Source organism: Natronomonas gomsonensis (genome assembly GCF_024300825.1).
In the GTDB taxonomy this organism is placed as follows: domain Archaea; phylum Halobacteriota; class Halobacteria; order Halobacteriales; family Haloarculaceae; genus Natronomonas; species Natronomonas gomsonensis.
Map to the genome: position 1 here is coordinate 2,506,512 of NZ_CP101323.1, position 51,325 is coordinate 2,557,836.

General features: G+C 65.2%; 65 protein-coding genes, 1 tRNA gene and 1 pseudogene (2 of these 67 only partly in view). 31 read left to right on the plus strand and 36 right to left on the minus strand.

Annotated features, from left to right (window positions below):
• Positions 1-394, plus strand: partial view of an acyl-CoA dehydrogenase family protein gene (locus NMP98_RS13255; RefSeq protein ID WP_254858281.1) — the end only. It extends 800 nt beyond the left edge of the window; the window shows 394 of its 1,194 coding nt (coding positions 801-1,194); its start codon lies beyond the left edge, outside the window; its stop codon occupies positions 392-394.
• An 82-nt stretch (positions 395-476) separates the two neighbouring features.
• Positions 477-552, plus strand: a tRNA-Cys gene (locus tag NMP98_RS13260).
• 8 nt (positions 553-560) lie between these two features.
• Here NMP98_RS13260 and NMP98_RS13265 read toward each other — a convergent pair.
• The 11 genes from NMP98_RS13265 to NMP98_RS13315 form a co-directional block, all read right to left on the minus strand.
• Positions 561-1,463, minus strand: coding sequence for a hypothetical protein (locus NMP98_RS13265; protein WP_254858283.1), 903 nt, complete (start codon positions 1,461-1,463; stop codon positions 561-563).
• Positions 1,464-1,550: 87 nt separating this feature from the next.
• The gene (locus NMP98_RS13270; RefSeq protein ID WP_254858284.1) at positions 1,551-2,324 is read right to left on the minus strand and encodes an ABC transporter ATP-binding protein; all 774 of its coding nucleotides are present in this window, start codon (positions 2,322-2,324) and stop codon (positions 1,551-1,553) included.
• Positions 2,321-3,109, minus strand: a complete 789-nt coding sequence (locus NMP98_RS13275; protein ID WP_254858286.1) for an ABC transporter ATP-binding protein — start codon at positions 3,107-3,109, stop codon at positions 2,321-2,323. The genes NMP98_RS13270 and NMP98_RS13275 overlap by 4 nt, the downstream gene beginning before the upstream one ends.
• Complete coding sequence (locus tag NMP98_RS13280) at positions 3,106-4,332, minus strand: branched-chain amino acid ABC transporter permease (protein WP_254858288.1); 1,227 nt, start codon at positions 4,330-4,332, stop codon at positions 3,106-3,108. The genes NMP98_RS13275 and NMP98_RS13280 overlap by 4 nt, the downstream gene beginning before the upstream one ends.
• A 2-nt stretch (positions 4,333-4,334) precedes the next feature.
• Entirely contained in the window at positions 4,335-4,799 is a 465-nt protein-coding gene (locus tag NMP98_RS13285) for a branched-chain amino acid ABC transporter permease (protein ID WP_254858290.1), read from the minus strand.
• A complete protein-coding gene (locus NMP98_RS13290) occupies positions 4,703-5,134 on the minus strand; it encodes an ABC transporter permease subunit (protein WP_254858292.1) in 432 nt (143 codons plus the stop codon). The genes NMP98_RS13285 and NMP98_RS13290 overlap by 97 nt, the downstream gene beginning before the upstream one ends.
• Positions 5,134-6,588 carry an ABC transporter substrate-binding protein gene (locus NMP98_RS13295; protein WP_254858294.1) on the minus strand — a complete coding sequence of 485 codons (1,455 nt, stop codon included), beginning with the start codon at positions 6,586-6,588 and terminating at the stop codon, positions 5,134-5,136. Before NMP98_RS13295 ends, NMP98_RS13290 begins: the two co-directional genes overlap by 1 nt.
• 170 nt (positions 6,589-6,758) lie before the next feature.
• Positions 6,759-7,853, minus strand: coding sequence for a PGF-CTERM sorting domain-containing protein (locus NMP98_RS13300; protein WP_254858296.1), 1,095 nt, complete (start codon positions 7,851-7,853; stop codon positions 6,759-6,761).
• Between the two features lie 123 nt (positions 7,854-7,976).
• Positions 7,977-9,083: a PGF-CTERM sorting domain-containing protein gene (locus NMP98_RS13305; RefSeq protein ID WP_254858297.1), complete on the minus strand. Its 1,107-nt coding sequence runs from the start codon at positions 9,081-9,083 to the stop codon at positions 7,977-7,979.
• Between the two features lie 119 nt (positions 9,084-9,202).
• Entirely contained in the window at positions 9,203-10,297 is a 1,095-nt protein-coding gene (locus NMP98_RS13310) for a PGF-CTERM sorting domain-containing protein (RefSeq protein ID WP_254858299.1), read from the minus strand.
• A gap of 104 nt (positions 10,298-10,401) precedes the next feature.
• Positions 10,402-11,493, minus strand: a complete 1,092-nt coding sequence (locus NMP98_RS13315; RefSeq protein WP_254858301.1) for a PGF-CTERM sorting domain-containing protein — start codon at positions 11,491-11,493, stop codon at positions 10,402-10,404.
• Positions 11,494-11,674: 181 nt separating this feature from the next.
• Between NMP98_RS13315 and NMP98_RS13320 the strand changes: the two genes are divergently transcribed.
• From NMP98_RS13320 to NMP98_RS13330, 3 genes are all read left to right on the plus strand, one after another.
• Entirely contained in the window at positions 11,675-12,469 is a 795-nt protein-coding gene (locus tag NMP98_RS13320; protein WP_254858303.1) for a DUF8231 family protein, read from the plus strand.
• A gap of 107 nt (positions 12,470-12,576) precedes the next feature.
• Positions 12,577-13,110 (plus strand): 50S ribosomal protein L16, encoded by a 534-nt coding sequence (locus NMP98_RS13325; protein ID WP_254858305.1) that lies wholly within the window; start codon positions 12,577-12,579, stop codon positions 13,108-13,110.
• A 93-nt stretch (positions 13,111-13,203) separates the two neighbouring features.
• Positions 13,204-13,929, plus strand: a complete 726-nt coding sequence (locus NMP98_RS13330) for a creatininase family protein (protein WP_254858306.1) — start codon at positions 13,204-13,206, stop codon at positions 13,927-13,929.
• Here the strand turns inward: NMP98_RS13330 and NMP98_RS13335 are convergent, their stop codons facing one another.
• Together NMP98_RS13335 and NMP98_RS13340 are read right to left on the minus strand one after the other, a co-directional pair.
• Positions 13,930-14,343, minus strand: coding sequence for a DUF5790 family protein (locus NMP98_RS13335; protein WP_254858308.1), 414 nt, complete (start codon positions 14,341-14,343; stop codon positions 13,930-13,932). It abuts the gene before it with no gap.
• Between the two features lie 83 nt (positions 14,344-14,426).
• Complete coding sequence (locus NMP98_RS13340) at positions 14,427-15,410, minus strand: DUF7544 domain-containing protein (protein ID WP_254858310.1); 984 nt, start codon at positions 15,408-15,410, stop codon at positions 14,427-14,429.
• 132 nt (positions 15,411-15,542) lie between these two features.
• On the opposite strand from NMP98_RS13340, the gene NMP98_RS13345 reads away from it, so the two are divergent.
• On the plus strand, positions 15,543-17,771 hold the full coding sequence (locus NMP98_RS13345) for an LVIVD repeat-containing protein (protein ID WP_254858311.1): 2,229 nt from the start codon (positions 15,543-15,545) through the stop codon (positions 17,769-17,771).
• A 53-nt stretch (positions 17,772-17,824) separates the two neighbouring features.
• Positions 17,825-18,907 (plus strand): iron transporter, encoded by a 1,083-nt coding sequence (locus tag NMP98_RS13350; protein ID WP_254858313.1) that lies wholly within the window; start codon positions 17,825-17,827, stop codon positions 18,905-18,907.
• Here NMP98_RS13350 and NMP98_RS13355 read toward each other — a convergent pair.
• Positions 18,904-19,263, minus strand: coding sequence for a dihydroneopterin aldolase family protein (locus NMP98_RS13355; RefSeq protein WP_254858315.1), 360 nt, complete (start codon positions 19,261-19,263; stop codon positions 18,904-18,906). The genes NMP98_RS13350 and NMP98_RS13355 overlap by 4 nt on opposite strands.
• A gap of 77 nt (positions 19,264-19,340) precedes the next feature.
• Here NMP98_RS13355 and NMP98_RS13360 point away from each other — a divergent pair, with 77 nt between their 5' ends.
• The 3 genes from NMP98_RS13360 (at position 19,341) to rimI (ending at position 22,882) form a co-directional block, all read left to right on the plus strand.
• The gene (locus NMP98_RS13360; RefSeq protein ID WP_254858316.1) at positions 19,341-19,952 is read left to right on the plus strand and encodes a translation initiation factor IF-2 subunit beta; all 612 of its coding nucleotides are present in this window, start codon (positions 19,341-19,343) and stop codon (positions 19,950-19,952) included.
• Between the two features lie 180 nt (positions 19,953-20,132).
• The gene (locus NMP98_RS13365; protein WP_254858318.1) at positions 20,133-22,118 is read left to right on the plus strand and encodes an aconitate hydratase; all 1,986 of its coding nucleotides are present in this window, start codon (positions 20,133-20,135) and stop codon (positions 22,116-22,118) included.
• Between the two features lie 275 nt (positions 22,119-22,393).
• Positions 22,394-22,882, plus strand: a complete 489-nt coding sequence (rimI, locus tag NMP98_RS13370; protein ID WP_254858320.1) for a ribosomal protein S18-alanine N-acetyltransferase — start codon at positions 22,394-22,396, stop codon at positions 22,880-22,882.
• A gap of 4 nt (positions 22,883-22,886) precedes the next feature.
• Here the strand turns inward: rimI and NMP98_RS13375 are convergent, their stop codons facing one another.
• On the minus strand, positions 22,887-23,312 hold the full coding sequence (locus NMP98_RS13375; RefSeq protein WP_254858322.1) for a hypothetical protein: 426 nt from the start codon (positions 23,310-23,312) through the stop codon (positions 22,887-22,889).
• A 79-nt stretch (positions 23,313-23,391) separates the two neighbouring features.
• Between NMP98_RS13375 and NMP98_RS13380 the strand changes: the two genes are divergently transcribed.
• The 5 genes from NMP98_RS13380 to NMP98_RS13400 are packed head-to-tail and all read left to right on the plus strand — an operon-like array spanning position 23,392 to position 25,696.
• Entirely contained in the window at positions 23,392-23,838 is a 447-nt protein-coding gene (locus NMP98_RS13380; RefSeq protein WP_254858324.1) for a DUF5810 domain-containing protein, read from the plus strand.
• Between the two features lie 24 nt (positions 23,839-23,862).
• Positions 23,863-24,282 (plus strand): DUF5809 family protein, encoded by a 420-nt coding sequence (locus tag NMP98_RS13385; protein WP_254858326.1) that lies wholly within the window; start codon positions 23,863-23,865, stop codon positions 24,280-24,282.
• The gene (locus NMP98_RS13390; RefSeq protein WP_254858327.1) at positions 24,270-24,698 is read left to right on the plus strand and encodes a hypothetical protein; all 429 of its coding nucleotides are present in this window, start codon (positions 24,270-24,272) and stop codon (positions 24,696-24,698) included. The genes NMP98_RS13385 and NMP98_RS13390 overlap by 13 nt, the downstream gene beginning before the upstream one ends.
• On the plus strand, positions 24,699-25,280 hold the full coding sequence (locus NMP98_RS13395; protein ID WP_254858328.1) for an NUDIX hydrolase: 582 nt from the start codon (positions 24,699-24,701) through the stop codon (positions 25,278-25,280).
• Positions 25,281-25,327: 47 nt separating this feature from the next.
• A complete protein-coding gene (locus tag NMP98_RS13400) occupies positions 25,328-25,696 on the plus strand; it encodes a rhodanese-like domain-containing protein (RefSeq protein ID WP_254858329.1) in 369 nt (122 codons plus the stop codon).
• A gap of 71 nt (positions 25,697-25,767) precedes the next feature.
• Here NMP98_RS13400 and yciH read toward each other — a convergent pair whose 3' ends face one another.
• From yciH to NMP98_RS13435, 7 genes are all read right to left on the minus strand, one after another.
• A complete protein-coding gene (gene yciH, locus NMP98_RS13405) occupies positions 25,768-26,061 on the minus strand; it encodes a stress response translation initiation inhibitor YciH (RefSeq protein WP_156710340.1) in 294 nt (97 codons plus the stop codon).
• Positions 26,062-26,096: 35 nt separating this feature from the next.
• On the minus strand, positions 26,097-28,292 hold the full coding sequence (locus NMP98_RS13410; RefSeq protein WP_254858330.1) for a transglutaminase TgpA family protein: 2,196 nt from the start codon (positions 28,290-28,292) through the stop codon (positions 26,097-26,099).
• Positions 28,289-29,284, minus strand: a complete 996-nt coding sequence (locus tag NMP98_RS13415; protein WP_254858331.1) for a DUF58 domain-containing protein — start codon at positions 29,282-29,284, stop codon at positions 28,289-28,291. Before NMP98_RS13415 ends, NMP98_RS13410 begins: the two co-directional genes overlap by 4 nt.
• Positions 29,285-29,293: 9 nt before the next feature.
• Positions 29,294-30,265, minus strand: a complete 972-nt coding sequence (locus NMP98_RS13420) for an AAA family ATPase (RefSeq protein ID WP_254858332.1) — start codon at positions 30,263-30,265, stop codon at positions 29,294-29,296.
• 232 nt (positions 30,266-30,497) lie between these two features.
• Positions 30,498-30,692 (minus strand): cold-shock protein, encoded by a 195-nt coding sequence (locus tag NMP98_RS13425; protein ID WP_178915386.1) that lies wholly within the window; start codon positions 30,690-30,692, stop codon positions 30,498-30,500.
• Between the two features lie 186 nt (positions 30,693-30,878).
• Entirely contained in the window at positions 30,879-31,073 is a 195-nt protein-coding gene (locus tag NMP98_RS13430) for a cold-shock protein (RefSeq protein ID WP_178915385.1), read from the minus strand.
• A 64-nt stretch (positions 31,074-31,137) separates the two neighbouring features.
• Complete coding sequence (locus NMP98_RS13435) at positions 31,138-31,392, minus strand: DUF7573 domain-containing protein (RefSeq protein ID WP_254858334.1); 255 nt, start codon at positions 31,390-31,392, stop codon at positions 31,138-31,140.
• Between the two features lie 78 nt (positions 31,393-31,470).
• On the opposite strand from NMP98_RS13435, the gene NMP98_RS13440 reads away from it, so the two are divergent.
• Complete coding sequence (locus NMP98_RS13440) at positions 31,471-31,695, plus strand: DUF8024 family protein (protein ID WP_254858335.1); 225 nt, start codon at positions 31,471-31,473, stop codon at positions 31,693-31,695.
• Here NMP98_RS13440 and NMP98_RS13445 read toward each other — a convergent pair.
• From NMP98_RS13445 to NMP98_RS13455, 3 genes and pseudogenes are all read right to left on the minus strand, one after another.
• Entirely contained in the window at positions 31,646-32,635 is a 990-nt protein-coding gene (locus tag NMP98_RS13445; RefSeq protein ID WP_254858337.1) for a 5,10-methylenetetrahydromethanopterin reductase, read from the minus strand. The genes NMP98_RS13440 and NMP98_RS13445 overlap by 50 nt on opposite strands.
• Positions 32,636-32,680: 45 nt before the next feature.
• Positions 32,681-33,433 carry a coenzyme F420-0:L-glutamate ligase gene (locus tag NMP98_RS13450; RefSeq protein WP_254858339.1) on the minus strand — a complete coding sequence of 251 codons (753 nt, stop codon included), beginning with the start codon at positions 33,431-33,433 and terminating at the stop codon, positions 32,681-32,683.
• 72 nt (positions 33,434-33,505) lie between these two features.
• A pseudogene (locus tag NMP98_RS13455) lies at positions 33,506-33,999 on the minus strand (metallophosphoesterase family protein).
• Between the two features lie 52 nt (positions 34,000-34,051).
• On the opposite strand from NMP98_RS13455, the gene NMP98_RS13460 reads away from it, so the two are divergent.
• On the plus strand, positions 34,052-35,290 hold the full coding sequence (locus NMP98_RS13460; protein WP_254858341.1) for an eIF2B alpha/beta/delta subunit family protein: 1,239 nt from the start codon (positions 34,052-34,054) through the stop codon (positions 35,288-35,290).
• Between the two features lies 1 nt (position 35,291).
• On the opposite strand, the gene NMP98_RS13465 is transcribed toward NMP98_RS13460, so the two are convergent.
• Both NMP98_RS13465 and NMP98_RS13470 read right to left on the minus strand, forming a co-directional pair.
• On the minus strand, positions 35,292-35,714 hold the full coding sequence (locus tag NMP98_RS13465) for a MoaD/ThiS family protein (RefSeq protein ID WP_254858343.1): 423 nt from the start codon (positions 35,712-35,714) through the stop codon (positions 35,292-35,294).
• Positions 35,715-35,918: 204 nt separating this feature from the next.
• A complete protein-coding gene (locus NMP98_RS13470) occupies positions 35,919-36,428 on the minus strand; it encodes an HPP family protein (protein WP_254858345.1) in 510 nt (169 codons plus the stop codon).
• 185 nt (positions 36,429-36,613) lie between these two features.
• On the opposite strand from NMP98_RS13470, the gene NMP98_RS13475 reads away from it, so the two are divergent.
• From NMP98_RS13475 to NMP98_RS13490, 4 genes are all read left to right on the plus strand, one after another.
• The gene (locus NMP98_RS13475; RefSeq protein WP_254858346.1) at positions 36,614-37,807 is read left to right on the plus strand and encodes a hypothetical protein; all 1,194 of its coding nucleotides are present in this window, start codon (positions 36,614-36,616) and stop codon (positions 37,805-37,807) included.
• Positions 37,808-37,920: 113 nt separating this feature from the next.
• Positions 37,921-38,283, plus strand: coding sequence for an ArsR/SmtB family transcription factor (locus NMP98_RS13480; RefSeq protein WP_254858349.1), 363 nt, complete (start codon positions 37,921-37,923; stop codon positions 38,281-38,283).
• The gene (locus tag NMP98_RS13485; protein WP_254858351.1) at positions 38,280-38,594 is read left to right on the plus strand and encodes a DUF7521 family protein; all 315 of its coding nucleotides are present in this window, start codon (positions 38,280-38,282) and stop codon (positions 38,592-38,594) included. The genes NMP98_RS13480 and NMP98_RS13485 overlap by 4 nt, the downstream gene beginning before the upstream one ends.
• Positions 38,595-38,703: 109 nt before the next feature.
• A complete protein-coding gene (locus tag NMP98_RS13490; RefSeq protein ID WP_254858353.1) occupies positions 38,704-39,123 on the plus strand; it encodes a DUF8059 family membrane protein in 420 nt (139 codons plus the stop codon).
• 467 nt (positions 39,124-39,590) lie between these two features.
• Here the strand turns inward: NMP98_RS13490 and engB are convergent, their stop codons facing one another.
• Both engB and NMP98_RS13500 read right to left on the minus strand, forming a co-directional pair.
• Positions 39,591-40,211: a GTP-binding protein EngB gene (gene engB, locus NMP98_RS13495; protein ID WP_254858355.1), complete on the minus strand. Its 621-nt coding sequence runs from the start codon at positions 40,209-40,211 to the stop codon at positions 39,591-39,593.
• A gap of 45 nt (positions 40,212-40,256) precedes the next feature.
• Positions 40,257-40,730 (minus strand): redoxin domain-containing protein, encoded by a 474-nt coding sequence (locus NMP98_RS13500; protein WP_254858356.1) that lies wholly within the window; start codon positions 40,728-40,730, stop codon positions 40,257-40,259.
• 96 nt (positions 40,731-40,826) lie between these two features.
• Here NMP98_RS13500 and NMP98_RS13505 point away from each other — a divergent pair, with 96 nt between their 5' ends.
• The 4 genes from NMP98_RS13505 to NMP98_RS13520 all read left to right on the plus strand — a co-directional run bounded on the left by NMP98_RS13505 (position 40,827) and on the right by NMP98_RS13520 (position 43,897).
• The gene (locus NMP98_RS13505) at positions 40,827-42,122 is read left to right on the plus strand and encodes a TIGR00341 family protein (protein WP_254858358.1); all 1,296 of its coding nucleotides are present in this window, start codon (positions 40,827-40,829) and stop codon (positions 42,120-42,122) included.
• Positions 42,123-42,186: 64 nt separating this feature from the next.
• Positions 42,187-42,930, plus strand: coding sequence for an SIMPL domain-containing protein (locus NMP98_RS13510; RefSeq protein WP_254858360.1), 744 nt, complete (start codon positions 42,187-42,189; stop codon positions 42,928-42,930).
• Between the two features lie 80 nt (positions 42,931-43,010).
• Positions 43,011-43,460, plus strand: coding sequence for a hypothetical protein (locus NMP98_RS13515; protein WP_254858362.1), 450 nt, complete (start codon positions 43,011-43,013; stop codon positions 43,458-43,460).
• Between the two features lie 80 nt (positions 43,461-43,540).
• The gene (locus NMP98_RS13520; RefSeq protein ID WP_254858363.1) at positions 43,541-43,897 is read left to right on the plus strand and encodes a hypothetical protein; all 357 of its coding nucleotides are present in this window, start codon (positions 43,541-43,543) and stop codon (positions 43,895-43,897) included.
• Positions 43,898-43,985: 88 nt separating this feature from the next.
• Here NMP98_RS13520 and NMP98_RS13525 read toward each other — a convergent pair whose 3' ends face one another.
• Complete coding sequence (locus NMP98_RS13525; RefSeq protein WP_254858364.1) at positions 43,986-44,963, minus strand: NOG1 family protein; 978 nt, start codon at positions 44,961-44,963, stop codon at positions 43,986-43,988.
• 8 nt (positions 44,964-44,971) lie between these two features.
• On the opposite strand from NMP98_RS13525, the gene NMP98_RS13530 reads away from it, so the two are divergent.
• Genes NMP98_RS13530 through NMP98_RS13540 form a run of 3 tightly spaced genes read left to right on the plus strand, consistent with a single transcriptional unit; the run spans position 44,972 to position 45,766 of the window.
• Complete coding sequence (locus tag NMP98_RS13530) at positions 44,972-45,154, plus strand: hypothetical protein (protein WP_254858365.1); 183 nt, start codon at positions 44,972-44,974, stop codon at positions 45,152-45,154.
• A gap of 24 nt (positions 45,155-45,178) precedes the next feature.
• Positions 45,179-45,499, plus strand: a complete 321-nt coding sequence (locus tag NMP98_RS13535; protein WP_178915363.1) for an ASCH domain-containing protein — start codon at positions 45,179-45,181, stop codon at positions 45,497-45,499.
• 51 nt (positions 45,500-45,550) lie between these two features.
• Complete coding sequence (locus NMP98_RS13540; protein ID WP_254858366.1) at positions 45,551-45,766, plus strand: hypothetical protein; 216 nt, start codon at positions 45,551-45,553, stop codon at positions 45,764-45,766.
• On the opposite strand, the gene hisE is transcribed toward NMP98_RS13540, so the two are convergent.
• Genes hisE through NMP98_RS13560 form a run of 4 tightly spaced genes read right to left on the minus strand, consistent with a single transcriptional unit; the run spans position 45,763 to position 48,152 of the window.
• Complete coding sequence (gene hisE / locus NMP98_RS13545; protein ID WP_367997236.1) at positions 45,763-46,056, minus strand: phosphoribosyl-ATP diphosphatase; 294 nt, start codon at positions 46,054-46,056, stop codon at positions 45,763-45,765. The two genes, NMP98_RS13540 and hisE, sit on opposite strands and share 4 nt — an antisense overlap.
• Positions 46,056-46,499, minus strand: a complete 444-nt coding sequence (locus NMP98_RS13550) for a bifunctional nuclease family protein (protein ID WP_254858367.1) — start codon at positions 46,497-46,499, stop codon at positions 46,056-46,058. The genes hisE and NMP98_RS13550 overlap by 1 nt, the downstream gene beginning before the upstream one ends.
• Before the next feature lie 59 nt (positions 46,500-46,558).
• A complete protein-coding gene (pdxT, locus tag NMP98_RS13555; RefSeq protein WP_254858368.1) occupies positions 46,559-47,137 on the minus strand; it encodes a pyridoxal 5'-phosphate synthase glutaminase subunit PdxT in 579 nt (192 codons plus the stop codon).
• A gap of 49 nt (positions 47,138-47,186) precedes the next feature.
• Complete coding sequence (locus tag NMP98_RS13560; RefSeq protein WP_254858369.1) at positions 47,187-48,152, minus strand: cation diffusion facilitator family transporter; 966 nt, start codon at positions 48,150-48,152, stop codon at positions 47,187-47,189.
• 65 nt (positions 48,153-48,217) lie between these two features.
• Between NMP98_RS13560 and NMP98_RS13565 the strand changes: the two genes are divergently transcribed.
• Positions 48,218-48,739: a metallophosphoesterase gene (locus NMP98_RS13565; RefSeq protein WP_254858371.1), complete on the plus strand. Its 522-nt coding sequence runs from the start codon at positions 48,218-48,220 to the stop codon at positions 48,737-48,739.
• A 174-nt stretch (positions 48,740-48,913) separates the two neighbouring features.
• On the opposite strand, the gene NMP98_RS13570 is transcribed toward NMP98_RS13565, so the two are convergent.
• Positions 48,914-49,777 carry an ArsR/SmtB family transcription factor gene (locus tag NMP98_RS13570; protein ID WP_254858373.1) on the minus strand — a complete coding sequence of 288 codons (864 nt, stop codon included), beginning with the start codon at positions 49,775-49,777 and terminating at the stop codon, positions 48,914-48,916.
• Positions 49,778-49,878: 101 nt separating this feature from the next.
• Between NMP98_RS13570 and NMP98_RS13575 the strand changes: the two genes are divergently transcribed.
• Positions 49,879-50,022, plus strand: coding sequence for a DUF7859 family protein (locus tag NMP98_RS13575; protein ID WP_254858374.1), 144 nt, complete (start codon positions 49,879-49,881; stop codon positions 50,020-50,022).
• Positions 50,023-50,028: 6 nt separating this feature from the next.
• Here NMP98_RS13575 and NMP98_RS13580 read toward each other — a convergent pair whose 3' ends face one another.
• Positions 50,029-51,033, minus strand: a complete 1,005-nt coding sequence (locus NMP98_RS13580; RefSeq protein WP_254858375.1) for a threonine aldolase family protein — start codon at positions 51,031-51,033, stop codon at positions 50,029-50,031.
• Between the two features lie 128 nt (positions 51,034-51,161).
• On the opposite strand from NMP98_RS13580, the gene NMP98_RS13585 reads away from it, so the two are divergent.
• Positions 51,162-51,325, plus strand: the 5' end (the start) of a protein-coding gene (locus tag NMP98_RS13585) for an RNA-binding protein (RefSeq protein WP_254858378.1). The gene runs 316 nt beyond the window's last position; only the first 164 of its 480 coding nucleotides appear in the window; its start codon is at positions 51,162-51,164; its stop codon lies off the right edge, out of view.

Sequence of the window (51,325 nt, forward strand, 5' to 3'; positions counted from 1 at the left end):
TATCAACCGCTCAGTCGATTACGCCAACGAACGTGAAGTCTTCGACCAGCCCATCGGTGCCCACCAGGGCATCCAACACCCAATCGCCGACTCGTGGGCGAAACTGCAGTCCGCGGGGCTTCTCGTCCGGAAGGCCGCTTGGATGGTCGACAACGAATCCAACCCGAAGAAGACCGCCGAAGTGTCGAACATGGCGAAACTTCGCGCCACCGAAGTCGGTCACGACGCCACCGACGTGGCGGTCCAGACCCACGGTGGAAACGGCTTCTCGCGTGACTACACCGTCATCGAGATGTGGAAGGGCTCCCGGCTCGGGAAGGTCGCTCCGGGCTCGACCGAGATGATGCGCAACCACGTCGCCGAACACACGCTGGGGCTGCCCCGCAGTTACTGAGGCCCCTCCGCTTTCGGAGCCGTCGCCGTCGAATACGACGTACCGCTACGCTTAAACCGACCACTCCGTTACTGATAATTGCGCCAAGGTGGCAGAGTCTGGCCTTACGCGGTTGCCTGCAGAGCAGCTCTACGCCGGTTCAAATCCGGCCCTTGGCTTTTCGTTATCACAGCCGCCGAGCGCCGAGTACCGCGAGCGCGATGGAGACGACGGCGACGGCACCGACGACCGCAAGTGGGTCAACTCCGAAGACGGTCGACGCCGACGGCGGGTCGCTGTTCGGTCCGCTCTCGGTTTCGGTCGGCGTCCGTGTGTCCTCGGGTGTGGCAGTGGCCGTTGGCTGCTCCGTCGCCGTCGGTTGTGCGGTGGCTGTGGTGGTCGGCTCCGGTGTCGGTGTGTCGGTCGGTTCGGGTGTTGCCGTCGGTTGTGGCGTCGGCTCCGGCGTCGGCGTCGGGTCCGACGGTGCCGGGCCGAGTTCCTGCCGTGCATCGTCGTCGCTCTCACAGCCCTCACAGAGCCCGAAGTAGTGTGACTGGTCGGTGAAACTGATGTTCCGACCGGTCGGAGATTTTCCCTCCACACGGACGGCGGATTGATACCATCCCTCCGAATCGGCGTTCCCGACACAGCCCTCTAATTCGAGTTCCAATTTGTCGTCTTGACCGTACTCAGGTTGGTCTTCGGTGTCGAATCGGAATTGGACGGCACTTCCGTCCCACGTGGCACTTTGAACTTCGTAGGCTTGGAACTGGTAGCCGCTTTCCGTCGATTGGTTCACGCCGAGTCGGTAGTTATCGCCCGTGATGTCGCCTTCGCACTCGTTGAGGTTCGCATCCGCTATCTGGAAGACGACCTCCTCCGGGTATTCGATGGTCGGCGAGCGGTCGACGGTATCGGTCAACTCCGCAGACAGGACGTAGGTCGTCCCGCTGGCACCGGGCGTACGGTCGCTCGGCGTCGTGGTGAAATCCGTCGGACTGCCACCGTGGTTGGCACCGACGCCGGCGGGCAACAGCCAAAGGGAACACACGACGACGAGAAGGAGGGCAAGTGTCGATTCGTGCTTCATTAGCGTACTCTGTCAACGGAGCGAATAAAACGTTTCGACAGTTGGTGGTTTATTCTTCGCCGCGATGTCTCGACCCCGAAGACGGAGTTACCCGCCGAGGTAGGACTCGCGGATGTAGTCGTCTCCTTTCAGCTCGCCGGGCGTCCCTTCACGGACTACGTCGCCGTTCTCCAGCAGGTAGATGCGGTCGGCGTGTTTCAGGGCAAACGTCACGTTCTGCTCGGTGAGCATGATGGTGACGCCCTGTTCTTGGATTGGGTCGAACGCCTCGGCGATGTCCTTCAGGATGACGGGCGCGAGGCCAAGCGTCGGCTCGTCGAGGATGAGCAGGTCCGGGTCGCCCATCAGCGCACGCCCGATGGCGAGCATCTGCTGTTCACCGCCGGACATCGAGCGAGCGTTCTGCTCGCGCCGTTCGTCGAGTCGCGGGAACAGGTCGTAGACGAACTCCTTGCGCTCTTCGATGACGGCGTCGTCCTGCAGGTAGCCGCCCAACTCGAGGTTGTCTTCGACGTCCATGTACCCGAAGAGGTCCCGCTTCTCGGTGCAGTGAATCATGCCTTGGTCGACCAGTGCGGTCTGACCGACATTCGAGACCTCTTGGTCCCGGTAGCGGACGCTGCCGTTGTACGGCAGGAACCCGGAGGCAGTGTTGGCGAAGGTAGTCTTGCCGGCACCGTTGGGACCGATGAGCGAGACGATTTCGCCCTCGCGAACGGTGAGGTCCAACCCGCGAAGCGCTTGGACCTTTCCGTAGGACACCGAGAGGTCTTCGGCCTCGAGTACCGCGTCGGGCGTCGGTTGGGTGTCCGTGGCGGGTTGGAATTCGCTTTCGAAGTCGTCCGTGCTATCCGCACTCATATCTCATCACCACCCAGGTAAGCCTCTTGAACCTTCGGGTCGTTCTTGATTTCATCCGGGTCTCCCTCCGCGATTTTCGACCCAAACTGGATGACGAACGCGCGGTCGATGAGGTTCAGCAGGCCGCGCATGTTGTGGTCGACGACGATGAGCGTCATGCCGTGCTGTCGGAGCGACTCCATCACTTCCGAGAGTTCCTGAACCTCCTTCCCGGAGAGGCCGGCGAAGGGCTCGTCGACCAACATCACGTCCGGCTGGGTCGCGATGGCCCGGCCTAACTCCAGTTTCAACATTCCGGCGTGTGGGAGTTCCGAGGGCGTCTGGTCGAGGACGTCACCCAACCCGACGCGCTTTGCGATTTCGGTGGCGAGGGCTTCGCTCTCGCCGCCGACGCCCGCGAGCGTGAACAGTTCGTCGGGTGCGAGTGCGAGTTCGATGTTCTTGACGACGGAGCGGTCCCCGAGGGGGGCGAACTCCTGGAACGTTCGCGCCATCCCCTTTTTGACCATCTCGTGGGCGGGGATGCCGGTCACGTCCTCGCCTTTGAAGTAGACGGTGCCGTCGGTCGGCGGGTACGTTCCCGTGACGGAGTTGAACGTCGTCGACTTCCCCGCGCCGTTCGGCCCGATGAAGCCGAGGATTTCGCCCTCCTGAACCGCAAAGGAGAGGTCGTCGACCGCCACGAGACCGCCGAACTCCTTGCGGAGGTCGTTGGCGACGAGGATGCCGTCGTCGGGGCCGTACGACCGGTCTTCGACGTCGGCTCGTTCGCTATCAGTGCTCATTTGTTATCACGTCCGATGATATCGTTGATTTCCTCGCGGTACTTCTGGATGGTACTTTGGACGGGTGAGTTCCCACCGGTCGGTTCCGGTTCGGGCACCTCCTCGCCGCGGTAGCGGGCGCGCATCCGACGACCGCGTCGAATCGCTTCGGGCACGACGCCGTCGGGGAGATACACCAACACCAGCATGGCGAGCAGGAACGTCGGAAGCGGGTCTAGTGCGGCGAACTCGATGCCGAGGACCGGAATCGTGAACGTGAGCGCATTGACGAGTTCGGTCGTCAGCGCGAACAGCAACGCGCCGGCGACTGCGCCCACGATGGTCCCCATGCCGCCGATAATCGCCATGATAATCACCTGAATGCTGAGGTCGATTCGACCGGGACCGAGCAGGTTTTCGGTGTTCGGGAAGCCGCCGGCATGGACGAACATCGCTCCGGCGAACCCACCGACTGCGCCTGCGAGGACGAACGCGAAGATTTTGAACTTCGCGGGATTGAGTCCCGAGGAGCGAACCGCGTTTTCGTCCTCACGAATCGCGGTGAACACCGTTCCGGCCGAAGAGCGGGTCACGGCGTAACAGACCGCCAACACGAGGAGGAACGCGGCGAAGGCGGTGTAGTACCGCCCGAGCGCCCACGACATGTTGCCAGTCACCGTTATCAGGGCGTCCTGTGCGAAGCCGACGACCTGCGGTGGCTGGGTCGGCAGCCCACCGGTTCCACCGAGTCCCTGCGGGGCGAACAGCGGCAGACTCTCACTGAACAGGATGAACGTCTGATACAGCAACAGCGGCGCGATGAGGGTGACAAGCGAGAGGTACGGCCCTTCGAGTCGCAGCGCGGGGATGCCGATGAGCAGTCCGCCGAGCGCCGCAACCACCGTCGCGAGCACGATGCCGACGATGACGGGCAGGCCGTGCTGTGTCGTCACCACCGCGCTTCCGTAGCCGCCGATGGCGAAGAAGAACGCGTGACCGAAACTGAGTTGGCCGGTGTAGCCGGAGACGACGTCCCAACTCATCGCGAACATCATGAAGAACAACACGGGCCGGAAGGCGTCGAGTTCTAACGGCGTCAGGAACGTGGGGAACAGCCCCAGCAGCACGACTCCGTACACGCCGATTCGGTGTCGCAACGCCAGTTCGCTGAACTGGAGTTTCTCTTTGACCGCCTCGCGGCGCCGTTCCTTGGTGTTGCCTTCGAAAGGTGTTTTCGTAGCCATTGTTATTCTGCAGCCTCCCGTCCGAACAGTCCTTCGGGCTTCACGAGCAGGAACACGAGCAGCAGGACGAGCGAAGAGATGCCCGCGAGCTGTGAGCCGCCCGGTGCGAACGTGACCGTGAAGGTCTCGAAGAAGCCGATGATGTAGGCGCCGACGACGCTACCCTTGATGGAACCGAGGCCACCCAAAATGACGATAGCGAACGACAGCACGAGCGGTGCCGGCGGTTCGATGGACATGAGCCACGACCCGCCGCCGAGGCTGCCGGCGAGCAACACGCCGGCGTACCCGGCGAAGGCGCCCGCCAGCACCCACGTAATCAGGTTGATGCGCTCGGAGTCGATGCCGACGAGCGAGGCGCCCTTGTCGCTCATGCTGACCGCGATGATGGCACGCCCCGTCCGCGTGTAGTTGACGAAGTAGAACAGCGCGCCGATGAGCAGCCACGACGTGGCGAAGATGAACACGTCGTTGGCGAAACTACTGAAGCCGATGACAGGGTCGACCGGGATGTTGAGCGGGTCGATATCGTCACCGGGCGCGTCCGAACGTAGCGGATGACGCCCAGGTACGTCGCGCCGCCGATGGCGGCCCCGACGAGGGTACCGGCCAAGAGACCCACGAAGATGGGCAACCCGAAGTATCCTGAGGCGATGTACGCGCTGAAGGCGCCGAGCGTGATGAACCCGCCGTGGGCGAAGTTCAGGATGCCACCGACGCCGAAGATGAGCGTAAAGCCGATGGCGATGACGGCGTACAGTGCGCTGATGAACGCTGCTGAGAGTATCGTGTCGAGAACCATTAGTTATTCACCCATTCTGGAATCGTTTTGTCCGCGCTCTTGTTCTGTGGCGGTGCAAAGGAGTGCATTGTCCCGTAGTCTTCGCGGACCTCGGGGTCCATCTGCCACTGCTGGAAGACCGGGACGCCGGTCTCCTCGATGGAGGTCCACTGCGGTTCGTGAGCGTACGTCGCGTCCGCGGGCGTGAACTGGAACTCGCTGAGAACCGTACTCCCCGTGAACGTGCCGTCTTCGAGGTACGGAATCAGCGTGTTGCTGTCGGGAATCTCTTCGAGTCCCTCGCCCTCGACGGCCGCGGTAATCGCCTGCTCGGCGAGCGTAATCACGTCGTAGGTGAGCGCCCCGCTGTAGATGGGCACCGAGTCCCACTTCTCGCGGTAGGCCTCGACGAACGGCTGGGTCTGTTCGGTGTTCGAGGTCTGGGGCGTCATCGCGTTCATCGTGAACACGTGTTCGACGTTGCCGCCGGTGGACTCCCAGTAACTGAACGCCTGGCTGGGGACGTGGATGCCGCCGAACTCGAAATCCCGCTCTTGTTGGGCCCACTGGTTGACCGCAGTGGTGCCGATGAGTGCCATCCCGACGATGGCCACGTCGCAGTCGGTGTCCTCGATTTCGTTGAACAGCGGCGACCAGTCGCTGACGCCGCCCGGTCGTTCCGAAACGGGGACCTCGATGACGTCGCTGAGCCGCTCCTGAAGTCGGTTGGCGTACGGCGTGAACTCTCCGAGGTTCTCGGTCAGAAGTGCGGCCTTCTCCCAGCCGTACTCTTCTTTGTTGCTCTCGACGAACTCCAACATCGCATCGGCGAGGTCGAGCAAGTGCAGCGGTCCGGCGCGGAAGTGGTACTTGAACCGCTCGTACTCGGATTCTCCGCCCTCTCCGGTGATGTCGTCGTTGGTCTTCGAAACCAGTTTGCCGGCGCGGGGGTCGGCCGAAGCGCTGGTGATGTGGATGGTTTCCTGGTTGGCGATAGAAGGTAGCGTCTGCAGCAGCGCCGACCCGAGGAAGATGCCACAGGTCATATCGCAGTCCTCCTGCAGGACGAGCCGTCGGTGCTCCGATTGGGCCTTCCCCGGCGACACTTCGGTGTTACCGAGTTTGACGTTGACGTTGGCACCGAGGATGCCACCGTTGTTGTTCAGTTCCTCAGCCGCCTGTCGGGCGCCGTTCCACATCGACCGCCCGAGTGGGAGGTTCATCGGCGCGAGGACGCCGACGTTCAGTGTCTCTCCCGAGAGAACGCCGTCGCCTACAGATTCGCCGTTGCCGTTTCCGGGTGGGGTTTTGTCGCCCTGTCCGCGGAACGGGAACCCGGGTGCGGGGTTCTCCGGCGACTGACAGCCGGCGAGACCGGCGGTCAGCGCGCCGGCCCCTCCGTACTTCAGAACCGAACGCCTGTCGAGGCGCCCGTCTTCTTCATCACTCTGTTCGTTAGCTGGCAGGTCTGCCATGTGTGTCCTCAATATTTAACAGGTACAAATGTGTGTTGTGGTGGTGTTGTCCGGCCGTTTAAGGCGGATACGACGAATCGACGGTCCATTCATCAGGGACGAACTATCAGATTCGATAGAAATGGTCGGTGCAGACGGTGCATCCTCTCGACTGTTGATGCCGAGTGGCGCTACGTCCGCCGGTTCGTGAGCAGTGCGCTGGCGAGCAACGCGAAGACGGCGACCGCGGCGCCGAATCCGGGGCCGGAACCGGCTGTCGGCGTCATGCCAGTGTTGCTATTCCCGCCGTTGTCGCCACCGCCGCCGCCCGTGTTGCTGTCAGTCACCGTCGGCGCGGCGGTGTCCTCGGGAATGTCCGTGGGCTGTGGCGTATCCTCGGGCGTTGCGGTCGGTTGGGGTGTGTTCTCCGGCGTTTCGGTGGGTTCGGTGGTGGCGGTGTCGTCGGGTTCCGCCGTCGGCGTCGGTGTGGGTTCTGGGGTTGCGGTCGGTCCCGGCGTGGCGGTGTTTTTCGGCTCCTCTCCCGGCGGTGGGCCGAGTTGCTCTTCGGCTTCGGCGCGACTGTCACAGTCACAGACGTAGAGATAATTCGAATTCACCTTCACGCCCGCGGTGCGTGCGCCCGACGACGGCTGTTCGTCGGGGCCGTTGTCGGCGACGGTGCCATTGAGAAAGCCCTGTATCTGATACCAACCGGGTTCGCTCGTCACCGTCAGGCAGGTGCCGTCCTGGGAGCCGGCGCCCTGTGCGGCGACGATGGCGTCCTCGGGAGCCATATACGGTGGGTCACCGGCGAAGTCGCTCCAATCGTAGAGATTGATGGTGATGCCGTCGTCCCGGAAATCGGTGTTCTTCTGTTTCTGGACAAGGTCCTCGTCGACTTGCGTACCGGGGTTGTCGCCACCGCGGTCGATACCGAAGGCCTTCGTGTTCGGGATGTCGCAGGCGGAGTAGTCTATCCACTGGGCGTCGATGATGACGTAATCGAGGAAGATGCCCTCCTCGGCGTCGAGTTCCTCAAAGGCCTCCGCGCCCGAGGCGAAGTACTCGATGCTACCGTTTTCTTCGTTCTGGTCGCCGGGATAGTGGTCGGTCGCATACGGGAAGTTCACCGTGAGATTCGCCTGTCCGTCGAAGTTCGCTGCCTGGTCTTTGGTGTGTTCGTCCGCAGCTGCGGTGCCGGTTGCGACGGCGAGAACCGAAACGCCCGCGAGCGCCCCCGCGATGACGAGGACTGCGAGCGACGTTGCACGTCTCTGTCTACCCATTCGTGGGAACGCTGTACCGACTTGACGCTAACCGTATTGCAGGGTATTCGAGGCAGTTTATAACACTCGCCGGCTGTCTCCGTGGCTCGCCCTCGACGCGATAAAACGGATGTGGGCGTCGGGTTATCGTCGCCGAGTTGCCAGCAGTGCGCTGGCGAGGAGGGCGAGGATTGCGACGGCGGGTCCGAAGCCGGGGCCACCGCCGGAGGTCGGCGTCATGCCTGTGTTGCCGTTGCCACCGTTGCCGCCATTGTTACCGCCCCCGTTGTTGGGTTGAGTTGCGGTCGGTGCGGCGGTGTCCTCGGGCGGTTCGGTTGGTTCGGGGGTGTCTTCAGGGGGTTCGGTTGGTTCGGGGGTGTCCTCGGGGGGTTCAGTTGGCTGGGGGGTGTCGTCGGATGCTTCGGTCGGCGTCGGAGTCGGTTCCGGTGTCGCAGTGGGTTCGGGTGTGGACTCGGAGCCACTGTCGTCCTCGTTCGGCGGTGGGCCGAGTTGTTCGCGGGCCTCCTGTTCGCTGTCGCAGTCACAGACGTAGAGGTAGTTCGACTGCAGTCGGAGTCCCTTCTCCTCGGCGCTGTCGGAGGGTTCTTCGTCGGGGCCGTTGTCGGCGACGGTACCGTTGAGGAACGCCTGCAACTGATACCACCCGGGTTCGCTCGTCATCGTCAGGCAGGTGCCGGCCTGCGAGCCAGCGCCCTGTGCGGCGACGACCTGGTCTTCGGGAGCCATGTACGGCGGGTCGCCCGCGAAGTCGCTGAAGTCGTAGAACTTGATTTCGATGCCGTCATCGAGGAAGTTCGTGTTCCGCTGTTTCTGGACGAGGTCCTCGTCGAACTGAGTGCCGGCCAAATTACTGTCTCGGTCGATGCCGAAGGCCTTCGTGTTCGGGATGTCGCAGGCGGAGTAGTCTATCCACTGGGCGTCGATGATGATGTAGTTGAACCAGACGCCCTCCTCGGCACCAACATCGTTGAACGCCTCCGAGCCGACGGCGTAGTACTCGATACTACCGTTCTGTTCGTTCTGGTCGCCGGGGTAGTGGTCCGTCGCGTACGGGAGATTGACCGTGAAGTTCGCGGCATCTGTCTTATCCGGTGCTTCGTCTCGCGTAACGCTGTCCTGTGCCGCAGCCGGCGCGGCGGCCGCGGCGAACAGCGTGACCCCGGTGACCATCGACGTAATCAACGCGATGGACAACAGGGTCGCAGTCCGTTGTCGGTTTGCGGGTCCCATCGAAGGCAACGGCGGACAGTACTTTCTTATCCTTGGTGCCAGTCATATTCGGGTGTTTATATCACACACGGGGACGGTACACGAACAACTGAATAAACGGAAGAAAACAGGTAGAGGGGTTATCGACGGCGATTAGCGAGGAGTGCGCTGGCGAGGAATGCGAGGATGGCGATGGCGGGGCCGAAGCCGGGACCACTACCGGAGGTTGGCGTCATACCGGTGCTTCCACCACCGGCGCTGTTGCCGCCACCGCCCCCACCGCCGTTGTTTGGTTGAGTCGCTGTGGGTGCGGTCGTCTCTTCGGGCGGGTCCGTTGGCTGTGGTGTATCGTCCGGTGGATCGGTCGGTTCGGGTGTGGATTCCGGCGGTTCGGTCGGCGTCGGCGTGTCGTCGGGCGCCTCCGTGGGAGTCGGTGTCGAGTCGCTGCTCTCCGTGGGTGTCGGCGTCGACTCGGGTTCCCCTCCCGGCGGCGGGCCGAGTTGCTCTTCGGCCTCGGCGCGGCTGTCACACTCACAGACGTAGAGGTAATTCGAGTTGACGTTCACGCCGACGAACTCCTTGTTTTCCGGCTCACAGTCGGAGTTGCCCTCCTCTTTGCATCCGGTCGCGATGCTGCCGTTCGCGAACGCCTGAACGTTGTACCAGCCGGGTTCGTTGGTGACGGTGAGACACGGACCGGAGTTCGACCCGGCACCCTGTGCCGCGACGATGGCGTCCTCCGGGGAGAGATACGGCGGGTCGTTCGCGAAGTCGTCCCAGTTGTACATCTCGATGGTGATGCCGTCGTCCCGGAAGTCCGTTCGAATCTGGTGTTCGACGAGGTCCTCGTCGATGTTCGTCCCCGTGTTGTTGTTGCCACGGTCGATACCGAACGCCTTTGTGTTGTCCGTCGAACACGCGGAGTAGTCTATCCAGTCGGCGTCGACGATGACGTTGTCGACCCAGATACCTTCCTCTGCGCCCTGTTCAGTGAACGCTGCACCACCGGCGGCGAAGTACTCGATACTTCCGTTTTCGGTGTTTTGGTCGCCGGGGTAGTGGTCCGTCGTGTACGGGAGGTTCACCGTGAAGTTCATCTCCTCGTCGAAGTTCGGCGCCTCGTCTTTGGTGTGTCCATCGGCAGCGACGGCGCCGGCGGTCGCACCGATTGCGACCATCGACACGACGACGAACGTCGCCAGCACCGTCGCGGCTGTCTGCCTTGCGCTGTGCATGTAGGTACGACTGCAGAATCACCGCTCCTAACGCTGTTGCTGGCTATTCGCTGGGGTTTATAATTATTGTTAATGTCCGGTAGAAACCGGAAAACGGGGGGTGTTTATCTGCGCCGGATGGCGGCGAGGGCGCTGGCGAGCAACGCGAGGACAGCGACGGCGGGGCCGAATCCGGGGCCTTCGCCGGCGGTCGGCGTCATGCCCGTCGAGTCGTCGTCCGACTGCGCCTCGGTGTTCTGGGGCGCGTCGGTCGACTGTGCCGTGTCCGCGGGTGCGTCGGTCGGTTCGGGGGTCTCCTCGGAGTCCGAGGTGTCGGGCGTTGCAGCCGGTTCGGGCGTCGCGGTCGGCTCCGGTGTCGCCGTCGATTCGGACGTGTCCTCGGGTGTCGGAGTCGGTTCGGGCGTCGCGGTCGGCTCCGGCGTGGCGGTGGACTGGGTGTCCTCGTTCGGCGGCGGGCCGAGTTGTTCGCGGGCCTCCTGTTCGCTGTCGCAGTCACAGACGTAGAGGTAATTCGAGTTCAGTTTGAAGCCGACTTCTTCGGCGCTGTCGGAGGGTTCTTCGTCGGGGCCGTTGTCGGCGACGGTGCCGTTGATGAACCCTTGGACCTGATACCAGCCGGGTTCGCTCGTCATCGTCAGGCAGGTACCGGCCTGCGAGCCAGCGCCCTGTGCGGCGACGATGGCGTCTTCGGGGGCCATGTACGCCGGGTCACCGGCGAAGTCGCTGAAGTCGTAAATCTCGATGGTGATGCCGTCGTCCCGGAAGTCGACGTTCTTCTGTTTCTGGACGAGGTCGACGTCGGTCTGGGTTCCGTCGTTGTTGTTGCCACGGTCGATACCGAAGGCCTTCGTGTTCGAGACGTCGCAGTTGGAGTAATCTATCCACTGGGCGTCGATGATGACGTAGTCGACCCACAGCCCCTCCTCCGCTCCGACTTCGCCGAAGGCGTCGCCGCCGGCGGCGTAGTACTCGATGCTACCGTTGGCTTCGTTCTGGTCGCCTGGGTAGTGGTCCGTCGAGTACGGCAACACGACCTCGAAGTCGGCCTGCTCGGTGAGGTCTTCGGCTTCGTCTTTCGTGTGGTCGCTCGCAGCGGCCGGCGCGACGGCAGCGCCGAATAGCACGACGCTCCCGACCATCGTCGCGACGACCGCGATGGAGAGCAACGTCGCACTCAGTTGTCGTGTCTGACTCATCGTGTGACGTTCTCGTGAGCCAACTAATACAGTTGGCGATATAAGCCTCTCATATGTGGTCACTTATACCGTGGCTAGCTCTGTCATGCGCCCTCGCGTGCCCGTGGGTCTATACCGGTCCGAACGAGGTGGATGAGAAGAGTTAGTAACGCCTATACGCGGGGCTTTCGTCCCTCCGCGTATGCAACGACGATGGGCGGCGATATACATCGCCTTCTTCCTCGTCATGGCCGCCAGCTCCTATTCGGTGATGGCGGTGGCCGAGGAACCGACTATCGATGTCGAAGGGGACACCTTCCAGCAGGGAGACACCGTCGAATTCGGCGGCACGACGTACACGTTCACCGAAGTGTCGAACGGGAGTGCGACCGCCGAATACAGCCAAACGAGCCAAGGACAGACGACGTTCGCCAACAACTCCGTCGTCGAGTACGACGGTGGGCAGTACAACGTCACGACAGCCGCGGGCGAGCAGTCGTTCACGCTCGTCCAAGAGTTCGACGTGCCGACGCTGCTCGAAAACGACCCCGAGGTGGACAACAGTACCTACACGGGCGACGACGGCACCGAGTTCGTTCGCTACCGCAACGGGACGACCCAACCGGTCGATGAGTACCTCCCCGAACCGGACCGTGAGAGCTTCGCCGTCGGCGACGCGATAGAACACGCAAACACCTCGAAAACCGTCGACAACGTCACCGCCTCGGAGGCGGTCTTGACGTGGGAAGAAACGACCACGCAGTCGATTGGGTTCGCCGAGGGCGACACCACGGAACTCGGCGGAACGCAGTACGTCTCGACGTTCGACGGCGGTGACACGCTCGTGTTGTCGACCGACGTCGAGGGGTATCAGGCCGGACTCGACAACCAGGACTACTTCCAAGAGCGTATGTCGAGTCTCATGTACATCATCGTCTACTGTTTCGGTGCCGCGTTCCTCCTCGGTGCAGTCGCGTTCCTCCCCCACCGCGGCTAATTGAGCCCGCGCATTTTCGCTGTCCGTTCGCTTCGCTACGACACACCGTCTCAGGTCGGGTCGGCTTCGAAGCCTTTATCCACGGACTCAACCACATCTGACGTACTATGAGTGACAAGCCCGCCTCTATGTACCGGGACATCGACAAGCCCGCGTACACGCGACGGGAGTACATCACGGGCATTCCGGGGTCGAAGGTCGCCCAGTACAAGATGGGCCGAATCGACGCCGAGCCCGACGATTACCCGGTCCAGATTAGTCTCATCGTCGACGAGGAAGTCCAGATTCGACACGGTTCGCTTGAGGCCGCGCGCCTCTCGGCGAACCGCCGAATGCTGAAGGAACTCGGCGAGGGCGGCGACTACAAGATGATTCTCCGGAAGTTCCCCCACCAGGTCATCCGGGAGAACAAACAGGCGACCGGCGCCGGCGCAGACCGTGTTTCCGACGGGATGCGACAGGCCTTCGGGAAAATCGTCGGCACGGCCGCCCGGATTCCGAAGGGCGAACGGCTGTTCACCGTCTGGTGTAACCCCGAGGACGCCGCCGTGGCGAAGGACGCCTTCCGTCGCGCGTACAACAAGATTTCCCCGCCGTGTACCGTCAAAGTCGAGCGCGGCGAGGAACTCCTCATCGCGTAAGGCGGGCTTTCCTCCGCTCTCGCTGCCCGGCGAGCGACCGCGTTTTTCGAGTCCAACCACCGCTTACAAGCGCCACTGGCGCTTGTGGTCTGTATGAACCTCCCAGAGTCGACCTGGACCGACGTCCGGGACGCCGACACCGACCTCGCAGTCCTCCCGGTCGGAAGCACCGAACAGCACGGCCCTCACGCGCCGTTGGGCGTCGATTACATGACCGCCGAAGTGATTGCGGAGGCCGGCGTCGAGCGGTACGCCGCCGACTTCGACGGTGAGGCCGTCGTCGGGCCGACCATCCCCGTCGGCATCGCCGAGGAGCACCGCGACTTCGACGGCACGCTGTGGGTCAGCGAGGATACCTTCCGCGCGTACGTCCGTGAGACGATGGAGAGCCTCGCCCACCACGGCTTCGACCGAATCGTCGTCGTCAACGGCCACGGCGGCAACGTCGACGCTTTACGCGAGTGTTGCGGCCGAATCAGCCGCGACGGCGACGGCTACGCGGTGGCCTACACGTGGTTCGACGCCGTCGCCACCGAGGAACTGGGTCACGGCGGCCCCGCGGAAACGTCGTTCATGCGGCATCTGCGGCCGGAGTTGGTGCACGAAGAGCGAACCGAGGAGGCGGCCGAGGGTGCCGCCGAGCAGTGGGGCGAGTGGCTCAACGGGACGAACCTCGCTTATGACTCCGCGGAGTTCACCGAATCGGGCGTCGTCGGCGACCCTCGGAACGGTTCCGAGGAACTGGGCGAGGAACTGCTGGAGGAAGCCGCAGGAGCGCTCTCGGAGTTGCTCGATGCGGTCGCGGTGCGGGCGGTCTGATTACTCGTCGTCTTCGTCGTCAGCGCTTTCGGCGTCTTCGAGCGCGCCGCGGAGTTCCGGCACCGTCGAGGCGAGTTCGCTCACCTGTTCGTGGGCGGTGACGATGTCCTCGAGGAGGTCCTCCAGTTCCGCGATGTCGGCTTCGAGGTCGTCGGCATCCTCGAAGGCGTCGGCCTTCTTGCCCATCGCGAACCACTTCTTGGCGTCCCGGAGGTGGTCTTCGGCGTCGCCGGTGTCCAGTGCCCCTTTCAGCGCGTTCAACACGCCGAGGGTGTTGTCGGCGTCGGTGTCCCAGACGGCATCGGCCCCCGGGAGTGCCTCACGGGCGTCCGCGAGACTGGACTCCACGTCCTCGCGCATCTCTGTGGCCGCCTCGTCGAACAGCTCGTCGTCGTCGAGCGTTGCCTGACTCATACCTCACCTTTCATCCCGTGTGGGTTAAAAACACGCCGCAAAGCGAAAGTGAAACACGCGAGCAGACGGCGTGATACCTCTGATTACTCCGAAGGCGCGGCCGCCTCGGCGTCTGCTCCGTCGAGGGTCGACCGTCGGTCGGACAGAAAGTCGAGGTCGGCATCGACCGCCCCCAACACGAGCAGGGCGTAGTACCGGAGGAAGACCTGTAGGACCGCGTAGACGACCGCACCGACGAGTATCGCGCCGAGTATCCCGACGGCCAACGCGACGACCACGCCGGAGACGCCGACCGCAGTGGCTGCCACCGCGAGGCCGACGAGTCCGCCGACGATAGCCGCCGCGAGGAACCCGACCACCGCCGCGATTGAGACGAGGATGCCGCCGACGGTCGCGAGCAGTGCGACGCCGACCGCGTAGGCGAGGAACTGCTTGGGTGCGGCCGTCAGCGTCGACCAGAAGCGCCGCCACCCGCCGAGGACGCCGCGCTCGGTCAGCACCATCGTCGGGACGACGAACGCCGTCGTGAACGCGGCGACGATGCTGGTCGGAATCCCGACGAGCGCGAGGACGATTCCGTACTCGCTCAGCGCGAAGAGGTAGTCCGTCGGGGTCGGAGTCGGTCCCGTCGCGGTTGCGACTAACGCACCGAGGGCGGCGAACCCCACGAGCGAGAGTGCGACCCTGAACGCTGCCAGTCCGAGCGCCTGTCTCCAGTGGGCGGCTATCTCCTCTATTGTCGTCCGCTTGCCGTCTCGGAGCCACCGGAGGAAGGGGAACTCCAGGAGCGCGCCGAGGACGACGAAGCCGAGCCAGACGACGCCGAGTGCGGCGACCACGAGCGGCACCCACTCGGGGAGCGTCGCCGGCAGCGCCTCCTCGAGTGCGCTGCGCTGTTCGGGTGTCACACCGCCGCCACCGGTCCCGCCGGTCGGGATGCTGATGCCCGGAGTGGCAACGAGTGCGGCGACGACGGTCACCCAGATCCACTCGAATAGGCCGCGTGGCCGGAACCGTCGCGTGGCGGTCAGTGCGTCGTCTATCGCGTCGAGGGCGTGGAGGGCCATGATGAGTTCTCAACGCGACTGAGGAATAAAACACCGGGTGAATCCGGGGGTTCTGTCGGTGTCGACTTCCTCGACGTTTGGACGGATTTGTCAGAACCCTTCTTAGTAAGTGTTTGACACTGTGAGGTAGCAATGAAAGACAACATCGACGAACTCGGCGCGAAGACGAGGCGGTCGGTGCTGAAGGCCATCGGCGCGACGCTCGGCGTCGGCGCGATGGGACAGGCGGCGGGACATCGCTGGAGCGGGTCGAACAACACCACCGACGGACCGCAGGCCGACACCACCGATGACGGGATTCCGGAGAACGTGGGGCTATCGAAGAACAGCGAGGTGTTCGGCTATCACAGCCTCGGCGACGAGGGACCGGCCCGAACGGGCGGTCGCGCCCGGTCGCCGCACTTCGGCGGCATCACCGAAATCGACGTTCACGGCGACTACGCCTACGTGAGCATGTTCTCCGCTCGCGGTTCGAGCAGCGGTCGCGGCCTCGCAATCGTCAATATCGCACAATTCAACCGGGCGAAGACGCTCGAGGAACTCGACCAGGCCGAACTCGTCGTCGAGTCGTTCCTCCGCAACCAGAACCCCGCGACGGCGATGATGGACGTGAAAGCCGACGACACGGGCGATTACGTCTTCGTCGGCACCCAACCCATCACCGCGCTGTTCGGCGAACTGGGCGCCGACCAAGAACTGAACGACCGCGATTCCTCTTCGAGCGGCCCGAACACCGGCAGCCTGCTCGCAATCGACGTCTCCGACAAGCGCCGTCCCAAACTCGTCGATACGGCAGAGGGCTTCTCGACGGGGATCCACAACTGCTTCCATCACCGCATCGACGGACAGGACTACGTCTTCGCGTGTAAGGACATCAACGAGGGCGAAGCCGGGTTGTACGTGTTCCGATTCGACCGACAGGAACTCGGGTTGACGCTCGTCAACCGCTGGACGCCGTCGGGCGACGACGCCCAAGGCGACACCGGCTTCGGCGGACTCAACTTCTACTGCCACGACGTCCACGTCCAGAACGACCCGAAGAACGGCACGCCGACCATCTACCTCTCCTATTGGGACGGCGGCACCGTCATCCTCGATGGTTCGGACCCGATGGACCTCGAACAGATAGGACTCTTTCCGATGCTGCAGGGCCACTACGCGGTGCCGGCTCCCGATACGGTCACCGTCGACGGCGAGGAGCGTCGGGTCGCCTTCGCCAGTCACGAGGAACCGAGCGTCGACTTCGAAAACCCCCGCGAGGGCAAGCCCAACCCCGGCAGTACGGGCACCATCTACCTCGTCGACACCGACGACATCTACGACACCGACGGCGTCGTCGAGTGTGGCGAACTCGCCAACTACACGTGGCAAGACGAGGTGAAATTCGAGGGCTTCGAGTTGAGCCCACACAACTCCGACCCCGCCTTCCACGACGGGGAGTTGTGGCTCCACGTCGGTCACTACCACGGCGGAACGCGCTTCCTGAAAGTGACCCCGGACTCCGACCGCGGAACGACCATCAGCGACGACCCCGAACTCGGCGACGGTGTCTACGTCGGGACTAACGGCCGCGGCAACACCGCGGGCGTCACCGCACCGGCCAGCGCCGGTTCCTGGCAGGTCGTCGACGGCGTTCCGACCGACCGCGCTAACGACGCCACCGACTGGGAGCTCTCGGAGCCGAACGGCGCCGACTTCGCCCGCCCCGTCGAGGATGTCCCCGAGGAGTCGAAGATGACGGGCCTCTCCAGCGCCCAACCGAACGTCTGGGGCGCCATCAACCACCGCGGCATCACGTACTCGGCGGACATCAATCAGGGCGTCTTCGCCATCAAACACGACGACATCGGCGCACGGGGAGCCATCCCATTCGTCGACGTCGAGCGCGACGCCGGCCGGTCCGTCTACACCGCAGACCAGGCCGGCCGCATCCGCCTCACGGTCGCCGACGCCGACGAGGACGTTTTCCTCCGTGACCGCATCCCAAGCGACTGGGAGGTCGTCGCTGGCGACGACCACGAAACCTACGACCTCGGCGGGCAGGTGGCCGTCGAGTTCGATGCGACGGCCGCGCCCGGCGAGACGCTGACGTACTTCGCCGAATCGCCGAACGAGGGTCCCGGCGACACGGGAACGCAAATCTTCGGCCCCGTCGAGTTCAGCGACGACGGCGGCGAGACGTGGCGGGCGCTCTCGGGGACGATGAGTTCGCCAGTGTTGGCGGGTATCGACCAGAACGACCCGACCGCAGCAGTAGGTGGGCTGACGGCCGGCACCGCGGCCGGCCTCACCGGGTTCACCTACACCCAACGCGAACGGCTCCGTGAACGTGCCGCGGAGTTCTTCGACCGCGAGGAGTAATCGCCGTCTGCTGAACCAGAACCCACATCTCAAATGCGCTCGAATCCCGACCGATGAACAGGCGGACGTTCCTGACGGCCAGCGCCGCCGCCGTCGGGTCGTTGGCTGGCTGTGCCGGCGGCGAGTCGGCGCCGGAGTCGACCCCTCGGTCGATGGATTCGCCGCGGCCGACCGGGACGCCGCCGTACTACGAGGGCGTCGACCTCCCCGACGGCGTGTACGTCCAGCCCTTCGAGAACGCGATGTCGATGCAGGGGCGGGCCGAAGCCGGACCGTATCGCATCGCGCTGATGTACGCCGCCCCGCATCGCTTCTGGCTCGTCGAGGGCGATCGCGCCAGCGAGCGACCCATCCGCCCGGCTGACGACCTACATCTCATGGCCGTCGTCTGGGACGCCGAAACCGGGCAGGTGGTCCCCGAGACGGGGCTGTCGGTCGAGATAGCCAGAGATGGCGAGACGGTCAGCGAGGAGGTCATCTACCCGATGCTCTCCCAGAGCATGGGCTTTCACTACGGCGGGAACTTCATCCTCGACGGCGACGGCCGCTATGAGGTCGAGGTGACCGTCGGCGGCCTCCCGATTCGGGCGACAGGCGACTTCGAAGGTCGGTTCGATGCACCACAGTCGGCTACTCTTTCGCTTTCCTTTACTGAATCCGAACGAGAGGCCGTCGCCGTCGAACGGCTCGAAGAATACGGCGAACGCGGCGCTGCGTCGCCGACGCGGATGGATGCTCTCCCCTCGCCGTTGACCGTCGAGGACGTTCCGAGAGAGGCACTCGACACCGCCTCGACGCACGACGCCGAGGTCGTCCCGACGGTACTCGACGGCGACGCGGCGCCGGTCGGAGACCGGTATCTCGCCGCGTACCTCCGGACGCCGTACAATCGGATGGCGATTCCCGGAGCGGCGTGGTCGGCGACGGTTCGCCGCGGTGGTGGGGTTCTCACGGAGGTGGACCTCCGGCGGACGTTCGACCCCGAGGTAGGGTATCACTACGGCGCCGAACTGTCGACTGCGCTTCGGGCGGGCGACGAGGTCGTCTTCACGCCGGCAACGCCGCCGCAGGTCGCCCGCCACGAGGGCTACGAGCGGGCGTTTCTGGAGTTGGAGTCAGTGTCGTTCACCGTCTAAGGGCCACGCTCTCCTTCGACGCTCTCGACGCGCATGCGCGGGTAGTCGCCGTCCATCGCCATCGACGCGCGGACGCGACAGCCCTCGTAGTCGATGTCCATCTCGACTTCCATGAACCGGCCGGTCAGTTCCGTGTAGTCGGCCGATTGCCCGTCGAGTTCGGCGGCCAGCGCGTCGTCGAGGATGTCGACGGTGACCGACGCACAGAACGGCTGGTTTTCGATTGCCTCCTCGATTGCGGTTTCGAGGCTCGCGCTGCTGGTCGGCGAGACGGGCGTGCCCGCAAACTGGTGATACAGCGTGCCGAACTTGATGCCGGCCTCGAAGCAGGCCTCCTGTGGCGTCGTCGGGTCCATGTTTCGGGGTCGTCGGGCGGCGAAAAGAGCGTTTCCCGTCTCGGAACCCATTTAGGTCACGGTCGCTTCGAAAGGGTATGGAGTACGAAGCCAGCCTCGACCGAGCGCTGGACGCCGTCCCCGACATTCAGTCGGGTGGCGACCGGCTCTCGGTCCCCGACGCCCAGGCGCAAGCGGACGGCGCCTTTACCCGGTTCAACAACCTCGATGCGGTCGCCGACGCGCTGGCCCGCGAGACGGACCACCTCCACCGGTTCGTCCAGCGCGCCCTCGCGACCTCCGGGAAACTGGAGGAGGGCGTCGGCCGCTACAACGGCAACTTCGACGAGCGGGACTTCGAGGCCGCCGTCGAGGACTACACCGAGGAGTACGTCCGCTGTAGCGAGTGTGGCCTCCCGGACACCCGACTCGTCCAGGAAGACCGGACGATGATGCTTCGCTGTGACGCCTGCGGTGCGTTCCGACCGGTGAAGAAGGGCGGCGGCTCTTCGAGCACCCGACAGCAGCGCGACGAAGTCAAGCCCGGCGAGACGTACACGGTCGAAGTGACCGACACCGGCCGGAAGGGCGACGGCGTCGCCCACCGCGGCGATTACACGATTTTCGTTCCCGGCGCCAGCGAGGGCGACGTGGTCGAGGTGTACATCGAGAACACGAGCGGCAATCTCGCCTTCTCCAGAATCGCCTGACAGGTCGACTTTTCTCCCCGCGCCGGAGCCAGAATCAATCGTTCGTCAAAAAACGTTAACGAATATTAGTCAAAAAGCCACAACTGTTAGGTGCGAATATTGCCAAATCGGCCGATGGCGGCCGCAATACGTGGCAAACACGCCGGATTTATATCTTGTGAGGGACCACCTACGGACGTTATGGGACAGACGATTGCAGAAAAAATCCTCGACGACCACCTCGTCGAGGGCGAACTCGAGACCGGTGAGGAAATCGGAATCGAGATCGACCAGGTTCTGACACAGGACACGACGGGTACGTTCGTGTGGCTGCAGTTCGAGGCGCTCGGGATGGACGAAGTCCAGACGGAACTCGCCGCGCAGTACTGCGACCACCAGACGTATCAGTTCGACTTCAAGAACACGGACGACCACCGCTTCCTTCGCTCGGCGGCCGGCAAGTACGGCGCGTACTTCAGCCGCCCCGGCAACGGCATTTGTCACAACGTCCACAAGGAGAACTTCGCCGCGCCCGGCAAGACGCTCCTCGGTTCGGACAGCCACACGCCGACGCCCGGCGGGCTCGGCCAGCTCGCCATCGGTGCCGGCGGTATCGACATCTCCGTCGCCATGGGTGGCGGCGCCTACTACATCGAGATGCCCGAAGTCGTCAACGTTCGCCTCGAGGGCGAACTCCCCGAGTGGGCGACCGCAAAGGACATCGCGCTGCACCTGCTCGGCGAACTGTCCGTGAAGGGCGGCGTCGGCAAAATCTTCGAGTACACCGGCCCCGGCGTCGAGAACCTCACCGTCCCCGAGCGGACGACGATTACGAACCTCGGGACGGAACTCGGCGCGACCACCTCCATCTTCCCGACCGACGAGAAGACCAAGGAGTGGCTCTCGCTGTTCGGCCGCGAAGACGAGTACGTCGACCTCGAACCCGACGACGACGCCGAGTACGCCGACCAGATCACGGTCGACCTCTCGGAGCTCGAACCGCTCATCGCGTGTCCGAGCATGCCCGACAAGGTCGTGCCCGTCCGCGAGGTCGCCGGCACGGACGTCGACCAGGTCATCATCGGCTCCTGTACGAACGGTGCCTACGAGGACATCCTCCCCGGCGCGAAGATGCTCGAAGGCCGCACCACGGACAAGAAGACCGAGATGATTGTCGCGCCCGGTTCGAAGCAGGCCTCCGAGATGCTCGCCCGTGAGGGCTGGACCGCCGAGATGATGGCGGCCGGCGTCAACTTCTCCGAGGCGACGTGTGGTGCCTGTATCGGCATCGGCCACGTTCCCGCCTCCGACTCCGTCTCGCTGCGGACGTTCAACCGCAACTTCGAGGGTCGCTCCGGCATCGAGAACGACAACGTCTACCTCTGTTCGCCGGAGGTCGCCACCGCGGCCGCCATCGCCGGCGAAATCGTCGACCCGCGTGACCTCGCCGACGAACTCGGCGACCTCGAGGACCCCGGCTTCGAGATGGGCGACAAGTACGGCCCCGGTATGGCCCAGGACGACCCCGACCTCATCGCGCCCGACGAGGCCGTCGACGACGAGCTCATCAAGGGCCCCAACATCGGCGACGTGCCGCTGAAGGACGAACTCGACGCCGAACTGTCGGGTCCGGCCCTGCTGAAGATGGAGGACAACATCACGACCGACCACATCATCCCTGCGACGCAGGACATCCTGATGTACCGGTCGAACATCCCGAAGCTCTCGGAGTTCACGCTCTCGCGTGTCGACGACACGTTCGCACAGCGTGCTCTCGACAGCGACGGCGGCTTCCTCGTCGCCGGCGAGAACTACGGACAGGGCTCCTCGCGTGAGCACGCGGCGCTGTGTCCGATGTACCTCGGCATCGAGGGCGTCCTCGCACAGAGCTTCGCCCGCATCCACAAGGCGAACCTGTTCAACTTCGGTCTCATCCCGCTGGAAATCGACGAGGCCGACTACGAGAACATCGAACAGGGCGACGACATCGAAATCGTCGACGACGTCGCAGAGGCCGTCCGCTCCGGTCAGGAAGAGTTCACGGTCCGCGTCAACGACGACTGGGAACTCACCGCGTCGCTGGACGCCTCCGAGCGCGAGCGCGAAATCCTCGCCAACGGTGGCAAGCTCCCCCACGTCAAGAAGCAGCACGACGAGAGCTCCGGCGCCGCTCCTGCGGACGACTGAAGCCTCGTTTCACAACATCCGTCCATTTTTTCGACGCTACACGGACAGCAGCGGCTCCGAACCTGTCGCGATTGATAATAAACCGAACTGGCAGTGCAGCGGCTATCTGTCGTGTAAAAGCGGGGTGGGGGGTGGGGATGCACCCAAACGGGTGCAACTGACTGTAACTCCCGCGGGTAAATGAATCTTCTGGCCCTCCCTTAGATTCCAAGTACTGGTTTTATCAATGGTACCGCGGCCGGTAGGCATATGGCGCCGTCTGCGTAAGTGAAAACGTGACTACGACGGCGCCGCAGGCCGACGTGGGGGTGCGTCAGGCAACTCGTGGGGACCTCCTGTCGGTGTTCCGCATCGAGAAGCGGTCGTTCCCGCAGGCGTGGCCCTACGCGGCGTTCGAGCGATTTCTGGACGAACCCGGGTTTCTGGTCGCGGAGGCGACCGAGGAAGCCGACGGCTCGAACCCGGGCGAAATCGTCGGCTACGTCGTCGCCGACAGCGTCCCGAATCACGGTGTTTCCATCGGCCACGTCAAGGACCTCGCGGTCACCCCCGAACGCCGGGGCGAGGGTATCGGCCGCCTACTGCTCTCGCGTGCGCTCGCGACGCTTGCGACCCAGAGCGTCGGCCGCGTGAAACTGGAGGTCCGAGAGAGCAACGATGCGGCGCTGTCGCTGTATCGGGAGTTCGGCTTCGAAATCCACCACGCCGTTCCGGGGTATTACGACAACGGCGAGGACGCGTACGTGATGGTCCGCGAGTTGTAACCGGTCATTCTACGAACCCGTCGCTTTGCCGTACTGTGGCGAGGGCACGCTCAAAGAGACACGTCACCGAGAGAAACACACCGAGGAGCATCGGTGGTAGGCCGGCGAAGAACACCCCGCCGCTGCTCAGGTTCAACACCAGAACCGCGTATCCAGCCGTGACAACGACGAGCGATGCGAGGACTGCTTTCGCGAGCCGGAGAATTCCCACGGCGCCGGTCCGTCGATACCTGCCGACGGCGACGGCGAGGACGACGGCCGCGAGCGGCACCGGGTACAGCGACATCGGTGGCAGCGTCACGGGGCCGAGATCCCACCAAGGGTTCAGCAGGTTCGTTTCGAGACCCACTACCGTCGACAGCAGGGCGGCCACGGCCAGTGGGAGTTCGAATCGCCGGAGTCGTTCGTCGCGACCGGGAGGGGCGGTCATAGCCGAACGTCTCCCCGGTAGGAGATAAAACGTCGACCGTAGGCGCAGGCGTTTTGCCGCTGGAACGCCGATTCGGGGTATGGGATACGCCTGCCCCGTCTGTTCGGATCCACAAGCCGACGCGGGCCACCTCGCCAACCACCTCGCCTTCACCGCTATCCTCGGCGATGCCGACCACGAGACGTGGCTCGACGAGCACGTCCCGGAGTGGGACGGGATGGGTGAGTCGGAACTCGCCGCGGTCGTCACCGACTACGTCGAGGAGACGGAGTTCCCGCAGGTGTTCGAGGACACCGTCGGCTCACCCGAAGACCCCGAAGACCCCCTCGAGGAGCGCTCCGGGGCGCTGTTCGACGAATCCGGTCACGGCCACGACCACCCCGGCGGTCACGACCACACTCACGGGGACCACGCCGCCGACACCTCGGGGCCGGTCGACTCCGAGACTGAAGCCATTCTCGAGGAGGCACGGGAGATGACCCGCGAGATGCTTCAGGACGGCGACGACGAAGCCGAAAACGAATAACGGCGCCCGCCCGTTATGTCAGGTATGGACACCGAAGGGACGTTCGCCCCGGAGTCGTGGGCCGACGCCCGAAACCGGTACGAGGCGCTCGGACCGACGGCACAGACCGTCGTTCGTGAGGTCACCAAAGCCATGGAGTTCGACCGCCAGGAGTACGACGACCGCGTGACGAGCGAGGTCGTCGAGACGGCCCGGCAGGCGACGTTCGCCGAGACCCTTGCGGTCACCGTCGGGTCCGCCGAGGAGTTCGACGCCTGGCGGGGGGACTTCGACGGCGACGTACACGTCGTCGGTAGCGACAACGTCGAGCGGGTGGCCTGGCACGCCGGCCCCGACGACGCCGCCGTCGCGGCGACGTTTCAGAACGAACCCGAGGCGGCGGTGGCGACGCTCCGACGGGTCGCGTTCAACTGCATCTACCGGGAGGAGCTATGCGACGGATAACGCGTAACCTCGTCGTCTTCCTGTTGGCGCTGGTGGTCGTCCTGCTGGCGTTGGGTGCCCTTCCCAGTTACATCCAGACCGGCGACCCCTACTACGTCGAGGCGACGGCCGTCGAGGAACCGGGGCCGTCGGTCGACGCGAACAACCTCACCGACCGGCGGTTCCCTTACAGCATCGCCGCGCTGGAGGCCGCCGAAGCAGGCGAGACGCCGGCCCGCTCGGAGGCCTACTACACCGGCCCGGTCGGGTTCAAGGAGGCGTTCACCCACACGCCCTTCGACGAGTTCGGCGAGTTCCGGACCAGAAACGCGAGCGCGGTCGAACGCGGCGCCGAGTCGCCGGTCGGGGACAGAGCCTACGTCGAACGCGACGGCCAGCGATATCGCCTCGAAATCGTCCGCCTGGAGGCCGAGTAGATGGCCGACCCGAGTCCCTCCGACCACGACTGGCACGTCGTCGAGTCCGTCACCGAGTACGAGACGGGGTGGTACACCGGCGGCTACGACCTCGTCGAGTTACCGGACGGCCGCGAGAAGCGCTACTACTGGGCGGAGTTGCCGCCGGCGGTCGTCATCCTCGCGGTCGTCGACGACCCGGCGTCGTTTGGGCTTCCCGGCGAGGGACGCTCGGTCGCGATGGTCGAGCAGTTCCGGCCCACCATCCGGGAGTTGTGTTACGAACTCCCGGCGGGCATCGTCGAGGACGGCGAGAGTTACGCCGAGGCGGGCGCCCGCGAGTTGGAAGAGGAGGTCGGCCTCGTCGCGGAATCGGTCGAACTCATCGAGGACTTCTGGTGTTCGACTGGCGTGTTGCGTCACGAACGCGGCATCGCGTGGGCCGAAGGGTTCTCTGTCGGCGCCCGGGAACTCGACGGCAACGAGTTCCTCGACGTGAAGACGGTGCCCGTCGAATCCGCACTCGACCTCGCTCGGTCGGGGCCGGCAAACGACGCGACGCTCGAAGGGCTGTTGTTGGCCGAGGCCGACGGGCTGTTGTGAGGTCGTCCAGTCCTGCCGTTTAATACGCTCGTCGCCTACCCAACGGTATGGACGGCGAGATTTCTGCAGCGGAGTTACGGGAGCTACTCGACGACGGCGAGGACGTTCGTATCGTCGACATCCGGTCACCTGCTGCCTTCACCCGTGGACACATTCCGGGCAGCGAGAACGTCCCGTTTCAGGAGCTGACGACGCGAATCGAGGAGTTCGCCGACGCCGACCGCGTCGTGACGGTGTGTCCTCACGGGCAGGCGAGCCAGCAGGCCGCCCGACTCATCGGCTCCTTCGAGGGGTTTTCCGGCCGGGTCGACTCGCTTGCGCCCGGAATCGAGGGCTGGGAGTACGAACTGGCGTCCGGCGAGGAGGCGGCGTCGGGAATCGCGGCCGGCGACGACGGCCCGGACGCGCCGTTCTGAACGGTACTCCGTAGCCGCCGCTGGTCGAGTGGGTGCTCGAAAAACGGACTCGACGTGCGGTTCAGAGGGCGCTACGCAACGTTGAACCCCTTCTCCTGAAGGAAATCCTCGATGCGTCCGAGGTGATTACCCTGTAGTTCGATGACGCCGTCCTCGACGGTACCGCCGCAAGCGAACTTCGATTTCAGGTCGCTCGAAAGCGAGTCGAGATCGACGTCTCGGGGGTCGAACCCCTCGATGACCGTTACCTCCTTACCGTATCGGCGCTCGTCGATGCGGATGTTGATCTCCTGGGACTCCTTGGCGACGTCTTCGCAGACGCAGAGTTCCTCCGGGAGACCGCACGTCGAGCAGACTTCCGACATTACAATCCGGGTGTACACGACGGCCGTATTAAACACTATCGGGACCGTGTATCCCGCTTTTCCACCAGATGGGGCAGTCGAGACCGCTCCTCGAGCAGGTCAGCGAGGTCGGCTCTGGCGGCCGCAGCGTCGGCCGCGTCGACGCCGTGGCCGTAGCGGGCCTGCTCGTACAGTCGGCCGACGCGCTCGATTCGGTCGTCGCCAGCGAGGAACTGCCGGGGAGTCTCGCCGGGGCCCTTCTGCCGGCCGTCGCGCTCTTCGAGGTGGACGACGCGGTGATAGACGCCGGCGACGACGTCCTCGGGGTCGTCGGCCGGGAGGCGCCTGAGCCACAGCTCCCGGTAGAGTCGCCGATCGGTACCGGTGCGTCTGAGGCCGGCGACGACGCCGGCGAAGATGAGCAACCCGAAGCCGGCCTCTTCGGGCGTCGGAACCGGTATCGTCGGCAGCGAGAACTCGCCGTCGTCGTCGGCTCCCGGCGGACCGTCGGTGGGTGTCGTCTCGGTGCCGTTCGGTTCGGTGTCCGTCCCGTTCGGCCCCTCGGGTGTCGTCGGGTCGGGCGTCCCTTGGTCGAAATCGGAGTCGAGGGAATCGTCGGTGTCGATGTCGCTGTCGTTGTCCGAGCGGGCGTCCGCGAGGATTTCGCGCTCCTCGGCGATGCGGGGGTCCGAGGGCGTGGGGTCGAACTTCACCCAACCGTGTTCCGGGAAGTACACCTCGACCCAGGCGTGGGAGTTGTACCCTCTGACGACCCACTCGCTGTCGTCGACCTGTTGGCCGGGTGTGTAGCCGACGACGAACCGCGCCGGGATGTCCTGGGTTCGGAGCATCGTCACCATCGTCGTCGCGAAGTACGTACAGTAGCCCGCGTCCATCTCGAAGAGGAACTCGTCGGCGATGTTCCCGCGCGGCCGTTCGATATCCAGCGAGTAGTCGTAGCTGTTCTGGAGCCACTGTTCGAGGACGCGAGCGGTGTCGTAGGGGTTTTCGGCGTTGGCAGTGAGTCGGTCGGTCCGCTCGGTCACGCGGGCGGGCGTACTGGACGGCAACTGCGTGTACCGCTCGGTGACGGCGTCGGGGTAGTCGGTGCCGGCACTCCGGAGCTCCGCCGGCGGGGCGACGGGCACCTCGCTCGTGGCGGTGTAGGATTCGCCGGCCTGTAGCGGACTGGCGGGCTGGAACGCGCCGCTGTCGGTCACTTGGACGGGAACGGGAACGTCGTCGATGTCGACGGGCGTGTTCGCCGCCGGGAGCGTCGCGATGTCGGTTTCGGCGGTGTAGCGCTGTTCGAGCGTCCGGCTCTCGCCGGGGGGCGGCGGCAGCGACCCGCCGTAGTTGCGCATCTCGCCGCTTTGGACCCATCCCCCGCCGGTGTAGCGGTCGTAGGTGCCGACCCGCCAGTACGCCTCGGCGTCGGCTTCGACCGTGTAGCGTACTTCCGGGGAGAGTTCGACGGGGCCGGTGACGGCGAGGCTGTCGCCGGCGTGGACGAGACTCGACTCCATCGTCGAGGTCTGGGTACCGACGCCTTCCGTGGAGATGAACGACCCGGCGGCGCCGGGGACAACTCCGATGAACAGCGTCAACACGACCATCGTCGCGAGCAAGACGACGACGCCGTCGGCGTTTCTGAGTGACTCGCCGCGGCGGTCGCAGTCGCCGAAGGCCAACGCGAGGGTGACGCCGACGACGCCGACGAGCGTGGTCGGCGTCGTCGCGTCGCCGGTCAACACGACCACACCGAGGGCGCCGCCGGCGACGGCGCTGGCGGCGACGTAGTTGCGACGCAACGCGAGGTAGGTGGCCAGAAAGACCGGGCCGGGGGCGGCCGAAAGCGCCCACACGTCGGCGTTGACGATGCGGAGCACCGAGAGGCCGCTCAACAGCGCGAACACGTCGCTCACCATCGGCCCGACCAACACGAGGAAGCCGAATCCGCCGGGGAGCGACTGGATGTAGAGGTAGGTGCCAATGACGACGGCCGCGGCGCCGATGCCGAAGGCGGTTCGCGGGCGAATGAGCCACGCCAGCACAGCGCCGGCGAGTGCGGCCCCACCGACGACGTAGTACAGAAGCGTCGCGTCGCCGGTGATGACGAGTATCCGATAGAGGACGTAACAGAACGCCCCCAGCGTGGTCGCGACGCCACCGAGCGCGAGGAGGCGGGCCGGGGCGACCGGAGCCTCGACGGCACCGAGGGCGTCGCGAACCGACCTGTCGGTCGTGCTCACGCCAACACCTCCCGACTCCGGTTGCCCCCCGAAAGTCCCTCGAAGTCGACTTCGCGGTTGGCGAACGTCACGGTCGCACTGCCACCTCGCCCGAGGACGTATACGTCGGCGTTCCGCCGTCGTTCGGGGTCGACCCACCCGTCGTCGGTGCGTGCGAGGAGTCGAAGCACCGAAACGATGTCGCCGGGGTGGGCGACGGTGCTCCCGTCGGGGACCGTCACGGCGACGGTGACGCCGATGTCGTGGAGGTGGGAGACGAGCGAGGCGACGCTTTCGGCCATCGCGTCGGCGCTGCCCAACGCCGATTCACCGACAACTTCGAGTTGGGTCGCCTCCGAACGGCTCTCGTATTCGGCGACGACGAACTCCTCGTCCGTTCGCTTCGCGCTCGCCCGCCAGTGGATGTCCCGCATCGTGTCGCCGGGGCCGTACTCACGGAGGCGGTCGAACGACGAGCGGTCGTCGCCGAGGACGCGACTCACGAGCGACCCCAACGTGTCGTCTTCGAGTCCGTACACGTCGGGATAGACGAGCGCCGTCGTCGTCCCCGCCGTCTCCACGTCGGTCCTGAACAGGCCGAGTGAGTCGGTCACCCGGCAGGTCGCCGGTCCGAGGTCGTGTTCGCCACGGCGGCGCAACTCGATGTGGTACTCGAAGATCCCGCCGTGGCCGACGGCCGCTTCAGTTGTGTCGGCGTCGACTCCGTCGGCGAGCGACTCGGTGACTGTACAGGGAACGTCGGCGTCGACGCTCAGGGTGACGGTTCGAGACTCGCCGGGAAAGCCCGCCTCGGGCGTCGAGCGCTCGACGGTCGGCGGGTCGGCCCGGAGGAGTTGGACGGCGCCCGCGCCGAGGCCGACCAAGGCGGGGACGACGACGGCGTTCAGCGACCGAGCGCCCGCGCCGGCGCCCAACAGAAACGCCAACAGCGCCACCGTGAAGACGGTCAGTCCCCGCCGCGTCGGCCGCAGGTTTCGGACGTTCGTGAGCATCGCCAGTTCTCACTCCTCGACGGCGACGGATTCCAGCGCCCCCTCGACGACGGCCTCGCTGTCCTCGTCGCCGGGTGAGGTCCGCATCCGGTGGGGGAAGACGACCGGGGCGGCGGCCTGTACGTCGTCGGGAATCACGTAGTCGCGGGAGTCGAGTACGGCACGGCCCTGTGCGGCCCGCACCAAGGCGATAGAGCCGCGGGGGCTGACGCCCAACTCCGCGTGCTCGCGGGTGTAGTTCGCCAATCGAGTGACGTACTGCCGGAGCGGGTCCCGAACCTCGACGTTTCCGGTCACTTCGCGGGCCTCCCGGAGCGCTTCGTCGGTCGCGACCGACGAGATGTCGTCGATGGCGTGGCCGCCGACGGCGCGGTCGATGACCTCCGACTCGTCGTCGGGGTCGGGGTAGCCGAGATGCAACTTCAACATGAAACGGTCCAACTCCGCGGCCGGCAGTTCGTAGGTGCGCTCGCGCTCGATGGAGTTCTGCGTCGCGATGACGACGAAGGGGTCCGGCACCGGGTGGCTCTCGCCGTCGACGGTCACCTGCCCTTCCTCCATCGCCTCCAGCAGGGCGGCCTGTGTCTTCGGCGGCGCACGGTTGATTTCGTCGCCCAAGACGACGTTGGCGAAGACGGGGCCGGGGCGGAATTCGAAGGTGCTCGTCTGTTGGTTGTAGACGTTCGCGCCGGTGATGTCGGCCGGAAGGAGGTCCGGCGTGAACTGGACGCGCTTGAACGAGCAGTCGAAAGATTCGGCGACCGACCGCGCGAGCATCGTCTTGCCGACGCCGGGAACGTCCTCTAGGAGGACGTGGCCGCCGCCCAACAACGCGGTGACCAGATGCTCGATTGCGTCGTCGTTGCCGACGATGACCCGCTGGACGTTGTCGATAACGTCCCGTGCGGTCTCGCCGGCACGCTGTACGTCGACCGTCCGCTCGGCCGGCGGCGCGGCCGATGACTCGGTCGTGTCAGTCATGGAGGGCGTACCGGGTACCCGGAGAAACGCGGCATACGTCTTGTGGTCGCGGTACGGCTGTCATTACCTGTCGATGGGGCCGAAGCGATGTAAGCACTATGGGGGTTGGAGTATGGACCACACAGTGGGTTCTTCGAGTGCGTGAGTCGGATACTAAAACGCCGTCGCTCGTCGTCGGAAAATACGGAAAAGTCAGTTCAGTCGCTCGAAGCGAGTGTGGAAAGCGGGAGCCTTACAGGCGCGTGACGTTCGTCGCGCGCGGGCCCTTCTCGGCTTCCTCGATATCGAACTCGATTTCCTGACCCTCTTCGAGGTCGGGGCCGCCAACGTCCTCCATGTGGAAGAAAACGTCCTCGTCCGCGTCGTCAGTCTCGATAAATCCGTAGCCGCCAGTGTCGTTGAAGAAGTCAACCTTACCGTTTGCCATTGCGAATAGAGAAAGATGGTGGGCACGTATAAGCCTCTCGTATTCGTTTTCTTCGTGACAACTCAGACACGCGAGAATTTTCCCCGCCGTTTCCGGTCGAGAGCGCCACCGAAACGCGTCGCTGTCCGGTGAAAAATACTCGGTATTGTGGTAGTTCTGTCGCTCGTTGCGACGTATCGCTCGGATTTACAGTCGGGTCAGGTTCGTCGCGCGGGGGCCCTTCTCGGCCTCCTCGATGTCGAACTCGACCTCCTGCCCCTCTTCGAGGTCGTCGCCGCCGACGTCTTCCATGTGGAAGAACACGTCCTCGTCTGCGTCGTCAGTTTCGATGAATCCGTAGCCGCCAGTGTCGTTGAAGAAGTCAACCGTGCCAGTCGCCATTACGAATGAACTGAACGGATAATCGGTCATAAGGGTTCCGACCGAGCGTCCCCCTCGTGAGCGTTCACCACGTTTTGCAGTCGAAACAGACGAGTTCGCCGTCCCCGTCGTCGCTTCCGTCCCGCCAGCGGCGCTCGACGACGGCGTCACAGCTCGTACACGTCGCGCCCGTCGGGGTCCAGTCGTACGTCGAAACGGCGGGGCTGACGCCATCGACGGGGTCGTCCGCCTCGGCGTCCGGGTCGCCGTCGGCATCGCTGTCGCCGTCGGCCTCACTGTCGTCGCCCCCGAGGAAATCCTCCAGCGAGCTATCGCGCATACCCGCAGTGGGGACGCGGCGGGCTTATAATCGGCGGCGGACGGACACACACAAGTAGGAGGCGTCGAACGGTAGTGTATGGTTGACATCCAGACCGGTGTATCGGACAACACGGTCGGTCTCATCGAACGGTTTGCAGAGGTCGCCGCGACGGACCCCCTCGTCGCCGCGATGATGCTGTCGGGCGCCGTCTTCGTTACACTCGCCGCCGGCGTCTTCGGCGTGTTGACGCTCGGTGGGGTTCTCGCCTCCGTCAAGCGTCTGCTTCCGACCGGGCAAGGACCGCCCCAGAAAGCTCGATAGCGTCTTCGAGGTCGGGGCCGAGCGGCGCGCCCGCGACGAAACTGTCGGCGTACTCCAACACGCCTGCGATTTTCTCTTCGACGGCTTCCGGTCGCCCAGCGATGCAGAAGGCGTCTATCATCTCCTCGCTCACCGTCTCGAACGCCTCGGTGAACTCCCCCGCTGAGATGTGGGTTCCGATGCGGTCGGCACGGTCGCCGTCGAGGCCGTGGCGGTCCAACACCGGCGGTGCCGCCCCGGCAGCGATGAACGCCACCGGCGGCCGTGCGGCCTCGCGTGCAGCCTCGGCGTCTTCGGACACCGACACTGCGGCGTAGGCGGCAAAATCGAACCCGCCGCGCTCTTCCGGCCGCTCGTCGAGCCCCTGCTCGACTTGCTCGGCCGCCCACGCGAAGTCCCGGGGGTGTGAGCCGTTCAACAGGACGCCGTCGGCGTGTTTTGCGGCCATCCGTATCATGTGGGGTCCCTGTGCGCCGACGTAGGTCGGAATCTCGCCGACGGCATCGGCGTAGTTGAGGCCGGCGTCCTTCGCGAGGAACGTGCCGTCGTGGTCGACGCGCTCGCCCGCGTAGAGGTCGCTTGCGACTTTGAACGTCTCTAGGACGCGTCGGAGCGGCCGGTCACGGTCGTAGCCGAGGTTCGACAGCGTCGATTTGTCTCCCGCGCCGACGCCGAAGACGGCCCGGCCGCCGGAGGCTTCATCGAGCGTCGCCACGCGGGAGGCCAGCGTCACCGGATGTGTCTCGTAGGGGTTGGCGACGCCGGGGCCGATTCGGACCGAGTCGGTACGACGGGCGATTCTGTCCAGCGCGACGAAGGGGTCGCGGTTGTTGTAGTGACACGTCGTGAAGACGGTGCCGAAGCCGTTGGCTTCGGCCGCTTCGCCGAGGTCGGCGATGCGACTGACTGGGTGTTCGGGGGTGAGTTCGATTCCTATCATGGTTCGGAGTCGGTCGCGGGGGACTGTTCGACGGCGAACATCGCGTTATCGCTCGAACTTCCACTCGCGAAGGGCGTCTCGGACGAGGTCGTCCTCGTCGGTTCGAAACAACTCGTCGCTGCCGGCGTGGTCGCCGAACTCCCAGCCGCGAACGACGACTGCGGGAGTGCCGCCGCCGCCCTCGCCGGCGACGAGGTTCGCGGCGGCGGCGAGTTCGTCGACGACGGCCTGGACGGTCACGTCGAGTTCCCGGCCGTCGCGGTCGGATTCGCCGCGCCAGTCGCGGGCGGCGGGGAGTCCGGCCCACCCGATGGCGACGCCGCGTTGGCCGTAGCGGAACGGCCGCCCCGAGGTGTCGGTGACGACGACGGGGACGCCGAGCGCCTCGGAGAGTCGTTCGGCCGATGCGGTGGGGTCTTCGGGCAACAGTAGCAACTCCGCGCCGGGGACGTTCGAGCGGTCGATGCCGGCGTTGACCGTCACGTGGCCGAAGCGAGTGACGGCGAGGAGAAACGGCGCCTCGATGACGAGCTCCTCGCTTTCCGCCAAGACGGCCTGTGCGAAGCGGGGGTCTTTCGTCTCGCCGGTGACGGATTCGAGGCGCTCGGCGATGGCCTCCGCACGTGCGCTCGCGGGAAACTCCGCGAGGTCGGCCTTCCGGCCTTCGGCCTTCGAGACGACCGTGCTGGCGAGACACAGTACGTCACCATCCTCGAAGTCGACGCGCTCGTCGATGAGCGTGGCGAGGTCGTCGCCTGCGCGTATTTCCGGCAGTCCCTCGACGGCGAAGGCCTCCATACCTCGGGATTGGCCCGTCCGGACAAAAAGGGGCGAGATACCGGAGATGTCCGCCACCCCGTCGCAGTCGTCTCATTCCCGTCGGAGTTCGACCGTACAGTCGCCGCCGTCTACCTCGGCAACCATCAGCGTCGCCTCCTGTGCCGGAAAGGCGCCGGTCGCGCTCCCGGGATTGAGCAGTCGATAGCCGTCGACTTCCTCGTCGAAAACACGGTGTGTGTGACCCGACACCCCGACGGTCGGGACGGTCTCTGTGACGTTGTTCTCGACGACATCGAGTACGCGCTCGCGATAGCCGTCGTCGGGGCCGTTCCGTGAGTGACGACGAACCGGACGCAGCCCAACTCGACGGTTGCGACCTCGGGCAATCCCAACGCGCGGTCCATGTTCCCCGCGACGGCGGTCAACTCGCCGGCGAGGTCGGCTATCTCCTCGTAGGCTGGCCGGGAGTCGAAGTCGCCGGCGTGGATAACGTGGTCGGCGTCTTCCAACGCCGCTTTCACCCATTCGGGGAGCGCGGCGGCGCGGGACTTGACGTGCGTATCGCTCATCAGGACGACGCGCATATCGTGGCTACTCCGACCGGACGTATAAGCGCTCGGCGACCGATTGGTCAGTATGGACGAACGGTCCGTCATCACCTGTTTTCTGCGCCACGGCACCGAAATCCTTCTCGTCCGCCGGAGCGATGCGGTCGGAACTTACGCCGGCCGTTGGGGCGGCGTCTCCGGGTACGCCGAGGGGACGCCCGACGAGGCCGCACGGTGGGAAATCGACGAGGAGGTCGGACTGCTCGAATCCGCGACGCTCGTCCGGAGCGCCGACCCCATCGCCGTCGCGGACGACGACCACGAGGTCCAGTGGTTCGTCCACCCGTATCTCTTCGATTGCGACTCGACCGACGTGACGCCAAACGATGAACTGGCCAACTACGAGTGGGTCCAACCGCCCGCCATCCTCGACCGCGAGACGGTGCCGAAGTTGTGGGAGACGTACGCGGCCGTTGCACCGACGGTCGACTCCGTCTCGGCGGACACGGACCACGGTGCCGCGTACATTTCGGTTCGCGCACTCGAAGGCCTCCGGGACCGCGCCGCCGTCGCCGCCCAGAACGGCGACGACTACGAATCGGTCGCCGATACGGCCCGGCGGCTTCGTGACTGTCGTCCGAGCATGGGCGTGGTGTCGAACCGCATCAATCGCGTGATGGCGTCCGCCGACCGCTCGGTCGCCTCCGTCCGCGACCGTGGTCTCGAAGCGTGTCAGCAGGCCGTCGCCGCCGACGCCGCGGCGGCCGCCGAGGCCGCCGAACGCATCGGCGACCGAGTGCTCACGCTGTCTCGGTCCGGGACCGCTCTCGATGCGCTACTAACAGCGGCCCCCGATGCGGTCTTCGTCGCCGAATCCCGCCCGGCTCGGGAGGGCGTCGGCGTCGCCGAACGTTTGGCGGACGGCGGCATCGACACGACGCTGTGTGTCGACGCCGCGATGGGTAACGTTGTGTCAAAGGACATCGATACGGTGCTCGTCGGCGCGGACTCGGTGTTGGCCGACGGGGCCGTGGTCAACAAGGTCGGGACGCGGTTGGCGGCGCTGGCCGCGACGCGGGCCAATATCGACTGTTATGCGGTCTGTGCCCGCGACAAAATCGTCCCCGAGACGGAGGTCGATGCTGCTCTCGGTTCTCCCGATGCGGTCTACGACGGTGAGGCGGCGGTCTCCGTGTACAACCCGACGTTCGAGGCGACGCCCGGCGGGCTGTTCACCGCCGTCGTCACCGAGGATGGCATCTACGATACATCTGATATCGAACGCGTCGCCGAACACGCCGACCTCGCGGCGTGGGATGACCGCTAACTCAACAGCAGTACATGAACGGGTACATCAGCGACACCCGGTCGTCGTCTTCGAGTTCGGTGTCGAGGCCGTCGAGGTGTTCGTTGAATCGGCCGTTGACGGCGACGCGGGCGAACGCACGGGTCTGTTCGCCCTCGGGGTTCTTGTTCCACGTTCCGGGCGGGTCGCCGTTCGACCGCACCCAGCCGTGAGCGGCCGCCTCGTCTTCGGTCTCGGCGATGAGTAACTCTGCCACGTCGTACGCCTCGAAGAAGGACTCGAGGAACGCACGGAGCGTCGACCCCTCGAAGGTGTACTCCAACTTCGGCTGGCCGACGGCGCTGCGGACGTGTCCCGTACAGTGAACTCTGACGGTCGTCGTCTCCGATTGCTCGGTCGTACTCGTCTCCGACTCCTCGCCGGTGAGGACGCCTGTATCGCTCATGTTTGAATGTAGGCACTCCGCACCCAAACGAACGGCCCCGAACATGTTCGGAACAGTCGACGCCTCACCGAGGGCTTATTTCCCGTCCGTCCTACGTCGGGACATGGGCGATAGAGCCTGCAAGCGCCGATTCTGTCCGGTCTGTGACGCGCCGGCGACGGACCTCGACCAGGAGTGCCCGGAGTGCGGCGAACCACTGGACGGTTAGCGGTAGGCAGGGTGGCTCTCGCCGACGACGCGCTCGAAGAGCCACATCACCGACAGGTGGACGGCAACCAAACCAACGACGCTCGCGACGATGATGGTCGCCTGCAACGGCGTCGACAGCAGTCCGAGCGAGACGATGAGCGTCGTCGCACACGCCGGCGCGTGATTGGTGTCGGTCGCTATCATCGCCCAACTGGTCGCGACGATAGAGAGGACACCGCTCGTGGCCAACCGCAACCCGTCGGTCGACAGCGCGGGCGGCAGCGTCGTCAGCGTGACGCCCGGTGCAACGGCCCAGTACGCGCCCAATCCCGCGATGGCACCGATGACGTGACTTCCGACGACGCGGTAGGCGTGGGTCCGCTCGCCGCGGCGGTCGAATGCGAGGATGTACGCCGACGGGCCGAGACTCGGGAAGACGAACGGCTGGCCGCTCGCCCACGCGACGGCGCCCAACACCGTAAACAGTAGTCCTGCGTAGAGACTCGTCCCGACTCGGCGTCGCATACCTCGCCGTCCGTCGCCGTGGTTCAAAACCCTCCGATTCTCGGCCGGAAAACTGACCGACTCTGAAACCCAACCGACGGAACCACTGGTGGCTGCACCTCCCGAACTAAATACGCTTCGCCGGTCCACGGTGGCTGTGGCTCGTCGGGTGTTTATAACCGGTACCGGCGTGAAGGCGGAAACGGATGAAACGAAACACCCCCGCTGACGCCCTCTCTCGCCGACGAGTCCTGTCGTCGGTCGTGGCTGCCGGAGCGATTTCCGTGGCCGGCTGTACGACGACGCTCCCGCCGTTGGGCCAGCGCGTCCGGTTCGGCCGCATCGACTTCCCACCGTCGGACCCGCCGGCGTACCGCAGGTGGATTCCCACCCGGTCGGCGCTTCCCGAGGACCACGCGGCGGCGACCCACGCCGCTCGTCCCGGAACCCTCCCGCCGGGGACGATCGGTCGCGGGCTATTCGTCGGCCCGTCCGATTACCTCGGCACCGACTTCGACGAGTACGAACGTGCGGTCGCCGCCGGTGGTGCGTTCGTCTTCGAGGGGTCGACCGGTCCGGATGTCGTCGCCGACGCTCTCGACGGCACCGGTTACGAACCCGCCGGTAGCTACGAATCCTACACGCTCTACGACAGAGACGACACGCCGCGTGCGGTCGCCGTCACCGACGGGGCCGTCATCTGGGCGCAGGGTGAGAACCGTCACCGCTCCATCGAAGTCGCCGCCGACGTCGGCGCTGGCCGCATCGACCGTCGGCACGAGACCGACGACGACTTCGAAGCGATGACGAACGCGATGGGGACGAACGATTTCGACATCATCGACGGTCTCGATCTCGGGTTGGAGTCGACTGCCGACGCCCTCGTCACCGGCACGTCCCACGCCTACCGGGAGGACACTGCGTACTTCCGGAGTCAGCACCTCTTCGAGAGCGCCGAGTCGGTTCCGGAGGAGTCGATCAAACGGGAACTCCGTGCCAGCGAGACCGCAGTCAGAGCCGAGGCTGTCGACGTGCGAACGGAGGGACGGCGTGTGATCATCGAGACCAGAACCGACGGTTCGGATATCGGTGTCGACTGGCGAACGCCACAGATTACGTGGGGAGCCGACCACGACCCCGACTCCGGAACGGTGACCCTCCGCCACGAGGCTGGCCATCCGGTCGACGCCGAGGCGCTGGTCGTGTCGAAACGGGAAACCGGGGCGTCCAACAGCGGGTTCCCGGAGGCCGACGGCCGGCAGTTCGCCGAGGCCTACGACACCGTCGAACCGGGAGACACCCTTGAGGTCACTGTCGGGGAGTCGACGGTCTCAGTGTTCGTCTCGTTCCGCCCGTCCGAACACCGAACCAGCCGACTGTTAACCTACAACCTGTCGTGACTGCTATCGATGTCTCCACTCGGACGTGCGCCAACGACGCTGCAGGAACGCTTTCGGTCGGCGTCCGCGAAGCGAGCGGTGAACTATTTGTATCTCCCCCGAGAGGCACGGCCGTGAGCGGACCGTCAGATCCCGCCCTCGGAACCGTCGTCGGACTCCTCGACGATGACTATGTCCGGACGGTGCTGGAGGCGACCGCTCGGAAACCGCACTCGACGGCCGAACTCGCCGAGGTGGCCGACGTGTCAAGACAGACGGTGTACCGCCGGCTCGAGGGGCTGAAGGCGGCCGGCCTCGTGGCCGAATCCACACGCCCCCGGGCTGACGGTCACCACGAGACCGTCTACGAGGCGGCACTGTCGGAACTCCGGGTCGAACTCACCGACGAGGGGTTCTCGTTCACCATCGACCTCGAACCGCCCGAATCCGACGCCGCCGACGAACTCACGAAACTGTGGGAGGGGTTCCGATCATGACACTGCTGGGCTTCGAACCGGTCGTTCTCGTGTTGATGGCGTTCGCGGCCGCGTCGGTCGCTCTCGGCCTGTTCATCAGCTATCAGGCCTATCGCGGCCTGCGACGGAACGACAGCAGACAGATGCTGTATCTCTCCGTCGGGATGATTCTCCTGTTCGGCGTCGCCTACGGCTTGGCGTTTATCACCTCGGTGTTCCTGCAGTTCCGCATCCTGCCGTTGATATATCAGGATGCGCTCCGCGTCGGTGTCCGCATCGCGCAGTTCGTCGGCTTGGTCTGTATCGCCTACTCGATGTACGCCTCCCGGTGACCTCCGCTCGCGGCGTCGGCGTTCCGATGTCGTGGAGACGACCTTGCCGATTCGGTTACTCGACCCGTTGACAAATTTTATCAAGAATGCGTGGGAGGATGCACACTGCATGACGCGCGCACTCAAGGGCTCCGGGTTTCTGGGGCTCGCAGTGATGATGGCGGTGGGGTTGCATCAGTTCGTAATTCTGTCAGGTGGGGACGCCGTCCCGGGGTGGATGATTGGCGGTCACGCACACCTCGGTGTACTCTCGATTCTGGCAATCGTAATGGGGTTCGCCGTCCCTGCACTCGGTGTCACCGGGAACCTCCGGACGGCCGTAACCGGACTGTTCATCGCAGGACAGTGGGGCATCCCCGGAATCGTCTGGCTGGGTGAGGGCTTCGGACTCATGTTCCTCATGCCGACCGGGTTCATCTGGGGCGGTGCACTCATCGTCTCGATGCTCATCATGTTCTACAAATCCGTCACACAACCCGGCGGCGCTGTCGGTGGTGGCCCATCGACTGTGGCACCCTCGGACGACTGACGGAAGCGACGACTGCCCTCCGATACGGGGCATCGGTTTTTCGCTGCGTTGAATCCCGGGGCATTGAAACCGCTCGGTCCCGAAAACACAACTCGGTGGCGGTGACGAAAGTTACCCCCTCTGAGCCCCTTGTGATGAGGGACTTTCTCCGAGCCACCGTTCCAGTTCTGATGAGACACCTCAACAGTCCGCCAGCAAGTAGCATCCGCGCGAGCGAAGCGAGCGCGGTTCTCCGCGCCGAACGCAGTGAGGCGCGGGTTGCGGGCTTGCCCGCAACCGTACCGTCGTGGCGGCTTCGCCGCCACGCACGGGACCGAGGGCCGACCAACGGGAGGCCCGACGTGTCTTTTTCATGAACGTTCGGAAGACGCCGTTGGCGTCTTCCGCAGCCCATCAGAAATCTCCGATTTCTGAGGGCGTTTTTGCCGGTCGCTCGCCCTCGGCGAGCGACCGTGCAAAAAGGTTCGCTAGAAGAACTTGAACAAATCGTCCCGCTGCTGTTCGTGGAGGTGGTGGCGAACGGCTTGATTGAGCGCTTCGATGTTGCCGCGTTTCGCCGAGATGGGTGCGAGAATCTCGTCGAACTGCTGCCAGGGGGTATAGAGGCCGAGGCGTTCGGCGAGGTCGTCGAGGCGTTCGTCGCGGTCGTCGACTTTGTCCATCTTGTTGACGGCGACGACGGTGGGGACGCCGAGTTCCTGCAGGAAGCCAAACATCTCGACGTCGTGTGGTATCTCCTCGGGGCCGGAGTGGCGGTCGATGATGTCGACGACGGCCTTTCCGTCGACGACCAACACGGCGACGAGAATGTTGTCGGCGTACTCCTCTACGTACTGGACCACGTCGCGTTTGATGTCCTCGCGGACCTCCTCGGGGACGCCGGACATGAATCCGAACCCGGGCAAGTCGGTGATGACGAAGTCCTCCGCGGCCCAGTCGTAGTGGTTGGGTTTCCGGGTGACGCCGGGGCTGCCGCCGGTGGCGAACTTCGAGTGGCCGGTGAGTTCCCGCATCAACGTCGATTTGCCGACGTTGGAGCGCCCGACGAGGACGACTTCGGCCTCCCGGTTCGGGCGTGTATCGAACATACCGTCGATTGACGGTTCGACCGGATAAGGAGCGCGGTCCTCGGTTCAGGCCGACTCGACGGCTTCGAGAACCGCCTCGTAGTCGGGTTCGTTCGTGGGGTCGTCGGCGACCCACTCGTAGACGACCGTTCCGTCACCGTCGAGAACGAAGACGGCGCGGTTGGCGATGTCGAACAGCCCGAGGTCGGGGATGTCGATTTCGAGGTCGTAGGCGCCGATGGCGTCGCCGGCCATGTCGCTGACGAGGTCGAACTCGATGCCGTGTTCCTCGCGGAAGGCGCCCTGTGAGAACGGCGAGTCGGCGCTGATACCGTACACCGTTGCGCCGGCGTCCTCGAAGTGTTCGAGCCGCTCTTGGAACGCCACCATCTCGTTGGTACACGGCGGGGTAAACGCGCCCGGGAAGAACGCCAACACGACCGGTCCGTCGCCGAGGTGGTCGGCGAGGTCGAACGATTCGTGGTCGCTGGTTCCAACCGTCGCGGTGAACGTCGGTGCGGAAGTTCCTGTCGAGACCATACACGTCGTACGGTTGGATTAAAGATAAACCCCGTCCCGTTCGTGTTCGGCCTGTCGGTTCGGTAGCGTTAACGCCCCTCGCTTCGATGGCCGCCTGTGCGACTCGTCCAGGTGACCATTCCCGCTGGGAAGCGACAGGCCGTACTCAGTGTCCTCGACGAGGAGGGTATCGACTACGTCGTCACCGAGGAGACGAGCGGCCGCGAGTACACCGCAGTCGCGTACTTCCCGCTTCCGACGAACGCGGTCGAACCCATCCTCGAAGAGCTCCGAGAGGTCGGTCTCGACCGCGAGGCGTACACGGTCGTGTTGAGCGCCGAAACAGTCGTCTCCGAACGGTTCGAACAACTGAAGGAGAGCTACGCGGAGAAGGAGGAAAGCGAAGAGCGCATCGCCAGACAGGAACTCGAAGCGCGCGCGGAGGAACTGGCGTCGTCGCTGCCGACCTACGTCGTGATGACGGTCGTCTCGGCGATTATCGCCACCGCGGGACTGCTGCTCGACTCTCCGGCGACGGTCGTAGGGTCGATGGTTATCGCCCCGCTCATCGGCCCGGCGATGGCCGCGGCGGTCGGCAGCGTCATCGACGACACGGACCTGTTCAGACGCGGCGCAGTACTGCAGTTGCTCGGCGTCGTCCTCTCTATCGTCGCGGCGACGGCCTTCGCCATCTTCGTCCAGACGACGAACCTCGTTCCGCCGGGGTTGGACCCGCTTGCGCTCTCGGAGGTCGAAGAGCGGCTGTCGCCGAACTTCCTGTCACTTGCGGTCGCAATCGGGGCCGGCGTCGCCGGTGCGGTGAGTTTGATGACCGGCGTCTCGGCGGCGCTGGTCGGCGTCATGATTGCCGTCGCGCTCATCCCGCCGGCGGCGACGGTCGGGATCGGCATCGCCTACGGCGAGCCGTCGCTGGCGCTCGGGTCGGCCGTCCTCGTCGCCGTCAACGTCCTCTCTATCAACCTCGCGGCGCTCGTCGTGTTGTGGTACTCCGGCTACCGGCCCCAGCAGTTCTTCCAGCGCGACCAGGCCCGTGTGGCGACGCTCAAGCGCGTCGTCTTTCTCGTCGGCGCCATCGCCGTCCTCTCGCTGTTCCTCGGCGGCGTCACGTTCGACTCCTATCAGACCGCCACCACCGAACAGGACATCCGTGCCGGCGTCGACGCCGAACTCGAGGACCCGGCCTACGACGGCTACGAACTCGTCGAACTCGAGGTGGGGACGACGAGCGAGTACGTCCTCTTCCACCGTCCCTCGGAGGTCGTCGTGACCGTCGGCGTCCCGCCCGATGCGCCACGGCCGGGGCTTGCGGCCGCTATCGACCAGCGACTGGCTGCCGAGTACGGTCTCGACGTGGACGTTCAGGTTCGGTACCTCGAAATCGAGGAGAGTTGATGGCTCAAAGGCCTCTTTGAGCTACCGTCGTTTATACGCTGTCTCCCACCGACTACCCTCGTGTATGTCCCCGAAGAAACTCTCGGCGCTCGTCGTGGCGACGGCCCTCCTCGCAGCGGGGTTGGTCGGCGCCGCGATGGTGATGCCGACTGGAGCACAGAACGCCGACGAAACGGCTGACCGGACGATCACCGTCGACGCGACCGGCGAGGCCGACGCCGCACCGAATCAGGCCGTCCTCCGAATCGCCGTGACTGCCGAAGGTGACGACCCCCAGACGGTTCGCGACGACCTCTCGACAGGCGCCGCGGACCTCCGTGAGAACCTCGCCAACGCGAACGTCTCCGAGGAGCAATACGAAACCGGCGAGTACCGCATCCGACAGGACCGCCGGCCGCCGCGTGAGGAACAGACCGCCGACGCCCCCGAGTACCGTGGCGCCCACGAATTCGAGGTGACGCTCGATGACCCCGACCGCGTCGGTGCGGTTATCGATGCCGCCGCGGACGCCGGTGCCGAAGTCAACCACGTCTCCTTTACGCTCTCGGATGAGCGCCGCGAGGAACTTCGTTCGGACGCCATCGCCGACGCGATGAGCGATGCGCGACTGCAGGCCGACACCATCGCGAACAACGGCGACCTCAGCGTCACCAGCGTCGCGAATGTCGACGCCTCCGAACAGCGGTACTCGCCGGTTCGATACGAGGCCGCCGCAGCGGGCGCGGCCGCCGACGGCACCTCGGTGTCCCCCGGCGATGTCACGGTCTCGTACAACGTCCGCGTGACCTACAACGCGACGACGAACTGACGGTCCACGCGGCACCTGCCGCGTCACTTGCTGTCCCTCGACAGCCCGCTTTTTATGTCCGCTCCGACCGTACTGAAGGTATGGACGAGACGACCGTCGACAGTTGGGGCGAGGCGATTCCGTTGGCGCGAGCGCTCGGCTACGACGGGTCCGTTCGGGTCTCCAAGGTCGACGAACCCACGCTCCCGACCGACCTCGACGTGGTCTCCTCGAACTTCCCGTGGTCTGTGCATAAGGGCGCCCTCGCCGTCTATCGGGAACGCGAACGCGGCGACCATCTCCAGATACGCGAGTACCCGGCGTTCTGGGTCGTCTCCCTGGACCACTACAACCCCCACTTCCGCCCGATCGAACACGCCACCGTCGATATCCCGGTCCACATGATTCTCGCCCTCGGGGCGCTGACCCCCGTTCGTGGCTACCGCTGGGTGTTCGGCGACCGGCTCCCCTCCCCCACCGCCGCGGTCGCCTTCTCGACGTCGACCATCGGGATGCTTCCGCGATTCGGCCGGAAACTGCTGTTCAGTTAGGCGGTCGCGGGACCGCCCGACACTCCACCGTACCGCTCGGAGCCGCCACGCTCAAACGACTCCTCCGACGACTGCTGACTGTGACCGCCCGCCACTGGATTCGTGTCCTCCTCGCAGTACTCGTGTACGGAACCGCAATCAGTATCGGCGGTGCCCTCTTCGTATCCGACCCCACCGACCCGATTCTCGTAGTCCCCGTCGGTGGTGGCCTCGCGGTTATCGCCCACGCCGTCCGGACGGCACAGCTGGACGAAGTCGGCTACGCCGTCGGGGGCATGTGGGCCACGATACTCGTCGTCTCGGTCGGCGTCGGCGTCGTCGAAACGGTCGCTCTTTCCGGCCGTTCCCTTGCGAGCGATTCGGTCGACGTGTTGGGGGCAGTGGTTGTTACGACCGTTCTTATCGTCGGATACGTAGTGGCGCTGAAACGCGCTTAGCGGAACATCGTTCGAGGTTGCCGCAGGCGACCTCGCTACTCACGGCGACCGCTGGCCGCCGTTCGTCAGCGGAACCTTCGGTTCCGCTCTACCCCTCAAACGGCAACTCGGCTTCGTACCCGACCGCATCGACTATCGCATCGACGACTTCTTCGACGCCCTCGCCGGTCTCGACGCTCATGTAGTGGTCGGCCTCGACGTCCGTCGAGCGGTCGGCCTTGTTGCAGACGACCACCACGGGAGCGTCGAACTGCGATTCGATGTCGGCGAGCAACTCCAGTTGATCATCGAGCGGGTAGCCACAGGCTCCGCTGGCGTCGACCATTACCAACACCGCGTCGGCGAGATGCGTCAGCGCCGAAACCGCCTGAGCCTCGATGGCGTTGCGCTCCTCGGCGGGCCTGTCGAGCAGTCCCGGCGTATCGACCAACTGATACCGGATTCGGTCGCGTTCGAGGTGGCCGACGTTGATTCCCGTCGTCGTGTAGGGGTAGGTGGCGGTCTCGTTGCGTGCGTTGGTCACGCTGTTGACGAACGAGGACTTGCCGACGTTGGGGTAGCCGGCGACGACGATGGCCGGTTCGTCGGCGCGGATGTCGGGGAGAACTTTTAGCGCGTCCCGTGCTTCGCTGATGGCCAAGAGGTCGTCTTCGACCTGCTCGGTCACGTCGGCGAGTCGGGCAAAGGCCTGCTTGCGGAGCTTTCGTGCGGTTTCGAGGTCGGCGTTGCGGATGCGACTGTGGTACTCCTCGCGAATCTTGTCACACTGCCGACTGGCCCACATGACCTCCGAGAGCCGCTGCCGGAGCGCGTCGACGCCCTCGACGTCCGTATCCGCCAGCGTCGCGTCGGCGAGTTCGTAGTAGAACTCGTCGACCAATTCGAAGTCGGGCCACGACGTGACGACGTTGCCGAGGTTGTCCGAGAGGATGTTCGAGGCGGTCTGGAGCATCGACTCCTGGGCCTCGAACCCGGACTTCGCTCGCCCCGCGCGTGCCGCCCGCGAGAACGCCTTGTCGACCAACTCCTCCGACCGGGGCGTGGTCGGAAGGTCTTCGAAGTGCATATCCTTGTTTGTACGTCCGGCCGTATAAGGGCCGTGTATCGGCGTTCGTCACGCTCCTCGGGGCGACCCTCGGCGGCCCCGCGGGCGTCCTCGGCGGACTCGGTATCTTCGTCGTCGGCGTGCTCGTCGCGTTCCTCTTCGCCACCGACAGCGCCATCGGCGGCGCGATTGGCGGGTTCCTCGCCGATTAAGTTCGTGGCACCCCAACGGCCGGTATGGCATCCATCGACGCCGACGCCCTGCTGCCGAACGACCGCGTGAAACAGGCCGTCCTCGCGGGTGACGTGACGCAACTCAGCCGCGGCGCCTCGAACCGCTATGCGACCGAAGGCGACACCTTCGCCATCGAGGAGACGACCTTCGAGGTGTCCAGCGTCGAGGAGCGCACGCTCGGCGATTTGACCGACGAGGACGCACAGCGGGAAGGCTCTGACTCACTGGAGGCGTACAAGGAGCGAATGAAGATGGTCCACGGCGGGAACTTCGAGTGGGACCCGACGAGCGAAATCGTCACCTACCGCTTCGAACGTCAGTAGTCGTCCGAACCGCCCATCAACACTTTTGCCAACACGCTCGTAGTCGGACGCATGATTGCCCCCGCAGAAGCCGTCCGCGAAGCCCTCTTGGACGTTTTCGAGGAGCGATACGAGGGCGCGGTGGTCTACGCCGATGCCGATGGGGAGACGGTTCTCCACGAAGGGCCCGTCCGAATCAAAGCCAACGGCTGGCTCGAACTCCCCAGCGGGCGACTGTTGTCGCCCGAGTCGGTCCACCACGTCGATACCTACGAGGCGACCGATTAGCGCCGCTTTCGCAACTCCGCTCGCAGGTCTTCGAGGTCCATCTCCTTCATCGACAGCAACACGAGCATGTGGTAGACGATGTCGGCGGCCTCGTGGGCCAACTCCTCGCGGTCGTCGTCTTTCGCCGCCAGAATCAGTTCGGTCGTCTCCTCGCCTAACTTCTCTAGCACCGCGTTCTCGCCTTTCTCGTGGGTGAAAAGCGAGGTTGTGTAGGAGTCCTCCGGCAGCTCCTCCTTGCGGGACTCGATGACGTCGAACAGTTCGTCGAGTACGTCGTCTGCGTCGTCCATCAGGCCATCACCTCCCGAACGTCGTCGAGTTCGTCGTACTCGTCGAGCGGTTCGCGATTGGCCTCGAACACCGACGCCTCGATTTCGATGTCGGCGTTCGTTCGGGCCGCAAGCGCCAGCGAGTCGCTCGGTCGGGCGTCGACGACCGCCTCGTCCCGCGGCGTCTCGAGGTGGAGGTCCGCGACGTAGGTGCCGTCGTCGAGACCGGAAACGACGACGCGCTCGACGCGCCCCCCGAGTTCCTCCATCACGTCCAACAGGAGGTCGTGGGTGAGCGGCCGGCCGATATCGGTGGCGTCGAGGCCCCGAGCGATGCTCGTCGCCTCCTCGACGCCGATGAAGATGGGCAACACCTCGTCGTCGCCCTCGACGCCGAGCGTCACGACCGCCGCGAGTCCCGAGGCGGTCTCGGCGACGCGAACCCCCTCGATGTGTGCGTTCATATAGTCGAGAGGTGACGGCGGTTGAAAAAGCCACTCGCTTGCGGGCGGTGACGATGTCGCTACCGGAAAAATGCCAGGCCGTGAACCCGTGAATCGTCGGTCAACTCCGGATGGAACGCCGTCCCGACGACGTTGTCCGCTCGGACGGCGACCGGCCGTCCATCGAACGTGGCGAGTACGTCGATTTGGTCGCCGACCTCGTCGATGGCCGGCGCGCGGATGAAAACGGCGGGAAACGGCTCTTCGAGACCGGTCACGTCGAGGCCCGCCTCGAAACTGTCCTTCTGTCGGCCGAAGGCGTTGCGGTCGACGCTCACGTCGAGGATGTCGAGCGTCGTCACGCGGTCGTCCTTGGCGTCGCGGCTGGCGACGATGAGGCCGGCACACGTGACCAACATCGGCTTGCCGGCCGCGGCGTGGGCGCGAATCTCCTCGTCGATGCCCTCCTCCCGAAGCAGTCGCGAAATCGTCGTCGACTCTCCGCCGGGCATGAGCAGTAGGTCACACTCCGGGACGACGCCGGCGGTCCGAATCTCCTCGACGGTGACCGACTCGCCGTGGCGCTCTGCGGCCCGGCGGATGGCCGCCGCGTGTTCGGCCACGTCGCCCTGTACCGCGATGACGCCCGCTGTGAGCATATGCGAGGTAGTCACCAGCGGTGGAAAAAGGACTCGAAACGGCCGGCCGCTACAGTTCGGGTTCGATGTAGATGGTCTTCACGCGGTCGTCCCGCTCGCGCATCGCCGCCTCCATCTCGCTGATGCCGGTGTTGACCTCCTCGGTCGTCAGCCCCGAATCGAAACTCACGTCGGCTGTGACGAGGACCTGACCCGACCCGATGAACATCGTCCGGAAGTCGTCGACGTGGGTGACGCTCTCTTGGGATTCGACGATTCCCCGGAGGTCACTTTCGACGTCGCTCGCGAGGCTCTCGCCGAGAATGAGCCGTTTGTTCTCGATGGCCAACAGCACCGCAAAGCCCATCAGCAACACGCCGATGACGACCGCGCTGAAAGCGTCGTAGATGGGGTTCTCGGTGATGCGTGTGGCGACGATACCGAACAGCGCGACGACCAACCCCGCGAGAGCGACGGTGTCCTCGGTGAACGCCGTCAGCGTCGTCAGGTCGCTCGTCCGGTCGAAGGCCTCCCGGTAGCCCGACCAGCCGTAGGTCTCCATCTGTCGCCGGAGTTCGGAGTTTGCCTTCACGAACGCGTAGGTCTCGAAGGCGATGCCGCCCAAGAGGATGGCGACGACAATCCAGAAGGGGTCAACCGGCGGCGTGATGTCGATTGTGTAGCCGAGGAACTCCGCGGGACCGGCTTCCGTTTCGTGGCCGCCCGCTCTGACCTCGCTGATGCCGTGTTTGAGGCTCTCCCAGCCGGCGATGCCGAACAGCAGCACCGAGACGAGAAAGGCATAGAAGAACTGCGCTTTCCCGTAACCGAACGGGTGTCTCCTGCTCGCGTCCTGTTGGCTGTACTTGATGCCGACCAACAGCAACACCTGATTGCCGGTGTCGGAGATGGAGTGATACGTCTCGGCCAGCATCGAGGGGCTTCCGGTCAACAGAAAGCCGATGAACTTCAGGACGGCGATACCGCCGTTGGCGAACATCGCCGCGAGGACGACGCCCGTACTACTGCCTGCCATAGGACTACCGTTCGGGGGCGCACACTAAGCGTTGGTGTCATGCGGCCGGGGGTTCTACCGCGGGTATGCTCGTCGTCCTCTCCGACACTCACGGCCGTGACTCGGCGCGACTCGAGGGGCGGACCGCCGAAGCCGTCGACGCGGCCGACCTCGTTATCCACGCTGGCGACTACATGACCGAGACCGTCCTCGATGCCTTCGAGGCGCGCTGTGACATCCGTGGCGTCTACGGAAACAACGACCCGCCGGCGGTTCGGGAGCGCGTCCCCGCCGAGGAACTCGTCGAGTGGGCGGGACTCCGAATCGCGGTCGTCCACGGCCACGAACACACCGACACGGCGCTGTCGATGCTCGGCCGGCAGACCAATGCCGACCTCCTCGTGTTCGGTCACTCCCACGCGCCGGAGTTCCGCGACGGTCCCGTTCCGATGTTGAATCCGGGGAGTCACGCCGACCCGCGGTGGAACCGGCCCGGACACGCGGAGTTGGAGTTCGACGACGCGGCCGGTCGCGCCGAGGGACGACTCGTCGAACCCGCTGGCGAGGTGTTCGAGCGGTTCGTCGTCGACCCGCGGCCACTCGAGTAGCCGTCGCTCGGTGAGTGATAGAGGAAGAACGCGCCGAACGCCGGGCGGGGATGTCGGAGGGGTCGTCAGCGGGGATGGAGGGCCGAAGCGTTCAGCGCGTTCGGTACGTCTACCGGTGATAATAAGGCACCAACGGAAGGTCAAAAGGCGATTTGACGTATCGAAACGCCGGAACTACCGACCGCGGAGGTACGTCAGCGCGACGACGACGGTCAGCACCGTCGCCCCGCCGAGGAAGAACGCGACGCCCGGCTGTAGCCCCGCCCCGAACAGCGCGTCGAACAGCGGGTCGAGGAACTCGGCGGCGCCGTCCGCGGGTGTCGCCGCCTCCTCGGCGGTGGGCATCGGCGTCGCCGTCTCCGCGGTCGTCGACGCCTCTTCGGTCGGTACCGGCGTGTCCATCGGTTCGACGGTTCTCGTACTCTCGGTGGCCTCCGGTGCCGGCGTCTCCGTCACGTCGAAGGCGCCCACGTCGTTGCCCTCGGTGGTCGTCGCGGTTGCCTGCGGTGTCTGCTCTGGTGTTGGGGTCTGTGTCGCCTCTGCGGCCCCACCGGCTCCATCGGCGCCACCGTTTCCACCGCCGCCGGCGGGGGCGGCGCCTTCGGGGACGCCACCGAACAGTTCCTGGACGGCGAAGGCGCCGACGACGAGGGCGAGAAAGCCGCCGAACAGTCGCGACAGCGCCGCCCGGAGTCCCGAGGCGCGTTCCTTCTCGCCAGCGAAGATGACCAGCGGGCTGTCGGCGGGGCCGTAGACGCGCATCTCTCGGCCCTTCTCGGAGTAGGCCGTCCCGACGACTTCGATTGCGCCGGCGTCTTCGAGCTTTTCGAGGTGATACTGGGCGTTCTGCAGGGAGGTGTCGGCCCGGTCGGCGAGCTCTCCGGGTGGCGCCGGGTCCTCGTGGAGTTCAGCGAGGAGCCGACGGGCCGTCGTAGAGGAGAGCGCGGCCATCAGGTCGTCGGCCTCCTCGCTGTCGAGGCCGACGACCCGTGGCTCGCCGTCGGGAGAGACGTCCGGGCTGGAGGGCAGGAGGCTCATTGTCGTTCGTTTTTAACCGCGGGGCTAAGAACTTTGTTCTGCGGCGTCTCGCCGAGCGGCCGCCCCGAAACGACTTTGCGGTGGCGCGGTAACCGGCGAGTATGTTCCCCCTGCAGCTGCCCGAGGTCGACCCCGTCCTCGTCGGCATCATCGCGATACTGCTGCTCATCGTCTTCGCCTTCTTCCTGCTCATCCGGCGGACGCTGCTCAGCTTTTCCGAAGGGATGCGCGAAGGCCGGAAGTAGCCGCAGTTACGCCGCCCGCTCGATTCGCCGAACCGCGGCGTCGATGTCACCGTCGACGTCGAGGTGCGTACAGAACCGCACGAGGTGCTCTCCGAACGGCACGCCCAACACGTCTTCGTCTTCACAACGTTCGAGGAACGCCTCGGCCGGGTCTTCGGTTTCGACCAACACGATGTTCGTCTCCGGCTCTCGCGTCGACAGTCCCCGAATCGCTCCCACTCCCTCGGCCAGTCGCCGGGCGTTTTCGTGGTCGTCGGCCAGTCGCTTTCGGTTCTCCAACGCGAGGAGTCCGGGTGCGGCGACCATCCCGGCCTGTCGCATCCCGCCGCCGAACAGTTTCCGAACCCGGTGGGCCGCCTCGATGAACGCCTCGCTGCCGGCGAGCATCGACCCGACGGGCGCGCCGAGTCCCTTCGAGAGACAGCACATCACCGAATCGACCTCGCGAGCGAGACGAGCGGCGTCGGTCCCCAGTGCCGCCGCAGCGTTGAACAGTCGCGCCCCGTCGAGATGCACCGACACACCGTGGTCGCCCGCCACCTCGCAGGCGGCGTCGATTCGCTCTGCCGAGATGGCCGTCCCGCCCTTGCTGTTGTGGGTGTTCTCCAGACACAGCAACCCGGTTCCGGGGCGGTGGTCGTCGGCCTCGACGTACCCCTCACGAACCGCATCGGGCGTGACGACGCCGCGGTCGCCGCCGTCTATCGTCCGCGCCTGCAGGTCGGCGTGCTGTGCGAGGCCGCCCAACTCCCACTTGTAGACGTGGCTCTCGCGTTCGACGAGTACCTCTTGGCCCGGTTCGGTGTGGACCTTCGCGGCGATTTGGTTGCCCATCGTCCCCGAGGGAACGAACAGTGCGTCCTCCTTGCCGGCCAAATCGGCGAACGTCGATTCGAGGTCGTTTATCGTCGGGTCTTCGCCATACACGTCGTCGCCGACCGTGGCGTCGGCGGCGGCCTCCCGCATCGCAGGAGAGGGTTTCGTCACCGTGTCGCTGCGTAAATCTATCATACAGGATTACTGGTCGCTCCCGTCTTAGCGGTGGCGGGTCGACGGGTATCTCACGAGCACCGCCGGCCCGCGTCGTCGAGGGACCGTCGGACCGGCGGTTTTTAGCCGATGACGACTGACTCTCGGGTATGGACGTGAAGTCACGCCACCACCTCCGGTCGGACGAAATCAGCGAACTGGAGGCCGACCTCGCCGACCACCTCGGCGTCGACCTCGACGGAAACGACTACGAACGCGTCGAGTTCACCGATGTCGATCGCGAAGTCGTCCTCGTCGACGGCGACCCGCTCGT

What these genes read in the sequence shown, in the direction of transcription:
- NMP98_RS13265 (WP_254858283.1), bottom strand. Translation starts at nt 1,463, where the DNA reads ATGAAGCACGAATCGACACTTGCCCTCCTTCTCGTCGTCGTGTGTTCC.
- NMP98_RS13270 (WP_254858284.1), bottom strand. Translation starts at nt 2,324, where the DNA reads ATGAGTGCGGATAGCACGGACGACTTCGAAAGCGAATTCCAACCCGCC.
- NMP98_RS13275 (WP_254858286.1), bottom strand. Translation starts at nt 3,109, where the DNA reads ATGAGCACTGATAGCGAACGAGCCGACGTCGAAGACCGGTCGTACGGC.
- NMP98_RS13280 (WP_254858288.1), bottom strand. Translation starts at nt 4,332, where the DNA reads ATGGCTACGAAAACACCTTTCGAAGGCAACACCAAGGAACGGCGCCGC.
- NMP98_RS13290 (WP_254858292.1), bottom strand. Translation starts at nt 5,134, where the DNA reads ATGGTTCTCGACACGATACTCTCAGCAGCGTTCATCAGCGCACTGTAC.
- NMP98_RS13295 (WP_254858294.1), bottom strand. Translation starts at nt 6,588, where the DNA reads ATGGCAGACCTGCCAGCTAACGAACAGAGTGATGAAGAAGACGGGCGC.
- NMP98_RS13300 (WP_254858296.1), bottom strand. Translation starts at nt 7,853, where the DNA reads ATGGGTAGACAGAGACGTGCAACGTCGCTCGCAGTCCTCGTCATCGCG.
- NMP98_RS13305 (WP_254858297.1), bottom strand. Translation starts at nt 9,083, where the DNA reads ATGGGACCCGCAAACCGACAACGGACTGCGACCCTGTTGTCCATCGCG.
- NMP98_RS13310 (WP_254858299.1), bottom strand. Translation starts at nt 10,297, where the DNA reads ATGCACAGCGCAAGGCAGACAGCCGCGACGGTGCTGGCGACGTTCGTC.
- NMP98_RS13315 (WP_254858301.1), bottom strand. Translation starts at nt 11,493, where the DNA reads ATGAGTCAGACACGACAACTGAGTGCGACGTTGCTCTCCATCGCGGTC.
- NMP98_RS13320 (WP_254858303.1), top strand. Translation starts at nt 11,675, where the DNA reads ATGCAACGACGATGGGCGGCGATATACATCGCCTTCTTCCTCGTCATG.
- NMP98_RS13325 (WP_254858305.1), top strand. Translation starts at nt 12,577, where the DNA reads ATGAGTGACAAGCCCGCCTCTATGTACCGGGACATCGACAAGCCCGCG.
- NMP98_RS13330 (WP_254858306.1), top strand. Translation starts at nt 13,204, where the DNA reads ATGAACCTCCCAGAGTCGACCTGGACCGACGTCCGGGACGCCGACACC.
- NMP98_RS13335 (WP_254858308.1), bottom strand. Translation starts at nt 14,343, where the DNA reads ATGAGTCAGGCAACGCTCGACGACGACGAGCTGTTCGACGAGGCGGCC.
- NMP98_RS13340 (WP_254858310.1), bottom strand. Translation starts at nt 15,410, where the DNA reads ATGGCCCTCCACGCCCTCGACGCGATAGACGACGCACTGACCGCCACG.
- NMP98_RS13345 (WP_254858311.1), top strand. Translation starts at nt 15,543, where the DNA reads ATGAAAGACAACATCGACGAACTCGGCGCGAAGACGAGGCGGTCGGTG.
- NMP98_RS13350 (WP_254858313.1), top strand. Translation starts at nt 17,825, where the DNA reads ATGAACAGGCGGACGTTCCTGACGGCCAGCGCCGCCGCCGTCGGGTCG.
- NMP98_RS13355 (WP_254858315.1), bottom strand. Translation starts at nt 19,263, where the DNA reads ATGGACCCGACGACGCCACAGGAGGCCTGCTTCGAGGCCGGCATCAAG.
- NMP98_RS13360 (WP_254858316.1), top strand. Translation starts at nt 19,341, where the DNA reads ATGGAGTACGAAGCCAGCCTCGACCGAGCGCTGGACGCCGTCCCCGAC.
- NMP98_RS13365 (WP_254858318.1), top strand. Translation starts at nt 20,133, where the DNA reads ATGGGACAGACGATTGCAGAAAAAATCCTCGACGACCACCTCGTCGAG.
- NMP98_RS13375 (WP_254858322.1), bottom strand. Translation starts at nt 23,312, where the DNA reads ATGACCGCCCCTCCCGGTCGCGACGAACGACTCCGGCGATTCGAACTC.
- NMP98_RS13380 (WP_254858324.1), top strand. Translation starts at nt 23,392, where the DNA reads ATGGGATACGCCTGCCCCGTCTGTTCGGATCCACAAGCCGACGCGGGC.
- NMP98_RS13385 (WP_254858326.1), top strand. Translation starts at nt 23,863, where the DNA reads ATGGACACCGAAGGGACGTTCGCCCCGGAGTCGTGGGCCGACGCCCGA.
- NMP98_RS13390 (WP_254858327.1), top strand. Translation starts at nt 24,270, where the DNA reads ATGCGACGGATAACGCGTAACCTCGTCGTCTTCCTGTTGGCGCTGGTG.
- NMP98_RS13395 (WP_254858328.1), top strand. Translation starts at nt 24,699, where the DNA reads ATGGCCGACCCGAGTCCCTCCGACCACGACTGGCACGTCGTCGAGTCC.
- NMP98_RS13400 (WP_254858329.1), top strand. Translation starts at nt 25,328, where the DNA reads ATGGACGGCGAGATTTCTGCAGCGGAGTTACGGGAGCTACTCGACGAC.
- yciH (WP_156710340.1), bottom strand. Translation starts at nt 26,061, where the DNA reads ATGTCGGAAGTCTGCTCGACGTGCGGTCTCCCGGAGGAACTCTGCGTC.
- NMP98_RS13415 (WP_254858331.1), bottom strand. Translation starts at nt 29,284, where the DNA reads ATGCTCACGAACGTCCGAAACCTGCGGCCGACGCGGCGGGGACTGACC.
- NMP98_RS13420 (WP_254858332.1), bottom strand. Translation starts at nt 30,265, where the DNA reads ATGACTGACACGACCGAGTCATCGGCCGCGCCGCCGGCCGAGCGGACG.
- NMP98_RS13425 (WP_178915386.1), bottom strand. Translation starts at nt 30,692, where the DNA reads ATGGCAAACGGTAAGGTTGACTTCTTCAACGACACTGGCGGCTACGGA.
- NMP98_RS13430 (WP_178915385.1), bottom strand. Translation starts at nt 31,073, where the DNA reads ATGGCGACTGGCACGGTTGACTTCTTCAACGACACTGGCGGCTACGGA.
- NMP98_RS13435 (WP_254858334.1), bottom strand. Translation starts at nt 31,392, where the DNA reads ATGCGCGATAGCTCGCTGGAGGATTTCCTCGGGGGCGACGACAGTGAG.
- NMP98_RS13440 (WP_254858335.1), top strand. Translation starts at nt 31,471, where the DNA reads ATGGTTGACATCCAGACCGGTGTATCGGACAACACGGTCGGTCTCATC.
- NMP98_RS13445 (WP_254858337.1), bottom strand. Translation starts at nt 32,635, where the DNA reads ATGATAGGAATCGAACTCACCCCCGAACACCCAGTCAGTCGCATCGCC.
- NMP98_RS13450 (WP_254858339.1), bottom strand. Translation starts at nt 33,433, where the DNA reads ATGGAGGCCTTCGCCGTCGAGGGACTGCCGGAAATACGCGCAGGCGAC.
- NMP98_RS13460 (WP_254858341.1), top strand. Translation starts at nt 34,052, where the DNA reads ATGGACGAACGGTCCGTCATCACCTGTTTTCTGCGCCACGGCACCGAA.
- NMP98_RS13465 (WP_254858343.1), bottom strand. Translation starts at nt 35,714, where the DNA reads ATGAGCGATACAGGCGTCCTCACCGGCGAGGAGTCGGAGACGAGTACG.
- NMP98_RS13470 (WP_254858345.1), bottom strand. Translation starts at nt 36,428, where the DNA reads ATGCGACGCCGAGTCGGGACGAGTCTCTACGCAGGACTACTGTTTACG.
- NMP98_RS13475 (WP_254858346.1), top strand. Translation starts at nt 36,614, where the DNA reads ATGAAACGAAACACCCCCGCTGACGCCCTCTCTCGCCGACGAGTCCTG.
- NMP98_RS13485 (WP_254858351.1), top strand. Translation starts at nt 38,280, where the DNA reads ATGACACTGCTGGGCTTCGAACCGGTCGTTCTCGTGTTGATGGCGTTC.
- NMP98_RS13490 (WP_254858353.1), top strand. Translation starts at nt 38,704, where the DNA reads ATGACGCGCGCACTCAAGGGCTCCGGGTTTCTGGGGCTCGCAGTGATG.
- engB (WP_254858355.1), bottom strand. Translation starts at nt 40,211, where the DNA reads ATGTTCGATACACGCCCGAACCGGGAGGCCGAAGTCGTCCTCGTCGGG.
- NMP98_RS13500 (WP_254858356.1), bottom strand. Translation starts at nt 40,730, where the DNA reads ATGGTCTCGACAGGAACTTCCGCACCGACGTTCACCGCGACGGTTGGA.
- NMP98_RS13510 (WP_254858360.1), top strand. Translation starts at nt 42,187, where the DNA reads ATGTCCCCGAAGAAACTCTCGGCGCTCGTCGTGGCGACGGCCCTCCTC.
- NMP98_RS13515 (WP_254858362.1), top strand. Translation starts at nt 43,011, where the DNA reads ATGGACGAGACGACCGTCGACAGTTGGGGCGAGGCGATTCCGTTGGCG.
- NMP98_RS13525 (WP_254858364.1), bottom strand. Translation starts at nt 44,963, where the DNA reads ATGCACTTCGAAGACCTTCCGACCACGCCCCGGTCGGAGGAGTTGGTC.
- NMP98_RS13535 (WP_178915363.1), top strand. Translation starts at nt 45,179, where the DNA reads ATGGCATCCATCGACGCCGACGCCCTGCTGCCGAACGACCGCGTGAAA.
- NMP98_RS13540 (WP_254858366.1), top strand. Translation starts at nt 45,551, where the DNA reads ATGATTGCCCCCGCAGAAGCCGTCCGCGAAGCCCTCTTGGACGTTTTC.
- hisE (WP_367997236.1), bottom strand. Translation starts at nt 46,056, where the DNA reads ATGGACGACGCAGACGACGTACTCGACGAACTGTTCGACGTCATCGAG.
- NMP98_RS13550 (WP_254858367.1), bottom strand. Translation starts at nt 46,499, where the DNA reads ATGAACGCACACATCGAGGGGGTTCGCGTCGCCGAGACCGCCTCGGGA.
- pdxT (WP_254858368.1), bottom strand. Translation starts at nt 47,137, where the DNA reads ATGCTCACAGCGGGCGTCATCGCGGTACAGGGCGACGTGGCCGAACAC.
- NMP98_RS13560 (WP_254858369.1), bottom strand. Translation starts at nt 48,152, where the DNA reads ATGGCAGGCAGTAGTACGGGCGTCGTCCTCGCGGCGATGTTCGCCAAC.
- NMP98_RS13565 (WP_254858371.1), top strand. Translation starts at nt 48,218, where the DNA reads ATGCTCGTCGTCCTCTCCGACACTCACGGCCGTGACTCGGCGCGACTC.
- NMP98_RS13570 (WP_254858373.1), bottom strand. Translation starts at nt 49,777, where the DNA reads ATGAGCCTCCTGCCCTCCAGCCCGGACGTCTCTCCCGACGGCGAGCCA.
- NMP98_RS13575 (WP_254858374.1), top strand. Translation starts at nt 49,879, where the DNA reads ATGTTCCCCCTGCAGCTGCCCGAGGTCGACCCCGTCCTCGTCGGCATC.
- NMP98_RS13580 (WP_254858375.1), bottom strand. Translation starts at nt 51,033, where the DNA reads ATGATAGATTTACGCAGCGACACGGTGACGAAACCCTCTCCTGCGATG.